The following is a 56921-nucleotide window of genomic DNA, read 5'->3' as shown; positions in this document are numbered from 1 at the left end:
CGAGCGCGGGACCCGCACCTCGGCCTACGCCCACCTCGCCAACCTGATCTCCGGCCGCTGACGAGCCTCGGCCCGTCAGCTCGACGAGCCCGACGAGCTTGAGGGGTGCCAAGGGTCGTAGTCGACCTCGAGCGGCTCCTGCGGGGGCCGCTCGTCCTCGGGGACGTGCTGCAGGTTGACCCGGATGCGGTACCACACGCTGCTGCGCCCCCGCATGCCGTCGACCAGCACGTCGGCGGGCTCAAGCCGGGCCGCGACCTCCGGATGGCGGGCCTTCCACCGCTCGAACCCGGCCATCGCCTCGTCCTTGTGCTCGGCCCTGGCGATCTCGATCAGCGGCATGGTCTGCCGCCTGCGCCCGGTGCCCTTGGGCGGCTTGGGCGCGGGACCCAGCTCCTCGGCCAGCTCAAGCAGGCCGTCGAGGGAGCCGGGGTGCAGGTCGATGTCCTCCCACGGGTCGCCGCGCTCGGCCAGCCGCGCGGGGACGGTCTCGATCGTGTGGGCCTCAGGATGGCAGTCGGGCACCTCGTCCCAGGTCAGCGGCGTGGACACCCGGGCGTCCTCGACCGCGCGCACGGAGTAGGCGGAGGCCACCGTACGGTCGTAGGCGTTCTGGTTGAAGTCGACGAACACCCCGTGGCGCTCCTCCTTCCACCACCGGCTGGTCGCCAGGTCGGGGGCGCGCCGCTCGACCTCGCGGGCCACCGTCTCGGCCGCCTTGCGCACCTTCGAGAACGGCCACCGCCGCTCGATCCGGGCATAGACGTGGAAGCCGCGCGACCCCGACGTCTTGGGCCAGGCGACCAGGCCGTGGTCGGCCAGCACCTCCCGCGCCACCTGCGCCGTGGCCAGCACGTCTCCCCACGGGACGCCCGGCACGGGGTCGAGGTCGATGCGCAGCTCGTCGGGGCGTGACAGGTCGTCGGAGCGTACGGGATGGGGGTTGAGATCGACGCAGCCCAGGTTGATCACCCACAGGAGCTGCGCGAGGTCGGTGCAGACGACCTCCTCGGCGCTCAGCCCCGAGCGGTATTTGAGCTCGGCCACCTCGATCCAGCCGGGCCGCTTGGCGGGGGCCCGCTTCTGGAAGAACGCCTCCTCCTCGATGCCGCGCACGAACCGCTTGAGCACCATCGGCCGCCCGTGGACGCCCCGCAACGCCGCCTCGCCCACCGTCTGGTAGTAGCGGACCAGGTCGAGCTTGGTGTGCCCGGACCGCGGAAAGACCACCTTGTCGGGGCTGGTGATGCGGACCTCACGCCCGGCGACCTCGATGTCAGCCATACGATCACGATACGCGCCACCACCGACAACCCCCGGGACCCCGGAAAGGCACCGCGCCCCGGGAGGGCGGCGCGGGAGAGCGGCCCGGGGAAGCGGCCCGGGGAAGCGGCGCAGGGAAGCGGCCCGGGGAAGCGGCGCAAGGAAGCGGCGCAAGGAAGCGGCCCGGGGAAGCGGCGCAAGGAAGCGGCGCAGGGAAGCGGCGCAGGGAAGCGGCGCGGATCCGGTTTTCGGCCGGAACGGCGCGAAGTTCAAGCCGGGAAGGCGCCGTGGCGGCCAGCGCCGGAGGCGAAGCGGGCCGCGCCGTCGGAGGCGTCGGGGAGCGACACCAAACCGTGGCGCAGCTCGTTGCGCATCGCCTCCGCCTCGTCCAGCCCGTCCTGTTCCAGCACCGACATCCGGTCGCCGCGCAGGCACGCCTGCGGGAAGCGGGCGATCTGCGCGGCCAGCTCCTCTGCGTGCCGCCTGGCGGTGCCGGTGGGGACGAGCCTGTTGGCCAGCCCCATCTCGTACGCCTCCCGCCCGCCGACCGGCCGCCCGGTGAGTATCAGGTCCATGGCCCTGGACGTGCCGATGAGCCGCGGCAGCCGTACGGTGCCGCCGTCGATGAGCGGCACCCCCCACCGGCGGCAGAACACCCCGAACACGGCGTCCTCCTCGGCCACCCGCAGGTCGCACCAGAGCGCGAGCTCCAGCCCGCCCGCGACGGCGTGCCCCGCGACGGCCGCGATGACCGGCTTGCCGAGCCGCATCCTGGTCGGCCCCATGGGCCCGTCGCCCTCCTCGCCGACGTGGTTGTCGAGGGCTTTGAGATCGGCTCCGGCGCAGAACGTCCCGCCCTCGCCCCACAGCACGGCCACGTCGGCGTCACTGGCCTCGAAGTCCCTGAACGCCTCGGCCAGCGCGTCGGCGGTCTTGCGATCGACGGCGTTGCGCGCCTCCGGCCGGCTGATCACCACGGTGGTGACCGCCCCCTGGCGCTCCACGCGTACGGTCATGCGACCCTCCTCGGGAAGGCGTGCGGACTCCTCGGAGAACGCCCCGAGCGTACGCCGACGCCCCGCCCCCGACCAGCCACCCGACTTTGCATCCATATATCAGCACAATTCCGAAAAACGCTCTCAGGGGGCGACCCTAAGCCCCCGGCGAACAAACGCGAAAACCCATCGCTTTGCTTTTCCTTGATGCAATGATGGACGCCATGCCGCAGATCACAAGCTCGCCCGTGGACACGGCCGGGCGAGACACCCCCACCGAAACGACCGATGACCGCATTTCTCTTTTGTCCACCGATTGGCCGGTCTACAGCCCTTTCGCGAGAGAATATTTCGCCCGCGGATTCGCAGAAGGCTTCGCGACCGGCCTAGCGGAAGGCAGGGAAGAGGGCAGGGCCGCAGGGTTGGCGGCGGCGCTGATGACCGCGCTGTACGCCCGTCGCATCGACGTCCCCGACGATCTCCGCGCCCGCATCTCCGCCTGCACCGACCCCGCACAACTCCACACCTGGCTGACCAGGGTGCTGGCCATTCCGGTCCTCGATGAGGTGTTCAGAGGGTGACGGCGCCTGCCAGCAGCGTGTCGAAAGGGTCGGTGGCGGGGCGGTCGAGGCCGCGGAGGGGGCCGGGGTCGGTGAGGTGCGTCTCCGTGTAGAGGCGGGCGACCAAGGACTTGCGAGCGTCGTCCAGGCCCCAGGTGGCCTGGTCCTCCAGGAGGGCGGCGGCGTAGACGTCGGCCATGAACTGAGCCAGGGGGTACAACCTCGCCTCGGCGGTGGCGCGGTCGAGGGACGACCAGACCTCGACGGCCTTGGCGAGGTCCTCGATGCGGGTGCGGACGAGGTCGGAGGTGGCGAGCGTCCGCAGGTGGGCGAGGAAGGGCAGGTGGGCCTGCTCCTTCTCCATGGCCCTGCGCACGTCGAGGCAGAGGATGTTGTCGCCGCCCTCCCAGATCGGGTTGACCTGGGCGTCGCGCAGCAGCCGGGCGACGGGCCACTGCTCGATGTAGCCGTTGCCGCCGTGCGCCTCGATCGCGTCGCTGGCGGCGGTGACGCCGAGCCGGGAGGCGCGCAGCTTGATGAGGGCGGGCCCGAGCCGCAGCCGGGGCCCGAGGTGGCCGTCGAAGACCATCGCCTGTGCGGCCTCGACCTCGACGATGAGCTCGCCGAGCTTGCGGCGCATCAGGGGCTGCTCGATGAGCGGCCGGCCGAACGCCTCGCGGGTGGCGGCGTAGCAGATCGACTCGACGAGCGCCCGCCTGGCCACGCCGACGCCCATCATGGCGACGCCGAGGCGGGAGGCGTTCGTGAGCTTCATCATCGTGCCGAGCCCCGATCCGGAGCCGGAGCCTGGGCCGGCGAGGAGGAAGGCTTCCGCGCCGGTGAACTCGACCTCGGCCGACGCCACCGACCGGGTGCCGAGCTTGTCCTTGAGCCGCCTGATCCGTACGCCGTTGCGGCTGCCGTCCCGCCGCTCCCACAGCACCAGGAACGGCGCCACCGCCCCCTCTGGCAGCCGGGCGAGCACGACGAAGGCGGAACCGTCGGCGTTGGAGGCGAACCATTTGAGCCCGGTCACCAGCCACGCGTCCCCGGCGGGCGTGGCGGCGGTCTCCAGCGCGGCGAGGTCGGAGCCGCCGGTCCGTTCGGTGAACATCTGAGCGGCCTCGCCGGAGTAGAAGCCGTTGGCGAAGATCTCCCTGACCCGGTCCCGTACGTCCGCGGGCGCGTGCTTCTCGGCGAGCGAGACGACCATGTCCCCGCCGGTGCCGAGCGCGCAGCCCATCCCGATGTCGGCCTGATCGAGCAGGTACGTCCACGCGGCCCCCAGCGCGGCCGGGTCGGCCCCATGGGCCCTGGCCTGCTCGGCGAAGGCGGGCGAGATGAAGTTGTCGGCCATGAGCGCGTCGCGGGCGGCGTGGAAGGACGGCGGCATGACGACCTGGCTGACGTCCCTGCCCCACTTGTCGTACTTCTCCAGCCGCGGCGGGTTGCGGTCGGTCTCCTCGGCGGAGCGCGCGACGAGCCCGCCCATCAGCGCGCCCAGCCGGTCGAGGTGCGGCTCGGCCCAGGCATGGCCCTCACCCAGCCGGCGGCGCATGAGCAGCTGGAGCGTGGGGTCGCAGCGCCACCAGTTGCGGCCTTCCGCGCCCTGGTAGCGCTCGGTGGCGTAACGGTCGCTGTGGTCGAACGGCTCGACGAGGTACCGGCCCATACCCGCGAGTGTTACATATACTCGACACGCGATGGAAGAGCGTAACGGAACGTTGAGCGCACGGTCGGCGGTGCTGAGCGCGCTGCTCGGCAGCCACCCGCCCCGCCTGCCGGCCCGCCACCTGGTGCGCATCGGGGCGCTGTTCGGCATCGCGGAGGGCACCGTCAGGGTGGCCCTGTCGCGCATGGTCGCGGCGGGCGATCTGGTGCAGGAGGGCGGCGCGTACGCGCTGTCGCAGCGCCTGGTCGAGCGCCAGGCCAGGCAGGACGAGAGCCGTGACCCGCACGTCAAGCCGTGGGACGGCACGTGGGAGGTGGTCGTGGTCACCGCCGAGCGCCGCGCGCCCGCCGACCGGGCCGCGTTCCGTCACACGATGACCGCGCTGCGCCTGGCGGAGCTGCGCGAGGGCACCTGGCTGCGTCCGGCGAACCTGGTGCGCGACTGGCCCGAGATCGTCACCGCGCAGTGCACGCTCATCGACGGCCGCCCGCATGACGATCCCACTCCCCTGCTGTGGGACCTCGACGGCTGGGCCGCGGCGGCGGCGCGGCTGGAGCGCGCGCTGGACCGGGCGCTGGACACCGGCGACCTGGCCGATGGCTTCCTGGTCTCGGCCGCGGTGCTGCGCCATCTGCTGGCCGACCCGCTGCTGCCGGACGAACTGCTGCCGGCCGGCTGGCCGGGCGCCGGGCTGCGGGCCCGCTACGACGACTTCGACCGCCGCTACCGGGAGATCCTGCAGAAGCACCTGCGGCTATAGGGGCACGCCGAAGACCGTGCGCTTGCGCCGGAACTCGGTGACGCTCCACAGCTTGCCGCCCTGCACGGTGAGGTCCTCGGGCCCGATGGGGAACGGCCTGGTCGTCGCCGCGTCGCCGTCGAAGACCCGCAGCCTGCCGTTGGTGGTGGAGTTCACGGCCTGGCTGAGGTACCACTTCCCGTCGTACGACACCGCGCCCTGGATCTTGGCGTGCCCCGTGACGTAGGCGTCCTCGGGCGCCCCGCCCTCCAGGTCGAGCGGCCACCGCGCGACCCACCCATCCGTGCCGGGGTCGCGGTATTCGCCGGTGACGAGCCTGGGGGTGTCGCCGCTGCGGTCGATCGCGACGTACGAGAAGCGCGGCCCCGCCGTGGCGACCCGCCAGAAGTCGGTCTGGGGGATGACGTAGCGGTAGCCGAAGGCGTGCAGCTTGCCGCCGTGCCGCCCGACGCGGTTGCCGTCGCCGAGGTCCTTCTGCGCCGTGCGCAGGTCGAGCACCTTGTTGAGGTCGAAGACGCGCAGGCCGCGCGTGGTGTCGGCGACATAGAGCAGGTCGCCGAAGCAGGCGACGCCGCCCGCGTGGATGTTGATCGGCCCGTACGACCCGTCGGGCTTGGCCAGCACCAGCAGCGCGTGCTGATACTTGAGCGTCTGGGGGCTGAGGAACGACACCCTGATGCCCCGCTCGCCGGCCGTCGGCCGGAAATACCAGCTGATCACGAAGGCCGGGACGCCGATGTTCCCCGAGTCGTCGCTGCCGGTCAGACCCTGGGGGTACCAGTCGGCGGTGTCCTGGTCTTTGTCGTCGAAGGCGTACCAGCTGTCCGGCCTGGGCGTCATCGAGCCCATCGCGGCCGCCGCGCCCTTGTTCTTCCCTGTCCTGTTGGCGTTGGCGAGCACCGCCTCCACGGCGGTGCTGCCGATTTCTCCGGCGAGTTTGTCCGCTCCTTCCGCCAGATCGCCCGTGGCCCGATTCAGCGCAAAAGGCGCTGTATCGGTGGATACCATCCCCGATGCCGCCATAACTTCCTCACCTTTTCCGTCTCTTGACCAGTTTGACGGATGGGCGGGAAATATGGTTTGCCATCACTTCCACAAATGCACGGGCGTCCCCGACAGAGCCAGCTCGCGATAACGCCGCACCATGCGCCGCCGGTCGCCGCCGAAGCGCGCGAGCGCCTCCCGCTGCCACACCGACCCGGTCCGCCGCAGCCGGGTGCGCTGCGCGATCACGTCAAGGGAGCGGTCCGCGTCGGACGGCGTCACCCCTGCCTTCAGCAGCCCCTCCCGCGCCTCGGGCAGCAGCGACAGCACCAGCTCGGCGGCCTCGTGCTCGCCTTCCCTGCCGGGCCAGGACAGCTTGGCGTCCAGCCCGTCCATGGCCGCGCGGTAGAAGTTCTGGTACGCCTGCGCGAAGCGGTAGCCGGTCAGGTCCCGCTCGGCCTGCGACAGCGTCAGCCCCAGCAGGAACGCCGTGTTGGCGGCCATGTCCGCGCAGGAGGGCCCGGCGGGCAGGGCGCGCATCTCGATGCGCAGGTGACCGCCGTCCGCGGGGTCGTAGACGGGGCGGTTCCACTGCCAGATCGTGCCCTGGTGCAGCCGCAGCTCGGGCACCTCGTGCGGGTCCGCGCCCTCGGTGAGGTCGGGCACGATGGGGTCGTAGTCGCGTACGTACCGCTCGAACAGCTCGTGCGCGCCCTCGCGCACCCAGTCGGAGCCGAACGTCACCCGCCCGTCCCTGCGCTCGGGCCGCTGCACGTCGCGATCGTCCGCGGCCTCCTCCATGAGCGCGATCCGCGTCTCCTCCCACAGCTCGCGGCCCAGGAAGAACGGCGAGTTGCCGCACGCCGCGAGCACCGGCCCGATCGCGAGCTGCGCCGCGTTGAACAGCCGGGCGAAGCGCTCCGGCGGGGTGCGGATGTGCACCTGCCAGGAGGTGTTGGCGCTCTCCAGGATCACGTCCTCGACGGAGAGCTCCAGGTCGTCGATCTTGACCAGGAACGGCTCGAGCCGCAGCCGCCGCAGCCCCCTGCTCATGGCGCGGTAGCGGTTCTGGTCGCTCATCGCGCCCAGCGTGAAGTCCTCGGTGTCGAGCGTCGGCAGGATGCCGATGGGCAGCGCGCCGCCGCCGGTCACCGCGCCGTCGACCTTGGTGATCGTCTCCTGCACCTCCGCGCCCATGGCCTCGAACGGCCGGCCCGCCAGCGGCGTCGGGGTCAGGTTGACCTCTATGTTGTAGCGGCCCAGCTCCAGCACCACACGGGGGTCGTCGAGAGCGTCGCGCACCTGGCTGTTGCGCGGCAGCGGCCGTCCTTCCTCGTCGATCAGGAAGAGCTCCAGCTCGGCCCCGATCGTGATCGGGCCCTCGCCGAAGCCGGGGGTGGCGAGCAGCTCGCGCAGGACGCCGAGCTGCTGCTCGCAACGCTCGCCGAAGCGGGTGAACTCCGCCTCGGTAAATCGTTCCTTGTCGAGATCCTTTCCCATCGCCGTCTTCTGTCCAGGAGGCCGCCGTTAACACGTTTTCCGGTGAACCTCCAGGTCAAGGGCAGGATCTGCGATCCTGTACGGATCCGTCCTCTGACCCCCTGGGCCTTGCGCGACCTGCGGCGACGCGCTCTAAGCTCATGAGATGCGCGCGGTTGCCTTTGACATCTTCGGTGGTGAGCTCGACGTACGTGAGCTGCCCGACCCTTCCCCCGCCCCGCACGGAGCGGTGATCAGAGTCGAGGCGACGGGCTTGTGCCGGTCCGACTGGCACGGCTGGCAGGGGCACGACCCCGACATCAAGGTCCTGCCCCACGTGCCGGGCCACGAGCTGGCGGGCGTGGTCGAGGCGGTCGGCTCCGACGTGCGCGGCTGGCGGCCGGGGGCGCGGGTCACGGTGCCGTTCATCTGCGCCTGCGGCTCCTGCGCCGCCTGCGCGACCGGCGACCAGCAGGTCTGCGAGCGGCAGACGCAGCCGGGCTTCACCCATTGGGGCTCCTTCGCCGAGTACGTCGCCATCGACCACGCCGACGTCAACCTGGTCGCCGTACCCGAGGACATGGCCTACGCCACCGCGGCCGGGCTGGGCTGCAGGTTCGCCACCGCGTTCCGGGCGGTGGCCCAGGTCGGCGAGGTGCGGCCCGGCGAGTGGGTGGCGGTGCACGGCTGCGGCGGCGTCGGCCTGTCCGCCATCATGATCGCCACCGCGGCCGGCGCCAGGGTCGTCGCGGTCGACATCAGCACCGACGCGCTGCACCTGGCCGAGCTGGCCGGCGCCACCCACTTCGTCAACGGCTCGGACGGCGACGCCGCCGCCCAGGTCAGGGAGCTGACCAGGGGCGGAGCGCACGTCTCACTCGACGCGCTGGGCAGCCCCCAGACGTGCGCGGCCTCCGTCGAGAGCCTGCGCCGCCGCGGCCGCCACGTCCAGGTCGGGCTGCTGCCCGGCGGGCCGACGCCGATCCCCATGGGCCGGGTGATCGCCCACGAGCTGCGGCTGCTCGGCAGCCACGGCATGGCCGCCCACGCCTACCCGCCGATGCTGGAGATGATCAGGGCCGGCGTCCTGCACCCCGACCAGCTCGTCACCCGCACGATCGGGCTCGCCGACGCCGGCAAGGCGCTGGCCTCGATGGGCTCGGTGCCGGGCGTCACGATGATCACTCCTCGATCTGCACCCTGAAGGTCCTGAGCACCAGCGCCAGCATGCGGTAGTGGGCGACGAGCATGACCAGCTCGATCCTGGCCGGCTCGTCATAGCGGTCGCACAGCGCCGCCCAGGTCGCGTCGGTCAGGTCGCCCGCGTAGTGCAGGTCGTCGGCCACCTGCAGCACGAGCAGGTCCTCGACCGGCCAGAGCGCGTCGGGGCGGCGCACGGAGTCGATCTCCTGGTCGGTGAGCCCCGCCTGGCGGGCCATGCGGACGTGCTGGGCCCACTCGTAGGCGCTGTGGCAGTGGTGGGCGGTGCGCAGGATGGCCAGCTCGCGGTCGCGGGCGGGGAGCGCGCCGTCCAGCAGCGCGCCGCCGAAGCGTAACCAGGCGCGGTAGAGGCCGGGGTGGCGGGCGAGGGTGGCGAACACGTTGTACGGGTTCGCCTTCGTGAAGTCGTCCCACTCGTCGGGTGGCAGCGGCCGCACTCGAGGTCTCATGCCGGTAGACATGCCCCCACTCAGCCCGACATAGGGTGACATTCATGGACTATGTGCGACTTGGTAACACAGGCCTGAAGGTCTCCCAGCTGTGCCTCGGCATGATGAGCTACGGCGATCCCGCCAAGCTGGCCTGGACGTTGCCGCTCGACCAGGCCGAACCGCTCATCCGCAGGGCGGTCGACGGCGGCGTCAACTTCTTCGACACCGCCGACGTCTACAGCGCCGGCGAGAGCGAGGTGGTGACCGGCAAGGCGCTGCGCGCGATCTTCCCCCGGCGGGAGGACTACGTGCTGGCGACCAAGGTGTACTCGCAGATGGGCGACGGCCCCAACGACCGCGGCCTGTCACGCAAGCACATCCTCGACGGCATCGACGCCTCGCTGCGCCGCCTCGGCACCGACTACGTGGACCTCTACCAGATCCACCGCTGGGACTCCGAGACGCCCATCGAGGAGACCATGGAGGCGCTGAACGACGTCGTCAGGGCGGGCAAGGCCCGCTACATCGGCGCCTCCAGCATGTGGGCCTGGCAGTTCGCCAAGGCCCAGCACGTGGCCTCCGTCAACGGCTGGGCGCGGTTCGTCTCCATGCAGAACCACTACAACCTCCTCTACCGCGAGGAGGAGCGCGAGATGCTGCCGCTCTGCGCCGACCAGGGCGTGGGCGTCATCCCGTGGAGCCCGCTGGCGCGCGGCGTGCTGGCCAGGGCCGGCTCGTCCACCGAGACCGCCAGGGCCGGCTCCGACCAGCGCATCGCGTCCCTGTACGACCCCGAGAACGACAAGCTCATCATCGACAGGGTCGCCCAGCTCGCCGCCGACCGCGGCGTGCCCGCGGCGCAGCTCGCGCTGGCCTGGGTGCTGCGGCGCTCCGAGATCACCGCGCCCATCGTCGGCGCCACGAAGGAGCGGCACGTCGACGACGCGCTGGCCGCCGTCTCGGTGACGCTGTCGGACGACGAGGCGGCCTTCCTGGAGCAGCCGTACCGGCCGCGCGAGGTCCGCTTCTGACCACCTGCCCTGGGGCCTCGTTCACGGGCCGGCAAGATTGTCGGAGCGAGGTCCTAAGGTATGGGCATGCGGGCAAACGAGGAGGCTGCGGCGGCGCTGCAGGAATACGCGGAGCTGTTCGCGCTCACCGGCGGCGACGCCTTCAGGGTGCGCAGTTACCAGAAGGCCGCCAAGGCCATCGCGGGCTTCCCTGAGGACATCTCGATCGTCGACGTGCGCTCGGTCCCAGGGGTCGGCGAGGCGATCGCGAAGAAGATGGAGGAGTTCCTGCAGCGCGGGAGCTTCCGCCAGCTCGACGACCTGCGCGGGCGCGTCCCCGACGGCGTGCGCCGGCTGACCAAGGTGCCCTCGCTGGGGCCCAAGACCGCGATCATGCTGTACGAGGACTTCGGCATCGACTCCACGGTGGCCCTGAGCGAGGCCATCACCTCGGGCCGCCTCGACGGCGTCAAGGGCCTCGGCCCCAAGACCCTGGCCAACCTGCTCAAGGGCGTCGAGCAGCTCGAGCAGTCGGGCCGCCGGGTGCACATCGGCATCGCGATGGCCCTGGCCGAGCAGGTCATGGGGTCGCTCAAGGCCGAGCGCATCGCCTACGCCGGGTCGCTGCGGCGCATGAAGGACACCATCGGCGACATCGACATCCTCGCCGTCGCGCCCGAGTCCATCATGGACGACTTCCGCGCCCAGCCCTACGTCGCCGAGGTCATCGCCGCCGGCGACAAGAAGACCTCCATCCGCACCACCGCCGGCATCCAGGTCGATCTGCGGGTGGTGCCGGCCGGGTCGTGGGGCGCGGCGCTGCAATACTTCACCGGCTCCAAGGAGCACAACGTCGCCATCCGCGAGATGGCGGTGAAGAAGGGCTGGAAGCTGTCCGAATACGGGCTGTTCGAGGGCGACCGGGTGATCGCCGCCGAGTCCGAGGAGGACATCTACCACGCCCTGGGCATGCACTACGTGCCGCCGCCGCTGCGCGAGGACGGTGGCGAGGTCAAGGCGGCGCTGGCGGGCGAGCTGCCGGTGCTGGTCGAGCTGGGCGACCTCAAGGGCGACCTGCACACCCACACCGACCTCACCGACGGCATCGCGAGCCTGGAGGACATGGTGGCCGCCGGTCACGCCCGCGGCTACTCCTACTACGCGGTCACCGACCACGCGCCCGACCTCGCGATGCAGCGCATGACCCTGGACAAGGCGCTGGAGCAGCGGGGGCGGGTGGCCGAGCTGCAGACCCGCTATCCGGACATGCGGCTGCTCCACGGCACCGAGCTCAACATCGCGCCCGACGGCTCGGTCGACTGGCCCGGGGAGATCCTGCGGGAGTTCGACGTGTGCGTGGCCTCGGTGCACTCCCACTTCACGATGTCGCGCGACGAGATGACCCGGCGGTTCATCGCGGCCTGCGAAAACCCCTACGTCGACATCATCGGCCATCCCACCACCCGCAAGATCGGCAAGCGGCCCGCCGTCGACGCCGACTGGGACGCCGTCTTCCGCGCCGCCGCGCGCACCGGCACCGCCATGGAGATCGACTCCTACCCCGACCGCTCCGACCTGCCGTCCGACCTCGTGCGGCTGGCCCGGCACCACGGGGTGAAGTTCTCCATCGACAGCGACTCCCATGCCATCCCGCACCTGGCCCACCAGCGGTTCGGGGTGGGCATCGCGCAGCGGGCCTGGCTGACCACGGACGACGTCATCAACACCTGGCCCCTCGATCGTCTGCTCACCTTCCTGGGCCGGTGACGCACGGCCGGCTCCCGTCCGTACGGGGCCCGGGAAGAAGCACGACAAGCGGGCGGAGCTGCCGCCGTCCACGGAGCCGTCCACGTCACCTGCGCCTGCGCCGCAGTGAGGCGCGGGTCCCGAGCCCTGGGTGCGGCTCAGAGGAGGGTGAGCACAAGGGGCTGTGGGTGTGGCGTGACCGCCTTCAGCCCTGGAGCGGCTGACCCTTTCGCTACCGGGTTCGCTACCGGGTTCGCTATCGGGGGCGCTCGGCCGGGAGACCGGTAAGGCGGGTGAGCGCGGTGAAGCCGTCAGGGGTGCCGGGCCAGTGGCTCCTCACCGCGTCGGGCCCGGCCCGGCGCACCACCGAACGCAGGACGGCCGCGACGATGATGGCGTCGTCGGCGTACCCGAGGACGGGGATGAAGTCCGGGATCAGGTCGATCGGCACCGCCAGGTAAGCCACCAGCAGCCAGAGCCGGACCCGTACGCCGCGGGGCAGATCCCGGTCGGCGGCCAGGCGGCGGACGAGCCGCAACATGTCGGGCAACAGCCGCAACGACTCCCGCAGCAGCCCGCCGCGCGGCCGGACGACGGCGAGCGCGACCACGAGCCCCGCCCACGAAACCACCACAGCGACCGCAACCCCTATGAGCAGCTCCCACCACCACGCCTCGCTCACGCCCGCTCAACACCCTCCGCTCACCGCCCCGGCCTCCCCTTACGGTGCAACCGTCACGCATCGGTGGCAACTCAGACGAAGGTCCCTGTTAGTGAGGGTTGGTGGGGGATGTGGGGGCGGGTAGGTGTTCGGGTGTGGAACGTTCCGGTCCAGGTGGGGCAGGTTTCGGCAAGAAAGGGCGCGCGGAGTCAGCCCCAGGAGATTATATGGTTTCCAGGTAGGAAATAGTCACAACGAGGTGATGCTGCATGAGGCAAGCCACGGCGCCGATCATCAAGCCGCTGCCCGACCACCTGTTCCGTGTGCACGGCAACAGCGCCGAGATGCGGTGGGAGGCCATGGCCGGGCTGGGCTACCACACGCCGAACGACCGGTTCTTCGTCCGCAACCACACCTCCACCCCTCTCATCGACGTCACCACCTGGCGGCTGCAGGTGCACGGCCCGGGACTGCGGCGGCCACGGGCGTTCACTTATGACGAGCTGCGGGCCATGCCGTCCCGTACGTACGACGTGGCGCTGGAGTGCGCCGGCAACGGGCGGCGCTTCTACCGGACGCAGCAGCACGACGGCGCACCCGGCACCCAGTGGGGCCTCGGCGGGATCGGGGTGGCGCGCTGGCGCGGGGTGCCGCTGAAGCAGTTGCTCAAGGAGGTCGGAGTCCTGCCCGAGGCGGTGGACGTCCTGGCGATCGGGCTCGACGCGCAGTTCGAGGAGCACGGCCACGTACGCCGGCCGCTGCCCATCGACAAGGCCATGGACGACGTGCTCGTGGCCTACGAAATGAACGGCGTGCCGCTTCCTCCCGACCATGGATTTCCAGTGCGGCTGGTGGTGCCGGGATGGGTGGGAATCGCGTCCATCAAATGGCTCGGGGAGCTGGAAGTTTCCACCGTTCCGCTCTTCACTCCGTGGAACACCGTTTTTTACCCGGACGTCACCACGCAGCCGGTGAAGAGTGCTTTCGAGGTGGCGTGGAATGCGCGGGTGCCGTTGTCGCGGACGCGGATCCTGCGCGGGCGGTCATGGTCGGGGCAGGGCAGGATCGTCCGCGTCGAGGTGAGCATGGACGGCGGCCTCACCTGGCGCGTGGCCGAGCACCATGGCCACCACCTGGCGAGAGCCTGGCTGCCGTGGCACGTGGAGTGGACGCCCCGGCACACCGGCACCCGCCTGCTGATGGCCCGCGCCACCGACGAGACCGGCGCCACGCAGCCGCTCACCCGGCCCCGTCACCCCTTCGGCTACCACTTCGACGCGGTCGTGCGCCATCCCGTGCACGTCGTCCTCGACTAGGGAAAAGGCAACAATCCCGGGCCTCGTCCTTGATTACGGGAAAGGCCGGGTCCGGCGCGGCCGAATTCATCTGGAAGACTCGGCGGGAAACCTTCCAGAAATCCCGTCATGTGATGCTGCCCGCATCCCAGGGAAAAGGAGAGCCGATGCGTCAGCTGACCGCACTCGACGCGCAGTTCCTCCATGTGGAGACGGCCACCACCGCCGCGCACGTGGCGGGGCTGGCGGTGCTCGACCCGGCGGACGGGGCTGTTGACCGCGACTCGCTGGCGGCGCTGCTGCTGGCACGCCTGCACCTCTCCCCCGCGCTCAGCCTGCGCCTGGCGGAGGTGCCGCTGGGGCTCGACCTCCCTTACTGGATCGCCGACCCCGCCTTCGACATCGGCCACCACCTCTTCGAACTGACCCTGCCCGCGCCGGGCGACGACCGCCTGCTCGCCGAGGCGGTCGCCGAGATCCACGCCCGACGGCTCGACCGGACGCGACCGCTGTGGGAGATGCACCTGATCAAGGGCCTGCGGGGTGGGCGGGTCGCGGTCTACACGAAGGTGCATCACGCGGCCATCGACGGCGTCTCCGGCGCCGAGACCCTCGCCGCCCTCCTCGACCTCACCCCAGACGGCCACCTCCCCCCGGACGGCATCGGCCAAGGCCGCCCCTCGCCCCCTCCCGCCTCACGAACGGGTCGACGCCAGGAGGCGAAGGCGGGGATGGCGACAAAGGCGGGCGTGCGCCCGGAGGCAGGCGCAGCGCCGGACGCGCCCGCCCGACCAAAGGCAGGCGCAGCGCCGGGCACGAACGCCCGACCGGAGGCAGGCGCAGCGCCGCGAGCTGGCGTCCGACCGGAGGCAGGCGCAGCGCCGGGAGCTGGCGTCCGACCGGAGGCAGGCGCAGCGCTGGGAGCGGGTGCCCGACCGGAGACGGGCGCGCGTCCCGAGAGTGCCGCGACGCCGAAGGCGGGGACGGGCGTGGAGGTCGTGCCCGTCACGGACGCTGGGCCGGGGACGGGCGTCGAGGTTGTGCCCGTCGCGGACGCTGGGCCGGAGGCGGGGGTGAGGGGTATCGCTGTGGCGGGGCCCGGGGCGAAGCCGGGGGTTGTCGGGATGTTGGCTGCAGCCGTACTGCATGGGGCTACGCAGCCGTTGCGGGCTGCTCGGTCCGTGATGAGGGCGGCGGAGGATCTCGATGCGATTCCGCTGGCCGCCGGGCTGCCCGGGGCGAAGCTGATCGCCAGGGCCGCGCGGGCCGTCAGCGGGGACAGGCAGCATCGGCCGGAGTTGCCCAGCCTCGCGGTGCCGCGGACGCCGTTCAACGGGCCGATCAGTGCGCGGCGGCACCTGTCGTTCGGGTCGCTGCCGCTCAAGGACGTCAAGCAGGTCGCCAAGGCCAACGGCATCAGCGTCAACGACGTGGTGATGACGCTGTGCGCGTCCGCGCTGCGCTCGTGGCTGCGGGAGCGGGACGCGCTGCCCGACGAGCCGCTGATCGTGGCGGTGCCCGTCGCGGTGCGCAGGCCGGGCGGCAAGGACCTCGTCGGCAACCAGATCTCGGCCATGGTCGCGCCCGTGCCGACGAACGTCCCGGACCCGAAGGAGCGCCTGCGGGTCATGGGCGCGGTGATGGGGCGGGCCAAGCGCAGGTTCGCCCTGGCGCCGGCGACGTGGCCGAGCGAGCTGTGCTCGCTGCTGCCCGCCCCGGTCACCAGCCTGGCCACGCCCGCCATCTTCCGGCTGGCGGGCATGGCCTTCCCGCCGGTCAACCTGATCGTCAGCAACGTGCCAGGCCCGCAGTTCCCGCTGTACCTGTGCGGCGGCCGCGTGCTGTCGTACTACCCGCTGTCGGTGCTGACCGACGTCAGCGGCGGCCTGACCATCACCTGCTTCTCGTACGACGGCATGCTCGACTTCGGCATCGTCGCCTGCCCCGAGCTGGTGGACGACGTGTGGAGCCTGCTCGGCCACCTGCGCACGGCGCTGGACGAGCTGTCAGACGAGCGAGTGGGCGATGAGTTCCGCGACGGCGTCGGGGTCGATCTGGTGGCCGGTTAGCTGGCACAGGTTCTCCTGGTAGAGCAGGGCGGCGGCGAACATGGCCGCCGCCACCTCCAGCCTGGCCGCGTCGCCGCGCGCCCCGGGCGTGGCCAGCTCCAGCGCGAACCTGGCCCGCCTGACGAGTTCGCCGTTGAGCCGCCCGAGCCGTTCCTTGACGGAACGGTGGGTGTCGGCCTCGCGGAACAGGATGCGCCGCATGGCCGGCGAGGCCCGCAGGGGCAGGGCGCGGGCGAGCCGGGCGAGGGTGCCGGCCAGGTCGCCCGGTACGGCGTCGACCTCGCGGCCCTCCTCGATGACGGCGCGTTCGTTGACGAGAGCGACCAGCAGGTCGATCTTGTCGGGGAAGTGTTGAGCAATCAGCCGCTTGGGCACTTTCGCAAGTTTCGCTATGACCGCGGTCGTGGTCGCCTCGTAGCCGCGGCCCGCGAACAGTTCCTCCGCCGCGTCCAGGATGCGCGTGCGGACGTCACCGATCACCACAGCTCAGCACCCTAATGCGGGGCGGAAGTGCCTTGCCATGCCATCGGGGCGAGAGAGGTGTCGCACGTGTCACTCGGTACACGGCACGCGAAACCACCGTGTAGCGTATGAGACAAATATGTCTCACTTGAAACTCAGGTGCTTTACATGGCTGTGACGCGCGACCAGATCATGAAGACCGCCATCCATCACCTCAACGAGAACCCGATCGCCTCCATGGCCCAGCTCGCCGAGGCCGTCGGTGTCAGCAGAGCGACCCTGCACCGCCACTTCAGCAGCCGCGAGGAGCTGATGCTGGCGCTCGCGCACCGCGCCCACGACCAGTGGGAGCACGTGCAGGAGCGCTGCGGGCTGGTCGCGGCGACCGGCTCGCAGGACCCCGGCGCGCTCGCCGAGGCCCTGGACGCGCTGGTCGCCGGCATGGTCGAGATCGCCGACGAGTACGGCTTCGGCCTCACCGACTACACCCTCATGATCGAGCCCGAGCTGCGGCGGCGCGCCGACGAGCTGGAGGAGCGCGAGCTGGCGTTCTACGCCGCCGCCCAGCGCGCCGGGGTGCTCCGCGCCGACCTGCCGGTGCGCTGGGTGAGCAACACGGTGTTCGGGCTGATGGTGACCGTACGCGAGAGCCTGCGCCGCGGCGACGTGGCCCGGCGCGACGTCCATCACCTGCTGCGGACCACGTTCCTGCACGGCACCGGTGCGGACGGCCGCGGGGGCGAGGGTGAGCGGGTGGAAGGTGGTCTGGGATGAGCCGGGGGCGGCGGTGGGCCGCGCTGGTCGTGCTGTCGGCGTCCGTGCTGATGGTCGTCATGGACATGACCGTGCTCAACGTGGCGCTGCCCGCCATCTCCGAGGACCTGCGGCCGGACTCGGTGCAGCTCCTGTGGATGGTGGACGCGTACTCGCTGGTGCTGTCCGGGCTGCTCGTCACGGCGAGCGCGCTGGGCGACCGGTGGGGGCGCAAGCGCATGCTGCTGGCCGGGTTCGCGGCGTTCGGGCTGGCGTCGCTGGCGGTCACCGTCGCCGGCGGCGCGACGGAGGTGATCGCCGTACGGGCGCTGCTCGGCGTCGGCGGCGCGATGATCATGCCGTCCACGCTCTCCCTGATCCGGCACCTGTTCACCGACCCGGGCGAGCGTGCGAAGGCGCTGGGCGTGTGGGCGGCGATGGCCGCGACCGGCGCCGCGCTCGGCCCGATCGTCGGCGGGCTGCTGCTCGAGCACTTCGGCTGGCAGGCCGCGTTCCTGGTGAATGTGCCGGTCATGGCCGTCGCGATCGGCGCCGGAGTGTTCCTGCTGCCCGAGTCGGCGAACCCCGCCCCCGGCCGGTGGGACGCCCTGGCCACGGTGCTGTCGATGGCGGGCATGGTGGCGCTGGTGTACGCGGTCAAGACGTTCGGCAAGGACGGGCTCGCCTCCCCCGCCGCCCTGGGGGCGGGCGCGGTCGCGGCGGTGACGCTCGGGTGGTTCGCTCTGCGCTGCCTGCGGCGGCCCGACCCGCTGCTTGAGCTGCGGCTGTTTCGCAGCGCGCCCTTCTCGGCGGGCGTCGTGACGGCGCTGACCACGTCCATCGCGATGGCGGCCGTGTTGCTGCTGCTCGCCCAGTGGATGCAGCTCGTGCAGGGGTACGGGCCGCTGGAGACCGGCGTACGGCTGCTGCCCGCCGCGCTCGCCGCCGTCGTCGCCTCGCCGCTGGCGCCCTCGCTGGCCAGGCGGGTGGGCGCGCGTACGGTGCTGGCGGGCGGGCTGGCCCTGACCGGACTGGCGTTCTTGCTGCTGTACGCCGCCCCGAGCCCGCTCGGTTACTGGCCGGTCGCGGTGGCGCTGGCCCTGGTCGGCCTCGGGAACGGCTCCCTCGCCATCGCCTCGGCGGCCATCATGTCGGGCTCGCCGCCCGCGAAGTCGGGCAGTGCGGCGGCCATCGAGGAGACCAGCTACGAGGTGGGCGGCGCACTCGGCGTGGCCGTCCTGGGCAGCGTCGCGGCGGCCGTCTACCGGGCGGGGCTCGATGCGCCCGCGCTCGGTGTGGCAGGCGCCGCGGCCAGGGAGTCGCTGGGCGGAGCGCTCGGCGTGGCCGGGGAACTGGGCGCGGCGGGCGCGGCGCTGGCCGAGCAGGCGCGCGCGGCGTTCACCGAGTCGCTGGTGGTGACGAGCGCGGCGGGCGCCGTGCTGATGCTGGCGGGCACGCTGGCGGTCTGGCTCCTCACCCCCCGCCACCTGGACGTGTCAGCCGGTCACTGAGCCGTCGGGGGTGGGGTCGGGGCCGGCCACCTGGTCGGCTACGCGGCCGATGCGGGCGAGGCGGGCGAGGGCGGGGCGGGAGAGCACCTCGCCGATGTCGTGGAGGGCGATGATCAGCTCTTCGACGCCGTCGAGCGGCATGTCGGGCTCTCGGTTGAGCAGGACGCCGCGGTAGTCCTCGGGCGAGACGGCGCCGCCGGGCAGCTCGATGCGGTCGTTCTCGGCACGGAACAGCACCGGGACGGAGGTGTCGAGGACGAGCGCGAGCGCGGTCAGCTCGGCGGCGGTGAAGGAGCGCTGGCCGCGCTCGGCCTGGTGGACGGCCTGCCGGCTCCAGTGGCGGTCGAGGTAGCGGCCCAGCGCCTCGCCCAGCTCGGTCAGTGACATGCCGCGCTCGGCGCGCAGGCGTGCGATCTGGCGGCCGATGGCCTCTTCGACCCGCAATGTGATCACCCCTTCGAGGTGTCATTCTGCACGATGACACCGACAGCCAAGCGTTGACGGCGGGGCGATCGCGGCAGTACCGTCAATGTACAGAGTTCCCCGTCAATGTTGCCGATGACAGACCGACTGATACGGCCGATGGTGAGGCGCGACATGCAAGACATCCGCATCGAGGTGGTAGGACCGGTCGGCGACTGTGCCGTGCTGAAGATCGCCGGTGAGGTCGACGTGTTCACCGCTCCGAAGCTGCGGGAGCAGGTGGTCAACCTCGCGGGCCAGGGCGTCGTGCACATCGTCGCCGACCTGAGCACGGTGGAGTTCCTCGACTCGACCGGCCTCGGCGTGCTGGTCGGCGGCCTGAAGCGGCTGCGCACGCTGGACGGCTCGCTGGCGCTGGTGATGACCACCGAGCGCATCTCCAAGATCTTCCGCATCACCGGGCTCACCGCCGTCTTCGCCTCCCACTCCTCCGTCAGCGAGGCGATCACCGCCGACCCGCACTGGAAGCAGGTCGTCGAGAGCGAGGCCGGCGGTGTCGAGGCCTGGTGCGGGGAGCACGGCCTGTCCTGAACGGGCGGCCTGTCCTGAACGGGCGGGCGGTCAGGGACGGGAGGCCTCGTCCAGGAGCGTGAGCTCCTCGGCGGTCAGCGTCGTCCCGGCCGCCGCCAGCAGAGGCCGCAACTGCTCGACGGTGCGCGCGCTGGCGATCGGCGCCGCCACCGTCGGCTGGGCCGCCAGCCAGGCCAGCGCGATCGTCGCGGGCGCCGCGCCGCGGCCCTCCGCCACCTGGGTCAGGGCCTCCAGCGTCCTGGGACCGCGCGGGGTGTCCAGATATTCGGCCGCCCTCGGTGCGCGGGGGCTGTCCACGGTGACACCCGGCGCGTACTTGCCGGTCAGGAAACCGCGGGCGAGCCCCGCGTACGGGGTGCTCGACAGCCTCTCCCGGGCCACGACGTCCCGCAGCTCGCCCTCGTAGCCGCGCTCGACCAGGTTGTACGGCTGCTGCAGCGCCACGTACCTGGCCAGGCCCTCCTCGTCGGAGATCTTGAGCGCCTCGGCCAGCCGGGGAGCGGTGTAGTTGGACGCCCCGACGTGACGGACCTTGCCCTCGCGGACCAGCGCGTCGAAGGCGCCCAGGGTCTCCGCCAGCGGCGTCTCCTGGTCGTCGACGTGCGCCCAGTAGAGGTCGATGTAGTCCGTACGCAGCCGCCGCAGCGAGTCCTCGACCGCCGCCCTGATCGTGCCCTCGGCCAGGCCCTTGCGCCCCTCCAGCATGCCGACCTTGGTGGCCAGCACGACGGACTCGCGGTTGCCGCGCGCGGCCAGCCACTCCCCGATGATGATCTCGGACGTGGACTCCCCCGTCTCCCAGGCCGGATAGACGTCGGCGGTGTCGAGGAAGTTGCCGCCGCCCTCGACGTACGCGTCCAGCACCGCGAACGAGGTCTCCTTGTCCGCCGTCCAGCCGAACACATTCGTGCCGAGCGAAATCGGGAAAACGGACAGGTCGGAATTGCCGATGGATCTCATCCCGCCATTATCGCCAGGCCGCATCCACGCGGAACGACCCGCCCCCTGACCCGATCACGGGTCGATCAGCTGACCCGGTGCACCAGGGAGCCGCACAGGGCGCGCAGGTCCGCGGCGTCCGGCAGGCACTCGTCCAGCACGCCGAGCGCGGCGGTGACGTACCGCTGGGCCAGGTCCTCGGCGCCGGCCCGGCCGCCGGCCGCCTCCACCAGGTGGGCGGCGTGCCGTACGGACTCCTCGCCGTCCACGCCGGAGACGAGCAGGTCGGACAGCTCGCGGGCGGCGGGACCGCCGCCGGCGAGCGCGGCGAGCACGGGCAGGGTCTTCTTCTCACGCCGCAGGTCGCCGTGGACGGGCTTGCCGGTCATACGTGGATCGCCCCAGATGCCGAGGATGTCGTCGGCGATCTGGAAGGCGACGCCGAGGTCGCGTCCCATGTCCCACATGCGCCCGGCCAGCTCGGGCGCGCCGCCCAGGGCCACGCCGGCCGCGGCGGCGGCGCCGAGCAGGCCGCCGGTCTTGCCCGCCGCCATCTCGGCGTACTCGTCCACGGTGACCTCGCCGGGCCCGCGCCACGGCCGGTTCTCGAAGGCCATGTCGGCGGTCTGCCCCTGGACCAGCTCCATCAGGGCCGCCGACAGGTAGGGCATCGCCTCGGGACGTCCGGCGAGCTGGCCGACGGCCAGCGCCAGCAGCGCGTCGCCGGTCAGCAGCGCGGGCCCCACGCCGTACGCCTTCCACAGCGCGTCCCGGTGCCTGCGCAGCTCGTCGCGGTCGATGATGTCGTCGTGCGCCAGGGAGAAGGCGTGCACCAGCTCCACCGCGACGGCGCCGGGCAGCGCGGACTCGGCGCTGCCGCCGACCGCCTCGGCACTGAGCATGACCAGGGCGGGCCTGACACCCTTGCCGACGCCGCCCTGCCGCGGGCTGCCGTCCACGTCCGACCAGCCCAGCGTGAACGCGGCCATGCTGGCGCCCCAGGGGTGCAGGGCCCCGACGGCCTCGCGCAGTGCGGGTTCGAGCAGGCTCCGGTAGCGCGCCAGGGAGTCGGCGCCCTGCGGCAGAACGCCCGGCCGGCTGACGTTCATCGGGTGCTCCTACCTCCGGTTGATCTTGAAAATCCATGCAGAAGCATGTGATACTCCACTGTGGATTTGACATCCGTCATTACATGTCCGTTATGTGAGACAGATGTCCACAGAGCTGATCCACAGAGCTGACACGCGTCCCGAGCACCGCCGGCACAGGCGGCCCCGGGGTGGCGCGCACGATCGCACCTGGGAGAAACGACTGGTAGAGGACGTCGGTGAGGGAGCCGGAAGCCGGAGTACGAGTGGAACCGACCACCATCATTCCTCCGTGAATGAAACAAGAGGGGCAACATCTCACCATTCGCCCAAGCTTGATCATACACGCACTTTCGTACGATAATCACTCAATGAGTGAGAAATTCTCACATAGCCGACTTCTAGCTACATAACGCTCTCTGATCGGGGATCGCCGCCATGCCGCACCCCACGGAACCCTCCGTGTCCACTCCCCACGTCGTTCCCTTCTTCCGGGCCCTCCCGAGGCTGGTGAAAGACCCGGTGACGGAACTGGCCAACATGGGAACCGAGGCCAAAGGCCGGATCGTCCAGGTGAACCTGGGCCCGTTCCGACCGTATCTGGTCTCCCATCCGGAGCACGTGGAGCAGGTGCTCAAGACCGACTGGACCAACTTCGCCCGTGAGGGCATGTTCTGGCGGCCGCTGCACCGCGTGACCGGCCAGAGCATCCTCGGCGAAGGCGAGACGTGGGCGTCCACGAGGAAGATCCTCGCGCCGCTGTTCACCTCGCGCTACATCGCGTCGCTGGCCGACGACATGGCCGACATCATCGACGAGTGCATCGTCGAACTGGAGGACTTCGCCGCCACGGGCCGCCCCATCGACGGCGGGCACCAGATGACCACGATCGTCAACCAGGCCGTCATCAAGGTGCTGTTCGGCGGCCGGATCTCGCGCGACACCGCCGAGCGGCTGGCGCCGGAGTTCGCCACGTGCGCCACGTCGATCGGGTTCCGGCTGCTGTTCCCCTTCGCCCCGTACTCCGTCAAGGTGCCCGGCGACCGGGCCTTCCTGCGTTCCGCGCAGAAGATCGACGAGATCGTCTACCCGCTCATCGAGCAGGCGCAGCGCGAGGGCGACACCTCCAGCAAGGAGGTCGTCTCCAAGCTGCTGGCGGCCCGCCTGGAACAGGAGGGCAAGGCCGACCTCAAGCAGGTGCGCGACGACCTGGTCAGCATCTACGGCGCCGCGTCGGAGACCACCGCCATGTCGCTGACCTGGCTGTGGTCGGTGCTGCACGACCACCCCGACGTCAACGCCCGGCTGCGCGAGGAGATCGACGATGTGGTGGGGGGCGAGCCGGTGCGCCCCGAGCACGTCGGCTGGCTGCCCTACCTGCGCATGGTGCTGCAGGAGCTGCTGCGGGTCTATCCGTCGGCCTGGATCATCCCCCGGCAGGCGGTCAACGACATCGAGATCGGCGGCATGCGGATCAAGGCCGGCTCGCAGGTGCTGGTCAGCCCGTACACGACGCACCGGCTCGAGGAGTTCTGGGACCGGCCTGAGGTGTTCGACCCCGACCGGTGGGCCGACGAGAAGGCCGTGGTCAAGCACCGCTACTCCTTCATCCCGTTCGGCGCGGGCCCGCACGTGTGCCTCGGCCAGCACCTGTTCTACGTCGAGGCGCCGCTGGTCATCGCCAACGTGCTCAGCCGCTACCGGCCGGAGCTGACCAACCCGCAGCGGCTCACCCCGCTGCCGGGCGCGTCCGTACGGCCGAAGGAGAAGCTGTGGCTGCGCCTGCACCCCGTCGAGGGGCGGCGGGCGGCGTGAACCCCGTGGACATCACCAGCGGACCGCAAGATCTCACCGCGGTCGCGAACGACCTGATCGCCAGCCTCATGCTGCGCCCGTGGGGCCAGGTGTCTCCCTCGGTGTACGAGACCGGCCGCCTCGTCTCGCTCGCTCCCTGGCTGACCGGCCACGGCGAGCGCATCGGCTACCTCGCCCGCACCCAGCGCCCCGACGGCTCCTGGGGCGCCCCCGACGGCTACGGCCTGGTGCCGACGCTCAGCGCCACGGAGGGCGTCCTGGCCGCGCTCACTCGCAGCGACCCCGGCATCGACCGGGCCCGCCTGCTGGAGACGGCCGAGCGCGGCCTGTCGGTGCTCGGCGGCTGGTTGGCGGACCGGCTCGACCTGCCCGACATGCCGGCGATCGAGCACATCGTGCCGTCGCTGGTGGCGCTCATCAACCAGCACCTCGGCGCGCTCGGCGCGGGTCACGAGCCGCTGCCGCTGCCCGAGGGCATGAACTACGACACGCTCACGCTCGTCAGGGAGTGGGTCAGGTCGGGCGCAGAGGTGCCGGAGAAGCTGCTGCACGCGCTGGAGATCGCCGGCGCGGAGGCGGCGGGCGCGCCCGGCATCCGTCCGACGGTGATCGGCACGATCGGCGCCTCCCCCGCCGCCACGGCCGCCTGGCTGGGCCGCTCGGAGACCGGCGCGGACGGCGAGTCCGCCAGGCGGCATCTGGAGGACGTCGTCCGGCTGCACGGCGGCCCGGTGCCCGTGGGACTGCCGATCACGGTGTTCGAGCGGAGCTGGGTGCTGAGCTGGCTGGTACGCGCCGGGGTGCCCGTCGAGGTGCCGCCCGAGATGCTGGCCGACATCAGGGCCGCCATCGGGCCCGAGGGAACGCCCGCCGGGTACGGCCTGCCGCCCGACGCCGACACCACCTCCGTGGCGCTGTACACGCTGGCGCTTGCGGGGGTGCCGTACGAGCCGGAGAGCCTGTGGCGCTTCCGCTCCGGCACGCACTTCGCCACCTGGCCGGGTGAGCAGGGCACGTCCGTCAGTGTGAACGCTCACGTCCTGGACGCCTTCGGCCAGTACGTCGCCCGCCGCCCCGACGCCGCGCCCCGCTACGCCGAGACGATCGCCGACCTGTCGGCCTGGATCGCCGAGCGCAGGGAGCCGAACGGGAGCTGGACCGACCGGTGGCACGCCTCGCCCTACTACGCCACGGCGAGCTGCGCGCTGGCGCTGGACGCGTTCGGCGGCCCCGGCGTGGCGCCGGCCGTGGGGGAGGCGGGCGAGTGGGTGCTGGCCACCCAGCGGCCCGACGGGTCGTGGGGCCGCTGGGAGGGCACCGCGGAGGAGACCGCGTACGCCATGCAGGTGCTGCTGCTGACCGAGGGCCGGGCCGATCCGCGGCGCGTCGCCGCCGCTGACCGGGGGCTCGCCTACCTGGCGGGCTCGACGGGCGGCGAGCACCCGCCGCTCTGGCACGACAAGGACCTGTACGCGCCGTTCGCCATCACCCGCGCGGCGATCATCGCCTCGTCCTACCTGGCGACGCGGACGGCCGTGGTGTCCTAGCCGTGCGACTCCGACCTGGCGTCCTCGGCCAGCTCGCGCACGGTGTAGGCGTGCGTGTCCCTGGCCATGTACCAGGCGCCGTTGAACGCGACGCTCCTGCGCTGCCCCTCGACGACGCCGGCCAGCTCGGCGGGCAGCCGCCGCAGCTCGGCGTCGAACGCGGCGTTCAGCTCGGCGATGTGCGCGCTCACCCGCTCCACGGCGGCCTCCGTGCTCGTCCCCGCGCGTTCGAGGATGAGCACGGAGTTCGGCTTGCCCTCGCGCCGCTCGCGCTCGAACGTCCTGAGGTCGTTGGCCAGGCGCATGCACTCCGCGCCGAGCGCGGTGGCCGGCTCGATCGCGGCCCAGTGCCCGGTACGGGCCGGCTCGGGGCCGCAGACGCCCAGGGCGGCCGCCCACCAGGTGCGGTAGAGGATGGTCAGGCCGCCGTTGGCGAGGTAGCGGTCGTAGCCGGGCCACGGCTCGCCGCCGATCGCCCATCGGCGCTCCAGCGCCATGGCGCTGCCGGCCAGGTCGAGCTGCCCGAGCAGCGAGGGGGTGTGCGCGGCGGCGCCCGGGTGGGCGCGGAAGCGCGCGCACCACGCCCGCCACGCGCTCAGCGCCGCCGCCATGGGGCCGGCGTCTCCGGTGGCGCCGCCGGGCTCGGAGCCGGACAGGACGCCCTTGATGCGGCCGAAGAACGCGTCCACGTCGGCGTCGGACCAGTCGCCCGCGATGCTGTCGGCGATGTCGTCCATGCCGAACAGGACTGCGGTCAGCGCGCCGAGGTCGGCGATCTGGTCGCGGGTGGCCGCGGGGAAGGTGGCGGCGGCGGACAGGCAGCTGAAGGCGAGCCTGCTGGAGGCGCTGTCGCCGTCGGCGAACAGGGTGGTGTGGGGGCCCAGCAACCGGTCGGCCTCCGGCACGGCGTCGAGCGCCGCCGTCAGGACGGCCGCACGGTCGCGTTCGGGCACCCCGGCAAGCTGATGGGAGGCTTTGAGCAGGCGATCCGCAAGGTCATTGCGAATGTCGAAGTATGCGGAGGAAGGATCACTCACCCGCGCAGGATATCCATTTTGCACGATTTCTGACTAAATCTGTCAAAAATCGGATATTTGTGCGCAAAGGGTTTGGAGTTGCTTGAGGGGCACATTGTCCTGCGCTACAGTTTCGTGATCGACACCGTCCGTTGCCACCGCCGAGTGAGCTGGTGGCCAGCACTCGATTAACACTTTCTCAGGGTGGGTAAAATGGGCTTCCGCAATACGAGACTGCGGACCAAAGTCACGGCTCTGCTACTCTCCCTGGCGGCGCTGTGGGTCTTCGCGGCATGGGTCACTCTACGCGAGGGCGTCAACCTCCTGTGGGTCACCCAGGTCAACGACAGCGTGGTCGATCCGAGTGAGCCTCTGCTCGTCGAGTTGCAGAAGGAGCGCCGGATCTCGGCCGTCCACCTGAGCGACCCCACCTCACGTTCCCGCAAGGACCTCGAGGCCCAGCGCAAGCGCTCCGACGGCACGCTCGCCACCTTCAAGGAGGCCGCCACCGCCACGCTCGTCGGCTGGGCCACCGACGAAGAGGGCTCCGAGCGGCTCAACGAGGTCTTCCGCCGCCTCGACACGATCAAGCAGACCCGCCAGGCCGTCGATGCCGGCCGGCTGAACCGGGTGTCGACCACCGACGCCTACAGCGAAGTCATCGACTCGATCTACAACCTCTACGGCGCCCTGGCCACGCTCGACGACAAGGTCCTGGCCAGTGACATCCGTAACCTGCTCGCGCTGAGCCGGGCCCGCGACATCATCTCCAAGGAGGACGCGCTGCTGTCCGGCGCGCTGGTCAACGGGCGGCTCTCGGCCTCCGAGCACGCGCAGTTCGTCGCCACCACCGGCGCATGGAAGGTGGTGGCCGACCAGGCAGGCGCCGAGCTGTCGGACTTCGACCAGGGCGAGTACGAGAAGGTCATCAACGGCCAGTCGTTCACCCGGCTGCGCAACCTGGAGACGCTCGTCGCCGAGCAGGGCCCCGACACCGGCAGCGTGCCGTTCAGCGCCCCGACCTGGCGCCAGGCCACCGACCGCGCGCTCAACGACCTCAACACGATGGTCCTCGGCGCCGGTGACCGCCTGGTCGACCGCTCGGTCCCGGTCGCCGTCAACGTCATCGTCCGGCTGGTCCTGGCCGGTGGTCTCGGCCTGATCGCGGTCATCGCCTCGATCATCCTGTCGATCACCACCGCGCGTGCCCTGTTCGCCCAGCTGCAGAAGCTGCGCGACGCCGCGCACGAGCTGTCCGACGACCGCCTGCCGAGCGTGGTCGAGCGCATCGGCCGCGGCGAGAAGGTCGACGTCGCCAGAGAGGCCCCCGCGCTCGACTTCGGTGACGACGAGATCGGGCAGGTGGGCCAGGCGTTCAACACCGTGCAGCGCACCGCCATCGCCGTCGCCGCCGAGCAGGCCGAGCTGCGCCGCAGCATCCGCGACATCCTGCTCAGCCTGGCCCGCAGGACGCAGGGCCTGGTGCACCGCCAGCTGACCGTCCTCGACGTGATGGAGCGCCGCGAGACCGACCCGGAGGAGCTGAAGGAGCTGTTCCGGCTCGACCACCTGGCCATCCGGATGCGGCGCAACGCCGAGAACCTCATCGTCCTGTCCGGCTCGTCCCCCGCCCGTACGTGGCGCCGCTCGGTCCCCATGGTGGACGTCGTCCGCGGCGCCCTGGCCGAGGTCGAGGACTACACCCGCGTCTCGCTCATGCCCATGGGCGACGTCGTGCTGGCCGGCCGGGCCGTCGGTGACGTCATCCACCTGCTCGCCGAGCTGATCGAGAACGCCGTGTCGTTCTCGCCGCCCTACACCAACGTGCAGGTCAGCGGCCAGCTCGTGGCCAACGGCTACGTCATCGAGATCGAGGACCGCGGGCTCGGCATGAAGCCCGAGGACCTCGACGCGGCCAACGAGCGCATCGCCGACCCGCCGGAGTTCCGCCTCTCCGGCACCGCCCAGCTGGGCCTCTACGTGGTCAGCCAGCTCGCCAAGCGGCACGACATCCAGGTGGTGCTCAAGTCGTCCCCGTACGGCGGCACGACCGTCGTGGTGCTGCTGCCGCAGGAGCTCGTCCAGCTCGACCCGTCGCCCGAGCCCCGCGACGACGGCCGCGAGCGGCTGCCCCGCCGGCAACCCGGGCGGGAGAACGGCAGGGAGGCGGGCGTCGCCACGGCGACCAGGCCGATGGCGGAGAACGTCCGCACGCTCAAGTCGGCGCGGTCGGCCGCCCCGCTCGCGGCCCCCACCCCGGTGCGCGAGGTCAAGGAGCCCCTGCCCCGCAAGGCGCCCGAGCCCGCGGCCAGGCCCGAACCCGCGGCCAGGCCCGAGCGCGTGAACAGGCCCGAGCGCGTGAACAGGCCCGTCCGTGAGCCCGCGCCCGCCCCAGAACCACCCCGGACCGAAACGCCGGCCGATCCGGAGCAGCAATCCGTGACCGAGTTCACACCGTCGGGGCTGCCCTTCCGGGTGCCCCAGGCCAACCTGGCGCCAGCGCTGCGTGACGAGACCCCCACGCAGCCCGACATCGAGGAGGACGATGACGAGCGATCGCCGGAGGAGATCCGCGCGATGATGGGATCCCTGCAGTCAGGCACCCGTCTCGGCCGTTCCGACGCGGCCAAGATGCTGGATGAGCACACGGGAGGTGAGGAATGAGTCCCACGGCCGGCACCGACCTCAACTGGCTGCTCGACGACCTCGTCGGCCGCATCAAGGATGCGGAGCACGCCATCGTGCTGTCGTCCGACGGACTGCTGATGGCCTCGTCGGCCGCGTTGCAGCGCACCGACGGCGAGCACCTGTCAGCCGTCGCCTCCGGGCTCCAGAGCCTGGCCAAGGGCGTCTCCGACCACATCTCAGGCGGCCAGGTCAGGCAGACGGTCGTCGAGTGGAAGAGCCAGTTCCTCATCGTGACGACCGCCGGTGAGCGGGCCTGCCTCGCCGTCCTGTGCGGGCAGCACGCCGACATCGGGCTGGTGGCGTACGAGATGGCGATGCTGGTCGCCAGGGTCGGCCAATACCTGACCTCCGGCGCCCGCAACGCCGAGGCCGCCGCCAGGAGCGACCGGTGAGAGCCCCGGACGGCGAGCCCACGGACGAACACTGGGTGGACCCGGAGATCATCCGCCCCTACGTCGTGACCCGTGGCCGTACCCAGCCTGCCCACGGCAGGTTCGACCTGATCTCCATGGCCCTGGCGGTGGGCCCGCCGCCAGGGCCCGACGCCGGGCTGGACCCCGAGCACCTGCGCATCCTGCAGCTCTGCCGCGAGCCCAAGTCCGTCGCCGAGATCGCCGCCTACCTGGATCTGCCGGCCGGCACGATCCGGGTGCTGCTCGGTGACCTGTTCGACCGCGAACTCGTCTCTGCCCAGGAACCCCGATCCGAGGTGGACATGCACGACATGAAGATGTACAGGGCGGTGCTCGATGGCCTTCGCTCGCTCTGAGCGTCCGCGCCTCCCGACGGCGATCAAGATCCTGATCGCGGGCGGCTTCGGCGCGGGCAAGACGACGATGGTGGGCGCGGTCTCCGAGACCCGGCCGTTGCGCACCGAGGAGGTGCTGACCGATCGCGGCATCGGCGTCGACGACCTCACCTCGGTGGAGGCCAAGCGCACCACCACCGTGGCGATGGACTTCGGCCGCATCACGCTCGGCAACGACTATGTCCTGTACCTGTTCGGCACGCCCGGCCAGGAGCGGTTCTGGTTCGTGTGGGACGAACTGGCCGAGGGCTCGCTGGGCGCGGTCATCCTGGCCGACACCCGGCGGCTGGCCGACTGCTTCCCCTCGGTCGACTACTTCGAGCGGCGGGGCACGCCGTTCGTGGTGGCGGTCAACTGCTTCGAGGGCGCGCCGACGTTCGAGCTGGAAGAGGTACGCCTCGCGCTGCAGCTCGGGCCCGACGTGCCGATCATCATGTGCGACGCGCGCAAGCGCGACTCCAGCCGTGAGGTGCTGATCACGCTGGTCAAGCACTCGGCCCGGCTCCGCGCCGAACCGGTCGGCAGCTGACCCACCCCACCGACCCACCGGTCGGCCCGCGGTCGGCCCCGGTCGGCCCGCGGTCGGCCCCGGTCGGCCCCGGTCGGCCCCGGTCGGCCCGCGGTCGGCCCCGGTTCAGGCCCGTTCCGCCGACCCGCTCGGCGGAACGGCTGCTGAGTCCGCCCGTTCGCGTCTCGGGCGGGCTCAGGGCGTGGGTTTCTCCAGGTGGCCGGTCAGGTAGGCGTCGAGTGCGGCGGCGCCTTTGATCATCGCGCGGCCGCGGGCCGAGAGGCGGCCGCGCCACTCGTGCAGGGCGCTCTCCAGCGGCTCCTGGCCGCCCGCCGCCCGGACCTGGGCGATCAGCGGGGCGATCTGCTCCAGCAGGTAGCCGCCGCGCCTGAGCTGGTGGGCGAGGCGGGCGTCGCGGACGTCGGCCCCCGTGTAGACGCGGTAGCCCGTACGCGGGTCGCGGCCCGGCTGCACCAGCCCCGCGCGCTCCCACTTGCGCAGGGTGGCGGGACGGATGCCGAGCTTCCTGGCCAGCGGGCCGATGAACGTCACCCCTGACTCCACCGGCTTGGCGGGCGCCAGCGCGCGCAGCGCCTCCGCCACGGCCTGGAGGGTGCGACGGTCGTCGAGGAGCTGGGCGTGGCTCTCGTCGATCAGCTTCAGCGCCGCGTCCGTCTCGCCCCTGTTGACCACCTGCATGATCGCGGTGGCCGTGCGGTGGCCGTGAGCGGGGATCAGCGCGATGAACGCGGCCAGGGCCTGGGCGTGGCGCTCGGTGTAGGCCCGGTAGCCGCTCTCCGTGCGGGCGGCCGGGGGCAGGATGCCGGCCTCCTCGTAGTTGCGCACCGCCTGCGTGGACAGGCCGTGCCGCCGGGCCAGGTCCACCGGCCGCAGTCGGCCACCGGGCATCGACGCCACCTCACCGCGTTTGAGGGTGCCGCACCGCCATGCGGCGCGGCACCGGGTCAGAGCTTCAACGAGAGTCCAACCCTACCGTCGAGCGAGCGGAGGCCGGGAGCGCCGGAGGCCCTGGGCCGGGCGGGCGGCCGGCGTCGGGTGGCTCGCCGGCCGGCCGGCGTCAGGTGGGGGTCAGGTGGGGGTCAGGTGGGGGCCGCGCGGTAGGCGTCGCCCGGTTTGGCGGCGAGGACCTGTTCGCAGGCCAGCAGCAGCACGCCGGCGCTCCAGGCGTGCGACAGCGTCAGGTACATGCCCTTCGGCTGGAAGCAGTCCGTCTGGTAGTAGCGTTCGGTGATCATGCCGCGGTAGGCGTTGAGGTCGCCGTCGGCCGCGGGGAGGAGCTGGCGGAAGCAGTCGAGGGTCTCCTGGGCCCGCTCCGCGTAGTACGGATCCCCCAGCGCCTCCGACAGCTCGGCCAGCTCGGCCGTGCACACCAGCCCGTACGCGTGCAGATGCTGGTTCGACGGCGACGCCTGGTCGGCGCCCCGGGTGGCGAAGCCGTACACGCCGAGCGGGGTGCGCGGCCCGAAGCGCACGTTGTAGGTGTAGCGGAAGGTGAGCATCCAGTCGGCGGCCCGGCGGGCGAGGCCGAGCCAGCGGGCCGCGCCGGTGCGCCGGTGCAGCGCCATGTACGCCATCACCGCCGCGTACCCGTCCTCGGAGGTGGGCGCGAGGTCCACGTCCTCGGGCGCGCCGTAGATGAACTCGTCCTCGACGAACCTCGCGTAGTACTCCCCCGCCCGCTCGGCCGCCCGCAGGTCACCGGGGTCGCCGGACTCGGCGAGCGCGGCCACCCAGGTCAGGCCGGACGCGCCCGACCACGACAGCACCTCGCCGGTGACGGCGTGGTGCAGGGTGCCCAGGTTGCCGTCGGGGCGCTGGCGGGCGACCATGACGTCCAGGTTGGACCGGGCGGCGGCCGCCCACTCGGGGCTCGGCCGCAGGCGCAGCGCGCGCAGCAGGAACAGGGTGGCCTCGCCGAGCGTGCGCGCGTGCAGCGCTCCCTTGACCGGGCTCCAGCTCTGCGCCCACCCGGTCTTGCGGTACCAGGTGCCCCAGAACGTCCCGGACGGCGACAGGTTCGCGCAGATGAAGCCGATGACGTGCTCGGCGGCGGCGACGTGCTCGGGACGTCCGGTGCGCAGGCCGTGCTCCAGGAGCGCCGCCGCCCACGGGATGCCGCTCACCCAGCCCACGTGCATGGCCTGCCGGTCCACCCGCTGCCCGTCGCCGCCGCTCACCTCCCTGTCGAACCCGACGGTCTCCAGCAGCACGCCGGGGTCGGGGTCGTAGTGCCAGCGGTAGAGGCCCTCGGCGGCGATGCCCGCGGCGGTGGTGACGTCCTCCCACGGCTCGATCGGCGCGCCGGGCAGCCTCAGGTCACGGTCCTCGCGCAGCAGCGGCGCGTACGCGTGCCGGTCGGCCGGCAGCGGCGCGGTGGCGAGCGTCAGCGTGCGCGCCTCGCCCGGCTGCCAGACGTGGGTGGCGGCCTGGGCGGGAAGCGGGTCCGCCGAGCCGTAGTAGGTGACCGGATGCTCCCGGTACGGGAACAGCAGCGCGGCCGTCGCCCGCCCGTCGTCGTAGGAGAGCTCCAGGCCGGTGATGCCGAGCGGCGAGACCTCGTCGGCGATCAGCGCGGCGCCGCCGTCGTCGCCCCACACCAGGACGGCGGGGGTGGCGGCCCGGTCGGCGCGGAAGCCCCACGACGCCGAGACCATCTCGCCGGGACGGTCGGCGCCCGGCTCGAAGCGCGGGAAGACGCGGTGGCAGCCGGCCGGGCGGTTCTCGCCATAGAACAGGCCGGGGATCAGCCACCACGGGGCGGCGGCCGAGGCCACCGACCTGCTGACGCGTACGGTGGCGGCGGCCGGCTCCGCGCCGTCGTAGCGCAGGTGGAGCCGGAGCTCGCGGCGGCCGGTCGGCAGCCGCTCGCCCCAGCGCCAGCCCACCGCGAACGGCCCCGCGCCCAGCACCTCGACCCGCGCCTCGCCCCCGTCCGGCACGGCGATCACCACGGGCTCGGTCCCCGCGGCCCCTGGGGCGGCCACCGCCGAGAGACCCCCGGCCGCCGCTGATGTGTCACCGGGCGGGTGCGGGTCCGTCTCCCCCGCCGCACCGGCGGGGCCGGGGTCGTCGGTCACCACGGCTCCACGGTGAAGGCGCCCTTGCGGGTCTCCAGTTCCACCAGGTCGGTCTCCACCGCCGAGAGCGGGTCGTCCAGCGGGATCCGGAACGTGCGGATCTGGCTGGGGCCGAAGTCGGCGGTGAGCCGGATGCCGGCGACCGGGATGTTCAGCGTCGCCGTCCCGGCCTTGCCGGTGGTCTCGACGGCCCTGACCACCAGGTCGCGCGGCGCGTCCTCGTGCAGCTTCACCGCGGTGACCATCACCTGCCCGCCGCCGTCGTCCAGGTAGCCGCGCGAGCCGGGCAGCGGGCCGTCGTGGAAGCTCTCCAGCATGGCCCGCACCGGCGAGCCGAGCAGCGCCGCGCGCCGGGTCAGCCCGGCCGCGCGCCAGTCGCCGGCGTGCGGCACCAGCAGGTACGAGAACCGCTGCACGCCCTGGTCCTGGAAGGAGTAGAAGCCGTCGGGGTCGAGCAGCCTGGGGTCGTGCCAGGAGTAGACCGGGCTGCGCACGGCGGTGATGCCGATGCTGTGGCTGCGGCCGGGACCGGGAGGGGCGACGTCGTAGCCGTGCTTGGCGTTGTTGACCACGGCGAGGCCCGCGCGGGTGCCGTTGACCGAGCCCGACAGGTCCACCCACGACTGCGCCGGCTCCTCGGCGCCGTCGATGGGCCTGGTGAGGTGGGCGAACGGGATCTCGTACGTCGCCACCGGGCTCTCCAGACCGACCGGGAAGCGCAGCTTCATCAGGTGCGCCTGCTCCCGCCAGTCGAGCGTGACCCGCACCTCGACCGCGTCGTCGTCACCGGCGCCGAGGATGAACTCCTCGGCCATGGTGGAGCGGCCCCACTCGCGCTCGACGCGGATGCGGGCGCGCAGCGGCCCGTGCTCGCGCAGCACGATGTCGGTGACGGCCATGGGCTGGCCCGGCCAGTCGTAGGAGACGACGCGGTGGCCCCACGTGTCGGTGGGGTCCTCACAGATCTGCGTGTGCTCGCCGGACGCGCCGGCCACGAGGTCCACGCCGGTGCGCTTGTCGACCAGGCTGGACAGCCAGCCGGTGACCGGGTCGAGCTCCAGGCGCAGCACGTCGTTCTCGAGGTGGTGCTCGGACGCCTCCAGGGTGCCGCCGGGGTTCATGCCGGGGCCCTGGCGCAGCCGGTAGAGGCGGTATCCCAGCGGCGGCAGCTCGGCCTTGAACACGGTGGCGCCGCGGCCCTTGTCGTCGGTGGTCGCGACGGACTGGGTGCGCTGGCACGGCACGTCGGCGCCGTCCGCGTCCACGACGTGCACGCCGTTCGGCGCGACGCCGTACTGCAGTTCGACGCGGGTGCTGACCGGCCACGGGTGCGGGTTGAACACGATCACCGGCTGGGTGCCGGTCTCCTCGGGCACCTGCACGTCGCGGGCGATCACGTTGTGCGCCCTGGTGATGATGCGCTTGGAGATGGCGACGGCCTCGCCGAGCTGGTCGCGGGCGTCGTCGTAGGCGGGCTCGATGGCCGAGCCGGGCAGCACGTCGTGGAACTGGTTGAACAGCACCTGCTTCCAGGCCCGCTCCAGGTCGGCGCGGGCGTCGTGGCCGGCGATCGCGGCCCACCGCTCGGCCGACAGCACCGCCGCCTGGGCGCGGCGCTGCCACGCCTTGATGCCGGAGTGCGACGAGTAGCAGCCGGCCGCGTGGTGCTGCAGGTCGTCGCGCCACACGGGCAGCTCGGCCAGGCCCTGCTCGCCGAGCCGCTTGACCATCTCGTCGAAGTAGCGGCGCGGCGAGGACAGGGTCAGTTCGCCGTACGTGCCCATGCGGTCGTAGCGGTGGATGGACTCGATGTTGGCCTTGGTGGGGCCGCCGCCGTGGTTGCCCACGCCGTAGAAGATCATCAGGTCGCCGAGCGAGCGGTCGAGCTGGGCGAGCGCCTTCTCGGTCTGTCCGCCGACGTCGCCGGGCGGGCTGCAGTATTCGAACGGGATGCGGTACGCCAGCACCCGGCTGCCGTCCGGCGCCTCCCACCAGAACATCGTGCCGGGCAGCTCGCTCTCGTGCGGCGCCGGGCGCAGGAAGGTGTAGGAGTCCATGCCCTGGCCGCGCAGGATGGCGGGCAGCATGGCGTTGTGGCCGAACGGGTCGACGTTCATGCCGACCGTGGCGGTGACGCCGAACTTCTCCTTGAGGTAGCGCTGGCCGTACAGGCCCTGGCGGACGAACGACTCGCCCGAGGGCATGTTGCAGTCGGGCTCCACCCACCAGCCGCCGGTCATCACCCAGCGGCCCTCTGCCACCTTCTCCTGGATCCTGGCGAACAGCTCGGGGTCGGACTCCTCCACCCACGAGAGCAGCACGACCTGGTCGCAGGTGAAGACGAAGTCGGGGTACTCGTCCATGCGGTGGATCGCCGACCAGAACGTGGCCCGCGCCTCCTGGTAGCCCTCCTGCCACGGCCACAGCCACACCGGGTCGAGGTGGGCGTTGCCGATCATGTGCAGGGTGCGGCCCGGGGTGGCCACCGGACGGGGTGCGCGGGGCAGGTCGCGCGGCTGGGCGCCGGAGGGCGCGTTCGCCATGGGGGCGCGCTGCCTGGAGGGACGCCTGGTCATGCGGCCGCCCAAGCGTCGACCTTGTCGCTGATCATGTGCAGCATCAGTGTGTGGATCTCCTGGATGCGCGGGGTCTCGGTGCTGGGGGCGAGGAGGAGGTGGTCGGCGTACGCGGCGGCCTTGCCACCGTCGCCGCCGCCGAAGAGTACCGTCACCGCTCCATTGGTCTGTGCGGCCTGCAGGGCGCCGACCACGTTCGGGGAGTTTCCGCTGGTGGTGAAGGCGGCCACCACGTCGCCCCGCCTGGCCAGCGCCTGGACCTGGCGGGCGAAGACGTCGTCGTAGACGTAGTCGTTGGCGATGCAGGTCATGACCGTGGCGTCGGTGGTGAGCGTCACGGCGGGCAGCGGGCGGCGGTCGCGCCGGTAGTGGCCGATCAGCTCGCCGGTCAGGTGCTGGGCGTCGGCCGCGCTGCCGCCGTTGCCCACCGTGTAGAGGGTGCCGCCCCTGGTGAAGGTCTCGATGAGCAGGTCAGCGGTGGCTTCGACGGCGGGCAGCAGCGCCGCCATGCCGCGCGCGGCGGCGAGATGGCCATCGACGTGCTGCGCCAGCAGCTCGGGCATGGGAGATACGTCGGGCATTTGGTCTTTCCTGGTGCTAGGTCTGTGCAGTATTGGGCACCGTCGGAGCGAGGGCCCGTGGTTCCGTCTGGGGGCGGGGCCTTCGCCATGGGTGTGCGTCAGCGGGCGGCGCCGGTGACGAGGTCGTGGGCGACGGCGCCGGCGCCGACCACGCACACGCCGGCGCCGAGCGTGGCGAGCTCGATGCGCGCGCTGCGGGCGGCCGGCGGCATGGCGTCTCTGGCGACCGCCGCGGCGACGGGGTCGAGGAGCCGGGAGCCGGAGCGGGTGACGCCGCCGCCGAGCACGACGAGCTCCGGCTCGAACGCGTTCACCAGGTCGGTGAGCGCGCTGCCCAGGGCCCATGTGGTCTCGTCCCAGATCTCGACCGCGAGCGGGTCGCCCGCCTCGGCGGCGCGGGAGACGTCCTCGGCGGTCGGTCGCTCGATGGCGGACAGGGACGAGGTGCGGCCGGCGGCCAGCGCCTCCCAGGCGCGCTCGGCGATGGAGGTGCCGGACGCGTACGCCTCCAGGCAGCCCATCCGGCCGCACGAGCAGCGGCGACCGCCTGGGCGCACCATGACGTGGCCCAGTTCGCCGCCGTTGCCGGCCGCGCCCCGGTGGAGCCGGCCGCCGATGACCGAGCCGCCGCCGACGCCCGTGGAGATCGTCAGGTAGAGCATGGTGCTGGTGCCGCGTCCCGCGCCGTAACGGAATTCGCCCAGCGCGGCGGCCGTGGCATCGTTCTCAAGGACCGCGGGGAGGCCGTACGCCTCCGTGGCCAGTGCGCAGATCGGGATGTCGACCCAGCCCGGCAGGTGCGGCGGGCACTCCAGCACGCCGGTCACCGTGTTCAGCGGCCCGCCGCAGGAGATGCCCACGGCGGCCACCTCGGGCAGGCCGGCCTCCGCGATCGCCTTCCTGCCCAGGTCGAACAGCCTGGTCAGGACGGCTCGCGGCCCCTCCTCCCTGTGGGTGGGGGCGAGCTGCCAGCCGTGGATCAGGCCATCGCCTGTGACCACGCCCGCGGCGAGTTTGGTGCCGCCGATGTCGAGCGACAGAACGGGGGGCAAATCGTGCTCCATTGGGCCTCCGACTGGGAACGACTGACGCACATGCCTATGACATCGTTCCCACATCGGATCCTAGGGCGAGTTTTCCCCGCGGGTCAACGCACGCCACGGGAGAAATGTCAGATCGCAGGGGTCGCCGGAGGCGGATGCGGCGGACCCCGGAGGTCGCGGAAGGCCGGCGCGTACCAGGTCACGGGGCGTCACGCGGGCGCGGGCGGCACGCAGGCGTGACGCGGGTCGCCGGGTCGGCGGAGTCTTCGGATCGCGGGGGTCGCGGGGGTCGCGGGAGTCGCCGGGCCTTCAGTGGCGTCAAAGGGCCGGGGGGTGGGTGGTGGATTCGCGTTCGATGAGGTGGACGTTCAGCACCGTGGTGACCGAGTCGGACTCGGGCATCTCGATGCGCTCGTGCAGCCGGCGCACGGCCGTCGCGCCCAGGTTGAAGGTGTCCTGGGAGACGGCGGTGACCTGGGGCGAGACCATGCTCATCCAGGGCGCGTCGTCGAAGGCGACCAGGCTGATGTCGCTCGGCACGGCGAGGCCGCGTTCGCCGATGGCCCGCCAGACGCCCTCGGCGAGCACGTTGTTGGCGGCGAACACGGCGGTGGGACGGTCGGGGCCGCTCAGCATGTCGAGGGCCCGGCGGCGGGAGTCGGCGACGTCCCAGCCGGAGGAGACGACCAGCTCGGGGTCGACGGTGATGCCTCCGGCCGTCAGCGCCTCGAGGTAGCCCTGGTAGCGCTCGTAGCCGGTGGTCCAGTCGGTCTCGTCGATGAACAGCGCGATGCGGCGGTGGCCGAGCTTGACGAGGTGGGCGGTGGCCGTACGGGCGCCGACGCGGTTGCCGACCACGACCCCGTCGGTCGAGCCGGCCGCGAACTGGCGGTCGACCTCGACGACCGGGATGCCGTGGGAGGACAGGTAGGTGGACACGGCGGAGGAGTTGGGGGTCACGATCACCCCGGCCACCCGGAGCGCCACCAGCGCCTCTGCCGCCTCGCTCTCGGTCTCGCCGGACAGGCTGGTGTCGGCCAGCACCATGGTGTAGCCGCGCTCACGGGCGGCGCTGCTGGCCCCGGCGGCCAGCTCGGCGTAGAACGGGTTGCGCAGATCGCTGACCAGCACCCCGACCGACCGGCTGACCTGCTGCTTGAGCGTGCGGGCCATGACGTCGGGGACGTAGCCGAGCTCCTCGGCGGCGCGCAGCACGCGTTCGCGTACGTCGCTGGCCGCGTAACCGCGCCCGGTGAGCGCCCGGGAGACCGTGGAGCGCGAGACGCCCGCGGCCTCGGCGACGTCTTTGATCGTGGGACGGCGGGAACGGCTGACGGGGGTGCTGCGCCGTTCTACGGTCATCGGTTCCCTTCCGCGACCACGTCGACCAGCGCCTCGGCGTGCTGTCCGAGGCGCAGGTCGCCGATGGTCAGATCGACTGCCAGGCGTACGCGGCGGCGCGGCTCCGCGGGCGCGCCGAGCCGCAGATGCACCTGCTCCATACCCCCTCCGGGCAGCCTAAGCGTCAAAGATCCCGGCTCGCGCCGCCAGCCGGGCGGCACCACAGGCTCGATGGTGGCCACGGCCTTGTCCGGCCACGGGTTGCGCACGGTGGCCGTCAGCGTGATCTCGCCGCCCGCGGGGACGCTCGTATAGTACGGCGTCAGGCGGCACAGCACCCCGTCGGCACCGAGATCGAACCGCCCGGACGGGAGCAGGTCGTGGTGCAGCGCGACCAGCTCCTCACCTCGTTCGGCCAGCATGTGCAGGTAGTCGTCGTCCACCCAGCGGGGACGCCAGTGGCCGCTGACCATGAGGTCGGGCCGCAGCCGGTTGTAGAGCGCGGCGCTCTTCCGATAGTCCTCGATCCGGAACCTATTCTTGTACTGAAAATTCAGGATTTCCTGCCGTTCGCCCGGAACGCCCAATCCGTCCTGCTGGTCGCCGGTCACCAGCACCCGGTGCCCGTCCACCTCGAACGCGTACGCCGCCGCGAACATCGTGTGCCCGGGCAGGTCGTGGACCGTGATCTCGTACTCCCGCCACCGCACGGTCTCCCCCAGTCCCAGCACCCGGTCGGCGGGGATGGGGTCGAACCACGTGCACGGCAGGTCGTGGTGGAGCGGCGTGGCCAGGATGGGCGCGATGTGGGAAGGTGCCCAGATCTCCGTGCCCTCGACGTCGCGCAGCAGCGGCATGCCGGCCACGTGGTCGTCGTGGTAGTGGGTCGGCACGGCCACCTCGACGGCGGTGACGCCGTAGTGCTCGCGCAGCGCGGGCAGCGAGGCCAGCCAGGGCCGCCGCGCCTCGCGGGCGGTGCTCTTCACGAGGCCGGTGCACATGTCGTAGCCGAAGTCGAAGACCATGGCCGCGCCCGACTCCGACAGCAGCACGTAGCTGTAGGACTGGCTGCTCCTGTTCATCAGCAGGTGCGGCGTGACCTCGATGAACGGGTTCTCCAGCAGGCCGCGCACGTCCCAGGGGCGTGGGCGGCGGAAGTCGACGTACCGCTGCATGGCGGACGAGAGCCTGGACAGCGCGTCGGCCGGGTCGCTCATCGGGTCGCCGTGCGAGGGCAGCAGCACGTCGAGGTCCTCGCGCCGGAGCAGCTCAGCGCTGACGACCACCATGGCGGGGCCCTCGTTCTCGGTGTACGACCACTGGGTGGCGGCCAGCGACCACACCTTGCCGGGCGCGTAGATCAGGTCGCCGGTGAAGGCCGTCCTGCCGACGACGTACGTCACCGAGCCGGGCGTGTGGCCGGGGGTGGGCAGCACGCGTACGTCCACCCCGCCGTATCGGGCCGTCCGATATTCGGGCACCACACCGGTGACCTCGACCGGCTCCAGCAACGAGAACCGGTCGTCGCGCAGGTCGTAGTCGTTGTGGATCTGGCGGCCCGACCACAGCTCGTCGACCTTGTCGAACAGGTCGCGCTCGACCGGCGGCACGTGGATCGCGACGCCCGCCCCGGCCGCCCGATGCAGCCCCTGGACCTGGTCGCGGTGGTGGTGGGTGACCAGCACGTCGGTGATGCGGTCGAGGCCGAGCTCGCCCAGCAGGTCGAGCACCCGGCCGGAACCGAAGTCGATCGCGATGCCGGTGCGCGGCTCTCCCGGCTCGCCCGGGGCCTTGATGACGTAGACGTTGCAGGTGTCCTCGACGCGGAGCACCCCGGGCGCGACTTCGGTTACTTCCATACCCACGGGCCAGGAGTCTATCCGGTATCGTTCCCACAATGGATGCCCTGGAGTGGATTGTTCCCTGTCCGAAAAAGGCCACCATCGGTAGCGAACATCTGGTTCTGAGCGCCTGCCGGATCACGGGCGACCCCGCCGCCGTACGCGCCGTCGCCGCCCTCACCACCGCCCTGGGCGACGCGGCAGCCGCCTCCCTCACCATCGACGTACGGCTGGACGCCGAGTTGCCGCCCGAGGGCTACACGCTGAGCGCGGGCCCGTCCGGCGCGGTGATCACCGGCGCCGACCCCGCGGGGGCGTTCTACGGCGCGCAGACCCTGCTCGCGCTGGCCGCCGCACCCTGCGAGACGCATGGGCGGTGCGTGCCGGAGTGCGACGTGCGCGACTGGCCCGACCTGCCGCTCCGGGGCACGATCGAGGGCTTCTACGGCACCCCGTGGAGCCACGCCGAGCGCATGGAGCACCTGCGTTTCTCCGGGCGGCACAAGCTCAACACCTACGTGTACGCGCCCAAGGACGACCCCTTCCACCGGGAGCGGTGGCGGGAGCCGTACCCCGAGGAGGAGCTGGCCAGGCTCGGCGAGCTGGTCGCGGAGGCGGCGGCGCAGCACGTCAGGTTCGTCTTCGCGCTCAGCCCCGGCCTGTCGATGGTCTACAGCGACCCGGCCGAGCGGGCGGCGCTGCGCGCCAAGGCCGAGCAGGTGTGGGAGGCCGGCGTCAGGGAGTACGCGCTGCTCTTCGACGACATCCCGCCCGAGCTGGGCCACGAGCCCGACAAGGCGGCGTTCGGCACGGCGGAGGGCGCGAGCGCGAGCGCCCACGCGGCGGTGTGCCGCGACTTCGCCGAGCACTTCCTCGCCCCGCACGGCGCCGACCGGCCGCTGACCATGGTGCCCACCGACTACGCGGGCACCGCGCGCTCGGCCTACCGCGACCGGCTGGCGGCCGAGCTGCCCGCCGACGTGCTGGTCTGGTGGACCGGGTCCGACATCGTCGTGGGCGCGATCTCCGCCGACGACATGCGGGCCGCGGCGGCCTCCTACGGGCATCGGGTGGCGTTGTGGGACAACTTCCCCGTCAACGACTTCGACTTCGCCCGGGTCTTCCTCGGGCCGCTGATCGGGCGCTCGACGGAGCTGGACGGTGTGCCCCTCGAAGGCATCACCGCCAACCCCATGGTGGAGGCGGCGGCCTCACGCATCGCGCTGACCACGGTCGCCGACTACGCCTGGCACCTGGCGGCGTACGACCCGGCCCGCTCGCATGAGCGCGCGGTACGCCTGGTGCCCGGCGCGACCGACCTGCTGCCTTTGGTGGAGGCTTGTTCCTCCTGGCCCCCGAGCGCCGACCAAAGCCCCGAACTGACCGCCCTGTGCACGGCCGTCCTGGAGAACGGGGCGGCGCCGGAAGACGGAGCTGCGCTGCAAGCCGGGGCCGATGGGGCTGGTGGTGCCGATGGGGCTGGTGGGGCCGGTGGGGCCGGTGGGGCCGGTGAGCGGCTGCGGGCCGAGCTGGGCCGGCTGGCCGCACTGCCCACCGACGCGCCGAGCGCGCTGGCACGTGAGCTGGCCCGCTGGGTGCCGGCCGCCCACGACATGGCCGCCGCCGGCCTGGCCGCCCTCGACCTCCTGGAGGGCGTCGAAGGCCGCACGCCGGCCCAGGTGACGGAGGCGCTGACCCGCGCCGAGGCCCACGAGGCGAACGTCCTGCGCCGCGTCATCCCACCCTTCGTCCGTGAGGTCCTCACCCGCGCCGGCACTCCGTCCTGACACACGAACGCCCGCCCCGGGCAAGGAGCCGCGGCGGGCGCGCACTCGTTCCAGAACGAGCGGGGGCAGGGGGCCGGAGGGACGAAGCCGCAGGCCCCAAGGCCGGCAGCTCAGAGGGAGAGGACCTGGCCGGCGGCGGTCAATTCCTCCTGGAGGGCGGTCACGTCCACGTCCTGGACCGCCTTGCCGGTCGCCGCGGCCTGGGCGGCGGCGAGGCCCGCGGCGTGGCCGAGCATCTGGTACTGGACCTCCATCCGGATGGAGGAGAACGCCACGTGCGAGGCCGACACGCACACCGGCACGACCAGGTTCGCGCACTCCTCCCTGCGCGGCACCAGCGCCCGGTACGGGATCTGGTACGGGGCCACCCCCACCGACAGGTATCCCTCGGTCACCACCATGGGGATGGGGTCGGGGTGCTCGTAGACCCAGCGCCAGGTCCGCTGCACCTCGCGGATGTCGAGGTGGTACGACCCCATGGCGACCGCGTCGGGATGCCGCCGCCCCTCGACCAGGTCGTGCTCGGTGAGGTGCGCCTCGCCCAGCATGCGCCGCGCCTCGCGGACGTAGAGCTGGTGCGGCAGGTGCCCGGTGTCGGCGAACTCGTCGGCGGGCAGCCCCCACCGGCCCAGCTCGGCCCGCACGACGGCGGGCACCTCGGGGTCGTGGGAGAGGAAGTACAGCAGGTCCTGGGCGTGGTGCAGGTGGTGCAGGCGGATGCGCTCGCGCTCCTCGGGCCCCGCGTCGGGGTAGGCCCAGGCGGAGCGGTCGAGCACGCTCAGCGAGAACGGCCCGAGCGAGTTGCCGTCGGCCTTGCCGTTCGGCAGGTTCGGCTCCAGCCCGACGAGCCGCCCGGCCCGCGGCGAGACGCCCTGCTCGCGCCAGTGGCGGAAGAGCCGGCGGCCGAGCTCCCAGTGCTCGTCGTCGTAGCCGGGCCGGCGTGAGAACGGGATGCGGTCCGGCGCGGTGGACATGCAGACGCGGTAGCCGTACGACATGACGCCGCCGTCCCCCTCGCCCACCTCGGCCATGGGGCCGTCGGCGACCTGCGGCAGCAGCGTGCCGTCGGCGCGGAACGGCGAGACGTACGGCGGGAAGTTGTGCATGCCGGGCACCACCTCGCGCCGCCCGGCGAATCGCTCGCCGTGCAGGGCCCTGTCCTCGCGCCCGACCCGGTGGCTCACTCCTGCGGCGGCCATCAGGTCGCCCTCGTAGCCGGCGTCCACGAAGACGCCGCCCGCGTAGTCGCCGCGCAGGGTGGCGGCGGAGAAGATCCGCTCGCCGGAGGTGACGACGGTGCGCAGGGCGGCGCCGAAGACGACCTCGACCCCGGCCCGCTCCAGCCACGACAGGAAGATCCGCTCGGCGACGTGCGGCTCGGGGCCCGCGTAGTGGCCCGGCGCGACCCCGTAGGCGTCGGCGACGGCCTGGCGGAACTCGGCCGCCATGCCGCCGAGCACGCGGGCGTCGCCGATGTCGGTGTAGCCGAGCCCGCCGGAGGTCATGCCGCCGACGTGCCCGCCGGGTTCGAGCAGCACGGTGTCCAGGCCGCGCCGGGCGGCGGCCACGGCGGCGCACACGCCGGCCGACGTGGCGCCGTAGACGACGACCTCGGCCTGCCTCATCGCCGCCACCACGCGGCGATCCGCCGCAGGTCGTCGCCGGTGATCGGCTCGCGGCTGTTGTCGATGGACTCGACGTAGTAGAGCGCGGGCACGCCCAGGCCGGGCTGCGCCTCGGCGTAGGCGAGCCAGTCGGCCCTGCTCGGCATCGGCCACTGGTCGGTGTCGATGAGGTGGTTCGGCATGGCGGCCGCGGCGACGGCGTGGCGGTAGCGGAGCTGGTCGACGGCGGGCACGGGGTCGCCGGCCGCGTCGACCTCCAGCACGTCGTTGAGCCTGATCATGTCGCTGACGCCGGCGAAGGCCGGGTGCGGGGTGTGGGTGATCATGAGGGCGTCGGGTTTGACCTGCTTGGCGGCGTCGTACATGGTCGCCAGCAGTTCGTGGAGGAGGGCGATGCCCCAGGTGGAGCCGTACGTCTTCAGGTGGGAGCCGCTCGGCGACCACTGCGTGAAGTCGATCTTGAACCCGTCGGCGTCGAGCTCGCCGAGCAGGCGCTCCATGATGGCGCGGACCCGCTGCCGGTAGGCGGGGTTCGACGGGTCGGCGGCCACGGCCCGGCCGCCCGCGTCGGTCACGCACTCCTCGACCGGCAGGCCGTCGGCCGACCAGGCCCGCCACCACAGCAGCACGCGCTGCCCGCGGGCGTGCCTGGCGGCGATCCACGCGCGCAGGTCGGGCCACTTGTCCTCGTCGGTCTCCAGGTCGCCGTACGTGAGCTGCCAGCGGTCGTCGATGACGATCGTGCCCGGCACCACGCCGTGCTCCTCAAGCCTGCCCAGCCACTCGTCGTAGAGGTCCTGGCGGGACAGCGTGACCGGCGAGACGCCGTCGGCCCTGGCGCACTGGGCGCCCCAGCCGCAGAAGATCGGCTCGCTCCACCACGCGGCCCGCTCCCCCGCCGGCCCCTGGGGTGCCAGGCCGTGCTCGACCAGGTCGGCGCGGTGCTGGGCGATCGCCTCCCAGGGCGAGCCGGCCAGCCGGAACACGACGGCGGGCGAGGTCCAGGAGCCGCGCACCTCGGTGTGGCCCTCGTAGTCGAAGCGCAGCAGGGCGCCGCCGTCGAGCGGCTCGTACGTCAGCTCGGTGAAGGTCAGGCCGGCGATCCCGGCCCGTACGGACGCGCCCAGCCACGGCCCGTCCGGCACCGCGGTCGGCCCGGCGGGCGCGTCCTTGCAGAAGGCCAGCACCAGCGGCGGCGGCGAGAAGACCGCGTGCAGCCGTCCGGGGGAGGCGTCGCCGACGACGGTCAGCGCGACCGGCGCGGACACCGGCCGCACCACGTTCACCGGATGGGCGGGCGTGGGGCTGAACACGCCGCGCGCGTGCACCCCGGAGCGGAACGTGCCGGCCGCCCTGGTGTTGAGCACGGCCCGGCCGCCGAGCAGCGTCACGTCGCTGAGCACGCCCTCGCCCTCGACCCGCACCTCGACCGCGATGGTCTCTGGCGTACAGGTCAGCCGGACCGTCTTGCTCTGCCACTCGGTGGTGCGCTGGGGGAAGTCGAAGACGGCCACGCCGTCGCGCTCCGCGAGCACGGGCGGCAGCGTCTCGTACGTCTCGTCGCGCCCGCCCCTGGTGTTGACCGAGGCCAGCAGGTTGACCGACAGCCACCCTTCGAGCTCGGCGCTGGCGTCGGTGCGGGAGACGGTCAGGCGGTAATGGCCACTGTCCACGTAGTGGGCGGTGTCCGTGGTGGTGATCCGCATGGGTTAGCCGAAAGCCTCGATCCTGGGTGTGGCGGGCGCCGTGCCGCCCGCCGCGATGAGCCGGGCGTAGTAGCGCCCGGAGTCCTTGATGGTACGCACGCCGCTCGCGTAGTCGACGTGCACGAGCCCGAACCTGGGCCGGTAGCCCAGGGCCCACTCGAAGTTGTCCATGAGCGACCAGTGCAGGTAGCCGCGCACGTCGGCGCCCGCGTCGATGGCGGCGCCGACGGCTTCGACGTGGTCGCGCAGGTACGCGATACGCCGGTTGTCATGGACCCGGCCGTCGTGCGTGGGGGCGTCGCCGAAGACCCCGCCGTTCTCGGTGATCATGAGGGGGACGCCGGGGAAGCGGCGGGACAGGCCGATGAGCAGGTCGCGCAGCGCGCCGGGGTTGATCTCCCAGCCCTCGTCGGTCCGCGCGACGTCGCCGCTCGGGCCGACCACCTTCCAGGGGAACGGAGCCGGCGGCGCGGCGGCCATGACGCGGCGCGTGTAGTAGTTGATGCCGAGGTAGTCGCTGCGCCCGCCGATGGCGGCCTCGTCGCCGTCGGCGATGAAGTCGAGGCCGTGGCCGAGCGCCCGTTCCCAGTGCTCGCGCATGTCGGCGGGGTAGCCGTCGCCGAGCAGCGGGTCGAGGTACCACCGGTTGACGTAGCCGTCGGAGCCTGCGGCCGCCGCGCGGTCCTCGTCGCTGTCCGTCGCGGGGTCGCAGGGGAAGAGGCTGAGCGCGCAGCCTGCCTGGACGCCCGGGTGGGCGTGCAGCACGTCGGCGGCGGCGCCGTGGCCGAGCAGCACGTGGTGCCCGGCCTTGACGGCGGTGCCGAGGTCGGCGAGGCCGGGCGCGTGCAGGCCGAGCTGGTAGCCGAGCAGCGCGATGATCCAGGGCTCGTTCTGGGTGATCCACCAGGTGACGCGGTCGGCCAGCCGGTCGGCGACGGCCTGCGCGTACGCGGTGAAAGCGTTTACGGAAGAGCGGTCCGCCCAGCTCAGCCCGGCCGGCATGTCCCAGTGGTTGAGCGTCAGCACCGGCTCGACGCCCGCCTCCAGCAGCGCGTCGGTGAACCGCTCGTAGTGGTCGAGCGCCTTCGGGTCGGGGTTGGCGCCGTCGGGCATGACGCGGGACCAGCCGGTCGAGAAGCGGTAGGCGGTCAGGCCCAGCTCCTTGATCAGCTCGATGTCCTCGCGCCAGCGCATGTACGAGTCGCAGGCCCGCGAGCCGTCGCCGCCGCCCTCGATCGCGCCGGGGCGGCGGCAGAAGGCGTCCCACACCGACGCGCCCCGGCCGTGATGTCCCTCGATCTGGTACGCCGAGGTGCCCGCGCCCCAGAGGAATCCGTCAGGAAAGCTCATCCCTTGCTTCCCGTCGTCGCGATGCCCTTGATGAAGTGCTTCTGGCCGAGGAAGAACAGGATGATCATCGGGATGGTGGTGATGACGCTGGCCGTCATGACGATCTCCCAGTGCCACTCGCCGCCGAACCCGAACTGGTCGAGCAGCGCCTTCAGCCCGCGCGGCACGGTGAAGGTCTCGGAGTCGCGCAGGTAGATGAGCGGCCGCATGAGGTCGGTCCAGGCGGCCTGGAACTCGAACAGCAGGGTCACCACGACCGCCGGCTTGCACAAGGGCAGGGCGATGCGGGTGAAGATCTTCCAGTTGTTCGCGCCGTCGATCTTGGCCGCCTCGAACGGCTCGCGCGGCAGGCCCATGAAGAACTGCCGCAGCAGGAAGATGTAGAAGGCGCTGCCGAACAGGTTCTGGGCCCACAGCGGCGTCAGCGTGCCGACCGCGCCGAGCGAGTTCCAGATGAGGAAGACCGGGATCATCGTGACCGCGCCCGGCAGCATCATCGTCGCCAGCACCACGCCGAACAGCGCGTTCCTGCCGGGGAAGCGGAAGTAGGCGAACCCCCAGGCCACCATCGCGCTGGTGATCGTCACGGCCACCGCCGCCAGCACCGTCACCAGCAGCGTGTTGGCCATCCAGAGGCCGAGCGGGGCCTCCTGCCACACCTGGATGTAGTTGTCGAAGGTGAACGTCTCGGGGATGAGCCGGTTGTCGAAGACCTCGCTGCGCGGCTTGAAGGACGCGCTGAGCAGCCAGATGAACGGGTAGATGAACGCGACGGTGAACGCGCCCAGCGCGACCCAGGTCAGGATCTTCGCGGCGCGCCTCATGGGTTACCCCCTTCGTAGTGGACGTAGCGCCTGGTCACCACGATCTGCACGGCCGTGATCGCCATGATGACGATGAACAGCAGCCAGGCGAGCGCGGAGGCGTACCCCATGTGCAGGAACTCGAAGGCCTGCTGGAACAGGTAGATCGCGTAGAACAGCGCGGCGTCGTTGCTGTAGGTGGTGTTGCCGGCGCCGAAGAAGGCGGTGTACGCCTCCGTGAACGACTGCAGGGCGTTGATGCTGTCCACGATGAACAGGAAGAACAGCGTGGGGCTGATCATCGGCACGGTGATCCGCAGCAGCCGCTTCCACCAGCCGGCGCCGTCCACGAGGGCGGAGTCGTACAGCTCCTGCGGGACGCCGCGCAGCGCGGCCAGGATGATGACCACGGAGGAGCCGACCGTCCACAGGTTCATCAGCACGAGGGCCGGCTTGACCCAGTTCGGGTCGGTGGTCCACGCCGGGCCGTCGATGCCGAAGACGCCGAGGAAGGCGTTGATCAGGCCGTCCTGGCCGTTGAACAGCAGCAGCAACAGGATGCCGATCGCGACCGGCGGCGTCATCTTCGGCAGGAAGAACGCCGTGCGGAAGAAGCCGGTGGCCTTGCTGGCGCTGTTGAGCAGCAGCGCCAGCCCCAGTGCGACGACGAGGTGGGCCGGCACCGACAGCACGGCGAACACGAACGTGTTCCACAGCGCCAGGCCGACCTTCGGGTCCTCGAAGAGCTGCACGTAGTTGTCGAAGCCGACGTAGTTCGGGTCGTTGATGACGTCGTAGTCGGTCAGCGACAGGTAGGCGCTGTTGATGACGGGCCATGCGGTGAAGACGAGGAAACCGATGATCCAGGGGCTGATGAACAGCAGCGCGGCCCTGGTCTCGATGAACCGCGCGCTCCGTCGTCGTGGTGTTCGGGTACGGGAAGGGGACATCTCAGTTCGTACGCTTCGTCCAGCCGGCCCATGCCTTGTCCAGCGCCGCCTGGGCGTCCTGCTGGGCCTTGTCGAGGGCGGCCTGCGGCTCGTCCTGGCCGTTGAGCACCCGGTTCACGGCGTTCTGCCAGGCGTCCTTGAACTCCTTGTCGGCCGGGTTGGCGGGGAGGCTGAAGGTGTTCTTGTTGGCCTCGTAGAACGCCTTGACGCCGGCGTCCCAGGTGGCGCCGCCGGAGGTGAGCATCTTCTCGATCTCGGCGTCGGCCTTGACGTTGCCGGTGAGGATGCCGGTGAACGGCTTGCCCTCGTCCTTGCGCTTGTCGAGGCGGGCCTGGGCGGCGGCCTTCCAGGTGTCGACCAGGGTCATCGACTTGGCGAAGCGGCAGGCAGCGCCGGGGTTCTTGGCGCCCTTGGGGATGGCCCACGACGAGCCCGACGAGTAGGCCAGCGCCTTGCCCTCCGGGGTGCGGAAGGTGTCGAAGGCCAGCGGCGCCTTGGGCGAGACGTCGTTGAGCACGTTGACGTACCACTGCTCCATCGGCATGGCGCCGAGGGTGTTCTTGGCGTACTGGTTGCCCTTGCCGAAGAAGTCGGCCGAGTCGCGCACGGCCTTGACCTTGGCGAAGCCGCCCTGCGCGTCGTAGATGGAGACGGCGAACTCCAGCGCCTTCACCACCTCGGGCGTGTTGAGCTGGGCGGTCTTGCCGTCGGCGGAGAGCAGGTCGGCGCCGAGCGACTTGGCCCACAGCGGCAGGAACTCCGGCAGCTTGCTGTCGAAGCCGATCACCTTGAGCTTGCCGCCGGGCGCCTTGACCAGTTTCTCGGTCGCGGCGGTGATCTTCTCCCAGCTGGAGCCGTTGACGTCGTCGATGGTCAGGCCGGCCTCCTTGAGCAGGTCGGCGTTGGCCATCGTGATCTGGACCTGGTTGAACTCGGGGATGGCCCAGATCTCGTCACCGAAGGTCACCTGGGCGAGGGCGTTCGGGTTGTACATCGAGGTGTCGATCTGCTCGCCCTGGATGCAGGCGGTCAGGGGGATGATCGCACCACGTGAGGCGAAAGTGCCGATCTGGTCGCGGTTGGCGTAGATGATGTCCGGCGGGTCGCCGGCCGCGACCGAGGACAGGAACTGCTGGATGTCCAGGTCCCCCTCGATCAGCTTCACGTCGGCGCCGCCGAGCGCCTTCTTGGCCAGATCGACGCGGGTGGTCCCGATCTCGTCGGTCGCGCCGAAGCCCATGGCCGAGATCGTGCCCTGGTAGGAGGCACTGGGGTTGTACTGGCCTGCCGACGGGGTCGGGTCGGCCGCTCCACCGGTGCCCTTGGCACACGACGTGAGTGCCAGCGCGAGCGACACGGACAGGACGGACCAGCGGACAAGTGGGGTTCTCATTGGGGGTTTCGCCTCCACACTGATCAAGCGGGGCATCAGGCATGCTGATGACGGCCACGTGGCGCCAGGCCAGTGTGGCAACGTTCACACATCTGAGAACGTACCCATACCGCTGAAATCCCGTCAACCACTCCATCCACTGCGTTTCGGTGACGTTAACAACTCCAAGGGTGTGGGACGCCCCACTGGGACACCTGTCGGGAACGACCACAGCCCCTTCCCCGTCGGCGATCCCGTACACGCGCGAGGGCCCGGCCGAAGCGATCGGCCGGGCCCTCTGGTGCAGGCGCCCTGGGGCAGGGGTTCGGGCGCCCTTCTGGGAGGAAGCGGATTCCGCGGCGTCAGCCCCGGATCAGTGCGTGCTCGCCTTCTCCGCGCCGACGCCGGTCAGCGAGCGGACCTCGATCTCGGCGTACTTGGCGGCGTTGTACTCCTTGCTGAGGACCGTGCCGATCCAGCCGCACAGGAAGCCCAGCGGGATCGAGATGATGCCGGGGTTGCTCAGCGGGAACCAGGCGAAGTCGGCACCCGGGAACAGCGCCGTCTTGCTGCCGGAGACCACCGGCGAGAAGATCACCAGCAGCAGGGCGGAGACGAGACCACCGTAGATGGCCGAGACCGCGCCGGCGGTGTTGAACCGCTTCCAGAACAGGCTGTAGAGGATCGCCGGCAGGTTGCCCGACGCCGCCACCGCGAACGCCAGCGCCACCAGGAACGCCACGTTCTGGCCCTGGGCGAGGATGCCCAGGCCGATCGCGATGGCGCCGATGACGAGGGCGGAGATGCGGGCCACGACGACCTCCTGCCGCTCGGTGACCTGGCCGCGCTTGAAGACGTGCGCGTACAGGTCGTGCGAGAAGCTGGAGGAGGAGGCCAGCGTCAGACCGGCCACCACGGCCAGGATCGTGGCGAACGCCACCGCGCCGATCAGCGCCAGCAGGATCGTGCCGCCGACGGAGCCGAAGATCTCCTCACCGATGCGCTGTGCCAGCATGGGCGCCGCGGTGTTGCCCGCCGCGTCACCCGCGGCGATCGCGTCCTTGCCGACCAGGGCCGCCGCGCCGAAGCCGAGGACCAGGGTGAGCAGGTAGAAGACGCCGATGATGCCGATGCCCCAGAGCACCGACTTGCGGGCGTCCTTGGCGGTGGGCACGGTGTAGAAGCGGATGAGGATGTGCGGCAGGCCCGCGGTGCCGAGCACCAGCGCCAGGCCCAGGCTGATGAGGTCGATCTTGCCGGCCAGGCCCTGCGCCTCGGTGCCGTACTTCAGGCCAGGGATCAGGAAGTTGCCGGGGTTGCCCGAGGGGCCGCTGGTCGCGGCGGCCTGGCCGAGCAGCGCCGACAGGTTGAAGCCGAACTTGCCGAGCACCAGCAGCGTCACCAGCGCGGCGCCGCTCATCAGCAGCACGGCCTTGACGATCTGGACCCAGGTGGTGCCCTTCATGCCGCCGAAGACGACGTACACGATCATGAGGGCGCCGACGCCGATGATCGTCCACGCCTTGCCGGCCTCACCGGTGATGCCGAGCAGCAGGCCGACCAGCGCGCCCGCGCCGACCATCTGGGCCAGCAGGTAGAAGATGCTGACCACGATGGTGGACACGCCCGCCGCCGTGCGGACGGGCCGCGGGCTCATGCGGAAGGCCAGCACGTCGGCCATGGTGAACTTGCCGGAGTTCCGCATCAGCTCGGCCACCAGCAGCAGCGCCACCAGCCAGGCGACGAGGAAGCCGATCGAGTAGAGGAACCCGTCATATCCGGACAGGGCGATGATGCCGGCGATGCCGAGGAACGAGGCGGCCGACATGTAGTCGCCGCCGATCGCCAGGCCGTTCTGCACGCCGCTGAACGACCGGCCGCCCGCGTAGTAGTCGGCTGCCGTCTTGGTCTGGCGGCTCGCCCAGACGGTGATCGCCAGGGTGAAGGCCACGAAGGTGAGGAAGAGGATCATCCCCAGGGTCGTCGAGCTCACTGAGTCTTCTCCTCCACTTCGTGCCGCAGCTTGTCAGCGATCGGGTCGAGCTGCTTCTCGGCGTGCCTGGAGTAGGCCCACGCGATGAGGAAGGTCGACACGAACTGCAGCAAACCGAAGATCAGCCCGACGTTGATCTCGCCGAACAGCTTGATGCCCATGAAGTCGCGCGCCCAGCCCGACAGCACCACATACAGCAGGTACCAGACGAGGAACGCCACGGTCATAGGGAAGGTCCAGCGGCGGAAGCGCCGCTTCAGTTCCTGGAACTCACTGCTCTCCTGCACTTGCTCATAGACCGATGCGTCATGTTCTTGTGTCGTCACGAGACCTCCACTGTGATGCGGATCACGCCCAACGTAAGAGCGCAACCTACCTGTCGTGGAGATGCCCCGGCGGGTTGTTCGGCGAGCCGCTGATGCACCGCGCTTAGTTGGAACGGGCTTGCGGCGAAAGGTCTGTCTGGCGCGATGAGCGGTCGGTTATCCCTTTCACCCCCTTACCGGTCATCCCTTCACCGCGCCCGCCGTCAGCCCCTCCACGATGTAGCGGCGGACGGCGGCGAACAGCACGAGCGTCGGCAGCACCGAGACGACGGTGGCGGCCGCCATCGAGCCCCAGTCGATGTCGTACTGGGTGATGAAGGAGTTCATGGCGACCGGGATCGTCTTGGCGTCCTCGCTGTCGATGAACGTGATCGCGAGGAACAGCTCGTTCCAGCACTGCACGAACGCGAAGATGAACGTCGCGGCGATGCCGGGCAGCATGACCGGGATCACCACGCGCACCATGGCCGCGAGGCGAGAGGCGCCGTCCACCTGAGCCGCCTCCTCCAGCGCCACCGGCACCCGCTCGTAGAAGCCGCGCATGATGATCGTCGAGAACGGCACCAGCATGGCGACGTACACCAGCATGAGCCCGGCCAGCCGGTTGAGCAGGTCGAGGTCGGACATCAGCAGATAGAGCGGCCCGAGCGCGATGAACAGCGGGATCATCTGGGTGACCAGGAACGCCAGCATCAGCGCCCCGCGCCCGGGAAAGGCGAAGCGGGCCAGCGTGTAGCCGCCGAGCACGCCGATCGCCGTCACCACCCCGGCGGAGACGAGCGACACCAGCAGCGAGTTGAGCAGGTACGTGCCGAAGTCGGCGAACGAGAACAGCTCCTCGTAGTGCTCGAACGTCACCTTCGACGGCCAGTAGCGCAACGGCACCGAGAAGATCTCCGGCTGCGGCTTGAGCGAGGTGACGACGATCCAGTACAGCGGGAACAACGTGATCAGCAGCCAGACGCCCAGCACGAGCACCCTGGCGGCGGTGGCGAGGCGTCGCAGCGGGGTGCGCGCGGTCATCGGGCCTTCTCGAATCTCGTGGCGTTGAGGTAGAACACGCTGAAGGCCAGCAGCAGCCCCAGCACGAGCAGGCCGACCGCGCCCGCCCTGCCGTAGTCGCCGCCGATCACCTGCTGGATGAGGAACGTGGTGACGATGTCGGTGCTGCCGGCCGGGCCGCCGCCGGTCATGGAGTAGATCAGGTCGGGGAAGTTGAGTATCCAGATGATCCGCAGCAGCACGATCAGCGCCAGGGTGGGCCTGATGTGCGGCAGCGTCACGTGCCAGAACCGCCGCCACCGCGAGGCGCCGTCCACGGCCGCGGCCTCGTAGAGCTCGCCCGGCACCGACTGCAGCGCGGCCATGATCATGATGGCGAAGAACGTGACGCCGTACCAGATGTTGGCCACGATCACCGACGTCATCGCCCAGCCGGGCGTGGCCAGGAACCCGATGCGCTCGTCGATGATGCCCGCCTTGAGCAGCAGGTCGTTGATCACGCCGAACTGGCCGTTGAACAGCCACCGCCACAGCAGCCCGATCAGGAACCCCGACATCGCCCACGGGAAGAACACCCACGCCTGGTAGAGCCCGCGCCCCCGGAAGTGCCTGCGCAGCAGCAGCGCCAGGCCGAAACCGAGGAAGAACTGGAAGAACAGCGAGACCGCCACCCACGTGCCGGTGTTGCGCAGCGCCGTCCAGAACCGCTCCTCCGCCAGCACCGCGCGGAAGTTCTCCAGACCGGTGAACGGGGTCGCGGTCAGGTCGAACAGCGAGTACCGCTGGAACGCGATGACCGCGCCCCTGATCATCGGGTAGTACGTGAACAGCGCGACGAACACCACGCCCGGCAGCAGGCACAGCGCGATGAACCGGGCCCGCCGGACGGTGAACGTCCTCAAGAGACCTTCTTGGCCTGGTCGGCCCAGAAGGCGTCCCATGCCTTCAGCACCTCGGCCGTGCTCTTCTTGCCGGTGATCAGGGCCTGCACGTCACGGTCGGAGTCGACCAGGAACCGGCTCCAGCCCGGATAGTCCACCGGCCTGATCGTGATCACCTGTTTCGGGTCCTGCTGCGCCTCCAGGTACGCCTTCCACGCGCCCTGCGAGAACTGCCGGTCGCTCTGGGCCTGCTTCGAGATCGGGATCAGCGAGTTGCCCTTGGCGAAGGCGATGCTCTGCTCCGCCTCCGACAGGTACTGCACCAGCTTGACCGCCTGCTCCGGGTGCGCGCTGAAGGAGGTGACGCCCCAGCCGGCGTAGCCGACGGGCTGGAAGGCGTAGCCGGTGGGGCCCTTCGGGATGGGCGCGGTGGCCCAGTTCGTCAGGCCGCTCTCCTCGACCGTCTTGATGACCTCGGGGTCCTGGATGAGCATGCCGGTGACGCCCGAGGTGAAGCCCTGCACCATCTCGGGGAAGCCCCAGGCCACGGAGTCGGGCGGCGACGCCTCCCGGTAGATCTTGACGAACAGGTCGAGCGCCTGCGCCGCCTCGGGAGTGGCGAAGATCGTCCGCTTGTCCTTGAGGAAGAACGACTTCTCCGGGTCGAGCGCCTCGCCGTTGTACGCGCTGATCATCATCACCGCGTAGTCGGCGCCGCCCTTGCCGCCGCGGAAGGAGTAGCCGTAGCGGTCGCCGGTGGTCTGGGCCTTGCCGGCCTCGTACAGCTCCTGCCAGGTGGCGGGCGGCCGCGTCAGGCCGCGGTCGGTGCGGTAGAACAGCGTGCGCTGGAAGAAGCCGTACGGGATGAGGTACGCCTTGCCGCCCACCTCGACCGCCTTCTTCTGGGCCAGCTCGGTCAGGTCCGCCCAGCCGGCCCAGCCGGTCGTGGGCAGCTCGGCCAGCCAGCCGTTGTTGGAGAAGGACTTGGCGGTGTGGTCGCGCACCTCCAGCACGTCCAGGTCCTTCTTGGTCTGCAGGATCTGGGTGATCTTCTGGTCGGCGCTGTCGAGCGGCGGGGAGACGAGCTCGACGGTGACGCCGGGGTTGGCCTGCTCGAAGCCGTCGAGGAGGGACTTGATGAGCTTCGTACGTTCTGGGCTGGTCAGGCTCTCGATCATCCGGAGCCGCACCTCTCCCCCGGACCCGGAGGATCCGGAGGAGGAGCCGCAGCCCGCGAGGACGAGCGTGGCGGCGACCGTGGCTGCTAGGAGGGGATTTCTCACGACGAGCCTCCCGCGAAGGGCAGACAGCGCTGTCAATCACGATGCTGTCCTTCACGTTAGGCGGACATGCCCTCCAGCGCCAGACCGAGATCCTTGATCAGGGCGTCGGCCGGCTCCAGGCCGACGGACAGCCGGACGAGGCCGACGGGGATGCCCATGGTGACGCGGACGCTCTCCTCGGTGGTCAGCGCGGGCGCGTTCACCAGGCTCTCGAACCCGCCCCACGACACCCCGATCCGGAAATGCCGCAACTGGTTGATGAACCGGCCGACCTGCTCCCGCGACTCGGTGTCCAGCACGAGGCTGAACAGGCTGGAGAAGCCCGACATCTGCCGCAGCGCGACCGCGTGCCCGGGATGCGACGGCAGGCCCGGGTGGTTCACCTCGCGCACCGCGGGATGGCCCTCCAGGAACGCCGCCACGGCCAGCCCGCGCTCCTGGTGCGCCGCCATCCGCACCGGCAGCGTACGCAGGCCCTTGATCACCTTGGCCGCGTCGTGCGGCGACATCGCGGCCCCGTAGAGCTGGTACTCCTGCAGCGCCAGTGGCCTGACCAGCCGCGACGGCCCGACGACGACGCCGCCCACGAGGTCGCTGTGCCCGCCGACGTACTTCGACAGCGAGTGCACGACGAGGTCCACCCCCATCGTCAGCGGCTTCTGGAACAGCGGCGTGGACCAGGTGTTGTCCATCACCGTCAGCAGCCCGCGCTCGCGCGCCCAGGCCGTCACCTCCGCGATGTCCACGACCTGGTAGGCCATGTACGACGGCGACTCGAAGTAAAGTATTCGGGTGCTGGGCCTGATAGCGCTATCACCTGCCGCGAGGTCGTCGACGTGCGTATGCGACACCCCGAACTTCTCCAGATAGCGCAGGAACTGCGTGGTGGGCCCATAGATCGCACCCAGCACCAGCACATGATCGCCGGCCGACACGAGCGAGGAGATGGTCGCCGAGATCGCGCCCATGCCGGAGCCGAAACACTTCGCGCGCTCTCCCCGCTCCAGCGCCGCGAGCTTACGCTGAGCGAGATCCACCGTCGGGTTGGTCCCCCGCCAGTAGACGTAA

The 56921-nt window shown here is 71.3% G+C and carries 48 protein-coding genes and 1 pseudogene (2 of these 49 running past the window's edge); 18 read left to right on the top strand and 31 right to left on the bottom strand.

Annotated features, from left to right (window positions below; all coding sequences use genetic code 11):
* Positions 1-61 carry the end of an FAD-dependent oxidoreductase gene (locus AB0K18_RS35180; protein ID WP_364923265.1) on the top strand. The gene continues 1367 nt to the left of window position 1, outside the view, so only the last 61 of its 1428 coding nucleotides appear in the window; the start codon falls outside the window, past its left edge; its stop codon occupies positions 59-61.
* A 14-nt stretch (positions 62-75) separates the two neighbouring features.
* Here AB0K18_RS35180 and ligD read toward each other — a convergent pair whose 3' ends face one another.
* Entirely contained in the window at positions 76-1284 is a 1209-nt protein-coding gene (gene ligD / locus AB0K18_RS35175; RefSeq protein ID WP_364923235.1) for a non-homologous end-joining DNA ligase, read from the bottom strand.
* A 248-nt stretch (positions 1285-1532) separates the two neighbouring features.
* On the bottom strand, positions 1533-2279 hold the full coding sequence (locus tag AB0K18_RS35170) for a crotonase/enoyl-CoA hydratase family protein (RefSeq protein ID WP_364923232.1): 747 nt from the start codon (positions 2277-2279) through the stop codon (positions 1533-1535).
* A gap of 191 nt (positions 2280-2470) precedes the next feature.
* Here AB0K18_RS35170 and AB0K18_RS35165 point away from each other — a divergent pair, with 191 nt between their 5' ends.
* Positions 2471-2839, top strand: coding sequence for a hypothetical protein (locus AB0K18_RS35165; RefSeq protein ID WP_364923230.1), 369 nt, complete (start codon positions 2471-2473; stop codon positions 2837-2839).
* On the opposite strand, the gene AB0K18_RS35160 is transcribed toward AB0K18_RS35165, so the two are convergent.
* The gene (locus tag AB0K18_RS35160) at positions 2829-4490 is read right to left on the bottom strand and encodes an acyl-CoA dehydrogenase family protein (protein ID WP_364923228.1); all 1662 of its coding nucleotides are present in this window, start codon (positions 4488-4490) and stop codon (positions 2829-2831) included. The two genes, AB0K18_RS35165 and AB0K18_RS35160, sit on opposite strands and share 11 nt — an antisense overlap.
* A gap of 31 nt (positions 4491-4521) precedes the next feature.
* Between AB0K18_RS35160 and AB0K18_RS35155 the strand changes: the two genes are divergently transcribed.
* The gene (locus AB0K18_RS35155) at positions 4522-5250 is read left to right on the top strand and encodes a PaaX family transcriptional regulator C-terminal domain-containing protein (RefSeq protein ID WP_364923226.1); all 729 of its coding nucleotides are present in this window, start codon (positions 4522-4524) and stop codon (positions 5248-5250) included.
* Here AB0K18_RS35155 and AB0K18_RS35150 read toward each other — a convergent pair.
* Positions 5245-6159, bottom strand: coding sequence for a hypothetical protein (locus AB0K18_RS35150; RefSeq protein WP_364923223.1), 915 nt, complete (start codon positions 6157-6159; stop codon positions 5245-5247). The genes AB0K18_RS35155 and AB0K18_RS35150 overlap by 6 nt on opposite strands.
* A gap of 177 nt (positions 6160-6336) precedes the next feature.
* Positions 6337-7734 carry a glutamate--cysteine ligase gene (locus AB0K18_RS35145; protein ID WP_364923220.1) on the bottom strand — a complete coding sequence of 466 codons (1398 nt, stop codon included), beginning with the start codon at positions 7732-7734 and terminating at the stop codon, positions 6337-6339.
* Between the two features lie 145 nt (positions 7735-7879).
* Between AB0K18_RS35145 and AB0K18_RS35140 the strand changes: the two genes are divergently transcribed.
* A complete protein-coding gene (locus AB0K18_RS35140) occupies positions 7880-8917 on the top strand; it encodes a zinc-dependent alcohol dehydrogenase family protein (RefSeq protein ID WP_345386755.1) in 1038 nt (345 codons plus the stop codon).
* Here AB0K18_RS35140 and AB0K18_RS35135 read toward each other — a convergent pair.
* Positions 8895-9383, bottom strand: a complete 489-nt coding sequence (locus tag AB0K18_RS35135) for a carboxymuconolactone decarboxylase family protein (RefSeq protein ID WP_364923216.1) — start codon at positions 9381-9383, stop codon at positions 8895-8897. The two genes, AB0K18_RS35140 and AB0K18_RS35135, sit on opposite strands and share 23 nt — an antisense overlap.
* A gap of 44 nt (positions 9384-9427) precedes the next feature.
* Between AB0K18_RS35135 and AB0K18_RS35130 the strand changes: the two genes are divergently transcribed.
* Positions 9428-10396: an aldo/keto reductase gene (locus AB0K18_RS35130; RefSeq protein ID WP_364923214.1), complete on the top strand. Its 969-nt coding sequence runs from the start codon at positions 9428-9430 to the stop codon at positions 10394-10396.
* Positions 10397-10462: 66 nt separating this feature from the next.
* Entirely contained in the window at positions 10463-12142 is a 1680-nt protein-coding gene (polX, locus tag AB0K18_RS35125; RefSeq protein ID WP_364923211.1) for a DNA polymerase/3'-5' exonuclease PolX, read from the top strand.
* A 235-nt stretch (positions 12143-12377) separates the two neighbouring features.
* Here the strand turns inward: polX and AB0K18_RS35120 are convergent, their stop codons facing one another.
* On the bottom strand, positions 12378-12803 hold the full coding sequence (locus tag AB0K18_RS35120; RefSeq protein ID WP_364923209.1) for a YkvA family protein: 426 nt from the start codon (positions 12801-12803) through the stop codon (positions 12378-12380).
* A gap of 248 nt (positions 12804-13051) precedes the next feature.
* Here AB0K18_RS35120 and AB0K18_RS35115 point away from each other — a divergent pair, with 248 nt between their 5' ends.
* Together AB0K18_RS35115 and AB0K18_RS35110 are read left to right on the top strand one after the other, a co-directional pair.
* Entirely contained in the window at positions 13052-14098 is a 1047-nt protein-coding gene (locus AB0K18_RS35115; RefSeq protein WP_364923206.1) for a sulfite oxidase, read from the top strand.
* A 146-nt stretch (positions 14099-14244) separates the two neighbouring features.
* The gene (locus tag AB0K18_RS35110) at positions 14245-16146 is read left to right on the top strand and encodes a wax ester/triacylglycerol synthase domain-containing protein (RefSeq protein ID WP_364923203.1); all 1902 of its coding nucleotides are present in this window, start codon (positions 14245-14247) and stop codon (positions 16144-16146) included.
* Here the strand turns inward: AB0K18_RS35110 and AB0K18_RS35105 are convergent.
* The gene (locus tag AB0K18_RS35105; RefSeq protein ID WP_364923201.1) at positions 16084-16629 is read right to left on the bottom strand and encodes a helix-turn-helix domain-containing protein; all 546 of its coding nucleotides are present in this window, start codon (positions 16627-16629) and stop codon (positions 16084-16086) included. The two genes, AB0K18_RS35110 and AB0K18_RS35105, sit on opposite strands and share 63 nt — an antisense overlap.
* A 147-nt stretch (positions 16630-16776) precedes the next feature.
* Between AB0K18_RS35105 and AB0K18_RS35100 the strand changes: the two genes are divergently transcribed.
* Both AB0K18_RS35100 and AB0K18_RS35095 read left to right on the top strand, forming a co-directional pair.
* A complete protein-coding gene (locus AB0K18_RS35100) occupies positions 16777-17382 on the top strand; it encodes a TetR/AcrR family transcriptional regulator (RefSeq protein ID WP_364923198.1) in 606 nt (201 codons plus the stop codon).
* On the top strand, positions 17379-18872 hold the full coding sequence (locus tag AB0K18_RS35095) for an MFS transporter (RefSeq protein WP_364923196.1): 1494 nt from the start codon (positions 17379-17381) through the stop codon (positions 18870-18872). The genes AB0K18_RS35100 and AB0K18_RS35095 overlap by 4 nt, the downstream gene beginning before the upstream one ends.
* On the opposite strand, the gene AB0K18_RS35090 is transcribed toward AB0K18_RS35095, so the two are convergent.
* The gene (locus AB0K18_RS35090) at positions 18858-19325 is read right to left on the bottom strand and encodes a helix-turn-helix transcriptional regulator (RefSeq protein ID WP_364923192.1); all 468 of its coding nucleotides are present in this window, start codon (positions 19323-19325) and stop codon (positions 18858-18860) included. The two genes, AB0K18_RS35095 and AB0K18_RS35090, sit on opposite strands and share 15 nt — an antisense overlap.
* A 144-nt stretch (positions 19326-19469) precedes the next feature.
* Between AB0K18_RS35090 and AB0K18_RS35085 the strand changes: the two are divergent.
* A pseudogene (locus AB0K18_RS35085) lies at positions 19470-19808 on the top strand (STAS domain-containing protein); the annotation flags it as partial.
* Between the two features lie 108 nt (positions 19809-19916).
* On the opposite strand, the gene AB0K18_RS35080 reads toward AB0K18_RS35085, so the two are convergent.
* A complete protein-coding gene (locus AB0K18_RS35080; RefSeq protein ID WP_364923189.1) occupies positions 19917-20846 on the bottom strand; it encodes an aldo/keto reductase in 930 nt (309 codons plus the stop codon).
* Between the two features lie 65 nt (positions 20847-20911).
* The gene (locus tag AB0K18_RS35075) at positions 20912-21934 is read right to left on the bottom strand and encodes a polyprenyl synthetase family protein (RefSeq protein ID WP_364923187.1); all 1023 of its coding nucleotides are present in this window, start codon (positions 21932-21934) and stop codon (positions 20912-20914) included.
* Between the two features lie 441 nt (positions 21935-22375).
* On the opposite strand from AB0K18_RS35075, the gene AB0K18_RS35070 reads away from it, so the two are divergent.
* Positions 22376-23728, top strand: coding sequence for a cytochrome P450 (locus tag AB0K18_RS35070; protein ID WP_364923184.1), 1353 nt, complete (start codon positions 22376-22378; stop codon positions 23726-23728).
* Positions 23686-25275 (top strand): prenyltransferase/squalene oxidase repeat-containing protein, encoded by a 1590-nt coding sequence (locus tag AB0K18_RS35065; protein WP_364923181.1) that lies wholly within the window; start codon positions 23686-23688, stop codon positions 25273-25275. The genes AB0K18_RS35070 and AB0K18_RS35065 overlap by 43 nt, the downstream gene beginning before the upstream one ends.
* Here AB0K18_RS35065 and AB0K18_RS35060 read toward each other — a convergent pair.
* On the bottom strand, positions 25272-26228 hold the full coding sequence (locus AB0K18_RS35060) for a terpene synthase family protein (RefSeq protein WP_364923178.1): 957 nt from the start codon (positions 26226-26228) through the stop codon (positions 25272-25274). The genes AB0K18_RS35065 and AB0K18_RS35060 overlap by 4 nt on opposite strands.
* Positions 26229-26504: 276 nt before the next feature.
* On the opposite strand from AB0K18_RS35060, the gene AB0K18_RS35055 reads away from it, so the two are divergent.
* Genes AB0K18_RS35055 through AB0K18_RS35040 form a run of 4 tightly spaced genes read left to right on the top strand, consistent with a single transcriptional unit; the run spans position 26505 to position 30316 of the window.
* A complete protein-coding gene (locus tag AB0K18_RS35055; RefSeq protein ID WP_364923175.1) occupies positions 26505-28955 on the top strand; it encodes a nitrate- and nitrite sensing domain-containing protein in 2451 nt (816 codons plus the stop codon).
* Positions 28952-29371, top strand: a complete 420-nt coding sequence (locus tag AB0K18_RS35050; protein WP_345386804.1) for a roadblock/LC7 domain-containing protein — start codon at positions 28952-28954, stop codon at positions 29369-29371. Before AB0K18_RS35055 ends, AB0K18_RS35050 begins: the two co-directional genes overlap by 4 nt.
* On the top strand, positions 29368-29748 hold the full coding sequence (locus AB0K18_RS35045) for a DUF742 domain-containing protein (RefSeq protein WP_345386806.1): 381 nt from the start codon (positions 29368-29370) through the stop codon (positions 29746-29748). Before AB0K18_RS35050 ends, AB0K18_RS35045 begins: the two co-directional genes overlap by 4 nt.
* Positions 29729-30316, top strand: a complete 588-nt coding sequence (locus AB0K18_RS35040; RefSeq protein ID WP_345386809.1) for an ATP/GTP-binding protein — start codon at positions 29729-29731, stop codon at positions 30314-30316. Before AB0K18_RS35045 ends, AB0K18_RS35040 begins: the two co-directional genes overlap by 20 nt.
* 174 nt (positions 30317-30490) lie before the next feature.
* Here the strand turns inward: AB0K18_RS35040 and AB0K18_RS35035 are convergent, their stop codons facing one another.
* The 7 genes from AB0K18_RS35035 to AB0K18_RS35005 form a co-directional block, all read right to left on the bottom strand.
* Complete coding sequence (locus tag AB0K18_RS35035) at positions 30491-31204, bottom strand: TioE family transcriptional regulator (RefSeq protein ID WP_364923172.1); 714 nt, start codon at positions 31202-31204, stop codon at positions 30491-30493.
* 191 nt (positions 31205-31395) lie between these two features.
* Positions 31396-33393: a hypothetical protein gene (locus AB0K18_RS35030; protein WP_364923169.1), complete on the bottom strand. Its 1998-nt coding sequence runs from the start codon at positions 33391-33393 to the stop codon at positions 31396-31398.
* Positions 33390-35969 carry a glycoside hydrolase family 38 C-terminal domain-containing protein gene (locus AB0K18_RS35025; protein ID WP_364923166.1) on the bottom strand — a complete coding sequence of 860 codons (2580 nt, stop codon included), beginning with the start codon at positions 35967-35969 and terminating at the stop codon, positions 33390-33392. Before AB0K18_RS35025 ends, AB0K18_RS35030 begins: the two co-directional genes overlap by 4 nt.
* The gene (locus AB0K18_RS35020; protein ID WP_355430668.1) at positions 35966-36550 is read right to left on the bottom strand and encodes an SIS domain-containing protein; all 585 of its coding nucleotides are present in this window, start codon (positions 36548-36550) and stop codon (positions 35966-35968) included. Before AB0K18_RS35020 ends, AB0K18_RS35025 begins: the two co-directional genes overlap by 4 nt.
* Before the next feature lie 98 nt (positions 36551-36648).
* Positions 36649-37602 (bottom strand): ROK family protein, encoded by a 954-nt coding sequence (locus tag AB0K18_RS35015; RefSeq protein ID WP_364923161.1) that lies wholly within the window; start codon positions 37600-37602, stop codon positions 36649-36651.
* A gap of 309 nt (positions 37603-37911) precedes the next feature.
* Positions 37912-38955: a LacI family DNA-binding transcriptional regulator gene (locus tag AB0K18_RS35010; RefSeq protein ID WP_364923158.1), complete on the bottom strand. Its 1044-nt coding sequence runs from the start codon at positions 38953-38955 to the stop codon at positions 37912-37914.
* Positions 38952-40793, bottom strand: coding sequence for an MBL fold metallo-hydrolase (locus AB0K18_RS35005; protein WP_364923155.1), 1842 nt, complete (start codon positions 40791-40793; stop codon positions 38952-38954). Before AB0K18_RS35005 ends, AB0K18_RS35010 begins: the two co-directional genes overlap by 4 nt.
* Before the next feature lie 38 nt (positions 40794-40831).
* Between AB0K18_RS35005 and AB0K18_RS35000 the strand changes: the two genes are divergently transcribed.
* Entirely contained in the window at positions 40832-42562 is a 1731-nt protein-coding gene (locus AB0K18_RS35000) for a beta-N-acetylglucosaminidase domain-containing protein (RefSeq protein WP_364923152.1), read from the top strand.
* Positions 42563-42672: 110 nt separating this feature from the next.
* Here AB0K18_RS35000 and AB0K18_RS34995 read toward each other — a convergent pair whose 3' ends face one another.
* The 12 genes from AB0K18_RS34995 to AB0K18_RS34940 form a co-directional block, all read right to left on the bottom strand.
* Positions 42673-44187 (bottom strand): FAD-dependent oxidoreductase, encoded by a 1515-nt coding sequence (locus AB0K18_RS34995; RefSeq protein ID WP_364923149.1) that lies wholly within the window; start codon positions 44185-44187, stop codon positions 42673-42675.
* On the bottom strand, positions 44184-45893 hold the full coding sequence (locus AB0K18_RS34990; protein WP_364923146.1) for a hypothetical protein: 1710 nt from the start codon (positions 45891-45893) through the stop codon (positions 44184-44186). Before AB0K18_RS34990 ends, AB0K18_RS34995 begins: the two co-directional genes overlap by 4 nt.
* A gap of 3 nt (positions 45894-45896) precedes the next feature.
* Positions 45897-47243 (bottom strand): GH1 family beta-glucosidase, encoded by a 1347-nt coding sequence (locus tag AB0K18_RS34985; RefSeq protein WP_364923143.1) that lies wholly within the window; start codon positions 47241-47243, stop codon positions 45897-45899.
* The gene (locus AB0K18_RS34980) at positions 47240-48067 is read right to left on the bottom strand and encodes a carbohydrate ABC transporter permease (protein WP_364556309.1); all 828 of its coding nucleotides are present in this window, start codon (positions 48065-48067) and stop codon (positions 47240-47242) included. The genes AB0K18_RS34985 and AB0K18_RS34980 overlap by 4 nt, the downstream gene beginning before the upstream one ends.
* Positions 48064-48996: a sugar ABC transporter permease gene (locus AB0K18_RS34975; RefSeq protein WP_364923140.1), complete on the bottom strand. Its 933-nt coding sequence runs from the start codon at positions 48994-48996 to the stop codon at positions 48064-48066. The genes AB0K18_RS34980 and AB0K18_RS34975 overlap by 4 nt, the downstream gene beginning before the upstream one ends.
* A gap of 1 nt (position 48997) precedes the next feature.
* The gene (locus AB0K18_RS34970) at positions 48998-50389 is read right to left on the bottom strand and encodes a hypothetical protein (RefSeq protein WP_364923138.1); all 1392 of its coding nucleotides are present in this window, start codon (positions 50387-50389) and stop codon (positions 48998-49000) included.
* A gap of 352 nt (positions 50390-50741) precedes the next feature.
* Positions 50742-52340, bottom strand: coding sequence for a cation acetate symporter (locus AB0K18_RS34965; RefSeq protein WP_364923262.1), 1599 nt, complete (start codon positions 52338-52340; stop codon positions 50742-50744).
* Positions 52341-52357: 17 nt separating this feature from the next.
* Positions 52358-52687, bottom strand: coding sequence for a DUF485 domain-containing protein (locus AB0K18_RS34960; RefSeq protein ID WP_364923135.1), 330 nt, complete (start codon positions 52685-52687; stop codon positions 52358-52360).
* A 180-nt stretch (positions 52688-52867) separates the two neighbouring features.
* On the bottom strand, positions 52868-53710 hold the full coding sequence (locus AB0K18_RS34955) for a carbohydrate ABC transporter permease (RefSeq protein ID WP_364923132.1): 843 nt from the start codon (positions 53708-53710) through the stop codon (positions 52868-52870).
* Positions 53707-54591, bottom strand: coding sequence for a sugar ABC transporter permease (locus AB0K18_RS34950; RefSeq protein ID WP_364556316.1), 885 nt, complete (start codon positions 54589-54591; stop codon positions 53707-53709). Before AB0K18_RS34950 ends, AB0K18_RS34955 begins: the two co-directional genes overlap by 4 nt.
* Positions 54588-55853 carry a sugar ABC transporter substrate-binding protein gene (locus tag AB0K18_RS34945; protein WP_364923129.1) on the bottom strand — a complete coding sequence of 422 codons (1266 nt, stop codon included), beginning with the start codon at positions 55851-55853 and terminating at the stop codon, positions 54588-54590. The genes AB0K18_RS34950 and AB0K18_RS34945 overlap by 4 nt, the downstream gene beginning before the upstream one ends.
* 56 nt (positions 55854-55909) lie before the next feature.
* On the bottom strand, positions 55910-56921 hold the 3' portion of the coding sequence (locus AB0K18_RS34940) for a PLP-dependent aspartate aminotransferase family protein (RefSeq protein ID WP_364923126.1). Its footprint extends 146 nt past the window's final position; only the last 1012 of its 1158 coding nucleotides appear in the window; its start codon lies off the right edge, out of view — the gene reads right to left on this strand; it ends in the stop codon at positions 55910-55912.

The sequence above is a fragment of the Nonomuraea sp. NPDC049421 genome, from assembly GCF_040677005.1.
Lineage (GTDB): Bacteria > Actinomycetota > Actinomycetes > Streptosporangiales > Streptosporangiaceae > Nonomuraea > Nonomuraea salmonea.
The sequence above is the reverse complement of the archived record's forward strand: the minus strand, read 5'-3'. Positions and strand labels throughout refer to the sequence as shown.

What these genes read in the sequence shown, in the direction of transcription:
- ligD (WP_364923235.1), bottom strand. Translation starts at nt 1,284, where the DNA reads ATGGCTGACATCGAGGTCGCCGGGCGTGAGGTCCGCATCACCAGCCCC.
- AB0K18_RS35170 (WP_364923232.1), bottom strand. Translation starts at nt 2,279, where the DNA reads ATGACCGTACGCGTGGAGCGCCAGGGGGCGGTCACCACCGTGGTGATC.
- AB0K18_RS35165 (WP_364923230.1), top strand. Translation starts at nt 2,471, where the DNA reads ATGATGGACGCCATGCCGCAGATCACAAGCTCGCCCGTGGACACGGCC.
- AB0K18_RS35160 (WP_364923228.1), bottom strand. Translation starts at nt 4,490, where the DNA reads ATGGGCCGGTACCTCGTCGAGCCGTTCGACCACAGCGACCGTTACGCC.
- AB0K18_RS35155 (WP_364923226.1), top strand. Translation starts at nt 4,522, where the DNA reads ATGGAAGAGCGTAACGGAACGTTGAGCGCACGGTCGGCGGTGCTGAGC.
- AB0K18_RS35145 (WP_364923220.1), bottom strand. Translation starts at nt 7,734, where the DNA reads ATGGGAAAGGATCTCGACAAGGAACGATTTACCGAGGCGGAGTTCACC.
- AB0K18_RS35140 (WP_345386755.1), top strand. Translation starts at nt 7,880, where the DNA reads ATGCGCGCGGTTGCCTTTGACATCTTCGGTGGTGAGCTCGACGTACGT.
- AB0K18_RS35135 (WP_364923216.1), bottom strand. Translation starts at nt 9,383, where the DNA reads ATGAGACCTCGAGTGCGGCCGCTGCCACCCGACGAGTGGGACGACTTC.
- AB0K18_RS35130 (WP_364923214.1), top strand. Translation starts at nt 9,428, where the DNA reads ATGGACTATGTGCGACTTGGTAACACAGGCCTGAAGGTCTCCCAGCTG.
- polX (WP_364923211.1), top strand. Translation starts at nt 10,463, where the DNA reads ATGCGGGCAAACGAGGAGGCTGCGGCGGCGCTGCAGGAATACGCGGAG.
- AB0K18_RS35115 (WP_364923206.1), top strand. Translation starts at nt 13,052, where the DNA reads ATGAGGCAAGCCACGGCGCCGATCATCAAGCCGCTGCCCGACCACCTG.
- AB0K18_RS35110 (WP_364923203.1), top strand. Translation starts at nt 14,245, where the DNA reads ATGCGTCAGCTGACCGCACTCGACGCGCAGTTCCTCCATGTGGAGACG.
- AB0K18_RS35100 (WP_364923198.1), top strand. Translation starts at nt 16,777, where the DNA reads ATGGCTGTGACGCGCGACCAGATCATGAAGACCGCCATCCATCACCTC.
- AB0K18_RS35095 (WP_364923196.1), top strand. Translation starts at nt 17,379, where the DNA reads ATGAGCCGGGGGCGGCGGTGGGCCGCGCTGGTCGTGCTGTCGGCGTCC.
- AB0K18_RS35080 (WP_364923189.1), bottom strand. Translation starts at nt 20,846, where the DNA reads ATGAGATCCATCGGCAATTCCGACCTGTCCGTTTTCCCGATTTCGCTC.
- AB0K18_RS35075 (WP_364923187.1), bottom strand. Translation starts at nt 21,934, where the DNA reads ATGAACGTCAGCCGGCCGGGCGTTCTGCCGCAGGGCGCCGACTCCCTG.
- AB0K18_RS35055 (WP_364923175.1), top strand. Translation starts at nt 26,505, where the DNA reads ATGGGCTTCCGCAATACGAGACTGCGGACCAAAGTCACGGCTCTGCTA.
- AB0K18_RS35050 (WP_345386804.1), top strand. Translation starts at nt 28,952, where the DNA reads ATGAGTCCCACGGCCGGCACCGACCTCAACTGGCTGCTCGACGACCTC.
- AB0K18_RS35040 (WP_345386809.1), top strand. Translation starts at nt 29,729, where the DNA reads ATGGCCTTCGCTCGCTCTGAGCGTCCGCGCCTCCCGACGGCGATCAAG.
- AB0K18_RS35035 (WP_364923172.1), bottom strand. Translation starts at nt 31,204, where the DNA reads ATGCCCGGTGGCCGACTGCGGCCGGTGGACCTGGCCCGGCGGCACGGC.
- AB0K18_RS35025 (WP_364923166.1), bottom strand. Translation starts at nt 35,969, where the DNA reads ATGACCAGGCGTCCCTCCAGGCAGCGCGCCCCCATGGCGAACGCGCCC.
- AB0K18_RS35020 (WP_355430668.1), bottom strand. Translation starts at nt 36,550, where the DNA reads ATGCCCGACGTATCTCCCATGCCCGAGCTGCTGGCGCAGCACGTCGAT.
- AB0K18_RS35010 (WP_364923158.1), bottom strand. Translation starts at nt 38,955, where the DNA reads ATGACCGTAGAACGGCGCAGCACCCCCGTCAGCCGTTCCCGCCGTCCC.
- AB0K18_RS35005 (WP_364923155.1), bottom strand. Translation starts at nt 40,793, where the DNA reads ATGGAAGTAACCGAAGTCGCGCCCGGGGTGCTCCGCGTCGAGGACACC.
- AB0K18_RS35000 (WP_364923152.1), top strand. Translation starts at nt 40,832, where the DNA reads ATGGATGCCCTGGAGTGGATTGTTCCCTGTCCGAAAAAGGCCACCATC.
- AB0K18_RS34995 (WP_364923149.1), bottom strand. Translation starts at nt 44,187, where the DNA reads ATGAGGCAGGCCGAGGTCGTCGTCTACGGCGCCACGTCGGCCGGCGTG.
- AB0K18_RS34990 (WP_364923146.1), bottom strand. Translation starts at nt 45,893, where the DNA reads ATGCGGATCACCACCACGGACACCGCCCACTACGTGGACAGTGGCCAT.
- AB0K18_RS34985 (WP_364923143.1), bottom strand. Translation starts at nt 47,243, where the DNA reads ATGAGCTTTCCTGACGGATTCCTCTGGGGCGCGGGCACCTCGGCGTAC.
- AB0K18_RS34980 (WP_364556309.1), bottom strand. Translation starts at nt 48,067, where the DNA reads ATGAGGCGCGCCGCGAAGATCCTGACCTGGGTCGCGCTGGGCGCGTTC.
- AB0K18_RS34975 (WP_364923140.1), bottom strand. Translation starts at nt 48,996, where the DNA reads ATGTCCCCTTCCCGTACCCGAACACCACGACGACGGAGCGCGCGGTTC.
- AB0K18_RS34970 (WP_364923138.1), bottom strand. Translation starts at nt 50,389, where the DNA reads ATGAGAACCCCACTTGTCCGCTGGTCCGTCCTGTCCGTGTCGCTCGCG.
- AB0K18_RS34965 (WP_364923262.1), bottom strand. Translation starts at nt 52,340, where the DNA reads ATGATCCTCTTCCTCACCTTCGTGGCCTTCACCCTGGCGATCACCGTC.
- AB0K18_RS34955 (WP_364923132.1), bottom strand. Translation starts at nt 53,710, where the DNA reads ATGACCGCGCGCACCCCGCTGCGACGCCTCGCCACCGCCGCCAGGGTG.